The organism is Kitasatospora phosalacinea, from assembly GCF_030268885.1.
Lineage (GTDB): Bacteria > Actinomycetota > Actinomycetes > Streptomycetales > Streptomycetaceae > Kitasatospora > Kitasatospora phosalacinea_C.
In genome coordinates this window covers 285,075-330,051 of record NZ_BSSA01000005.1, presented here as the reverse complement: position 1 = coordinate 330,051, position 44,977 = coordinate 285,075, and the positions used below count along the sequence as shown (strand labels likewise).

Annotated in this window: 46 protein-coding genes (1 of these 46 running past the window's edge); 27 read left to right on the top strand and 19 right to left on the bottom strand. The window is 73.2% G+C overall.

Annotated features, from left to right (window positions below; all coding sequences use genetic code 11):
• Positions 1 to 255: 255 nt before the first annotated feature.
• Entirely contained in the window at positions 256 to 678 is a 423-nt protein-coding gene (locus QSK52_RS10815; RefSeq protein WP_285735737.1) for a DUF5959 family protein, read from the top strand.
• A gap of 161 nt (positions 679 to 839) precedes the next feature.
• Positions 840 to 1,190 (top strand): alpha-L-rhamnosidase C-terminal domain-containing protein, encoded by a 351-nt coding sequence (locus QSK52_RS10810; RefSeq protein WP_285735736.1) that lies wholly within the window; start codon positions 840 to 842, stop codon positions 1,188 to 1,190.
• Between the two features lie 369 nt (positions 1,191 to 1,559).
• On the opposite strand, the gene QSK52_RS10805 is transcribed toward QSK52_RS10810, so the two are convergent.
• Positions 1,560 to 3,008 (bottom strand): oxygenase MpaB family protein, encoded by a 1,449-nt coding sequence (locus QSK52_RS10805; protein WP_285735735.1) that lies wholly within the window; start codon positions 3,006 to 3,008, stop codon positions 1,560 to 1,562.
• A gap of 855 nt (positions 3,009 to 3,863) precedes the next feature.
• The gene (locus QSK52_RS10800; protein ID WP_285735734.1) at positions 3,864 to 4,667 is read right to left on the bottom strand and encodes a GNAT family N-acetyltransferase; all 804 of its coding nucleotides are present in this window, start codon (positions 4,665 to 4,667) and stop codon (positions 3,864 to 3,866) included.
• Positions 4,668 to 4,990: 323 nt separating this feature from the next.
• Here QSK52_RS10800 and QSK52_RS10795 point away from each other — a divergent pair, with 323 nt between their 5' ends.
• A complete protein-coding gene (locus tag QSK52_RS10795) occupies positions 4,991 to 6,037 on the top strand; it encodes a C40 family peptidase (RefSeq protein WP_285735733.1) in 1,047 nt (348 codons plus the stop codon).
• Between the two features lie 48 nt (positions 6,038 to 6,085).
• Here the strand turns inward: QSK52_RS10795 and QSK52_RS10790 are convergent, their stop codons facing one another.
• Positions 6,086 to 6,913 (bottom strand): EamA family transporter, encoded by an 828-nt coding sequence (locus tag QSK52_RS10790; protein ID WP_285735753.1) that lies wholly within the window; start codon positions 6,911 to 6,913, stop codon positions 6,086 to 6,088.
• Between the two features lie 222 nt (positions 6,914 to 7,135).
• On the opposite strand from QSK52_RS10790, the gene QSK52_RS10785 reads away from it, so the two are divergent.
• The 3 genes from QSK52_RS10785 (at position 7,136) to metX (ending at position 10,807) form a co-directional block, all read left to right on the top strand.
• The gene (locus QSK52_RS10785; protein WP_285735732.1) at positions 7,136 to 8,020 is read left to right on the top strand and encodes a LysR family transcriptional regulator; all 885 of its coding nucleotides are present in this window, start codon (positions 7,136 to 7,138) and stop codon (positions 8,018 to 8,020) included.
• A 292-nt stretch (positions 8,021 to 8,312) separates the two neighbouring features.
• Positions 8,313 to 9,632, top strand: a complete 1,320-nt coding sequence (locus QSK52_RS10780; protein ID WP_285735731.1) for a bifunctional o-acetylhomoserine/o-acetylserine sulfhydrylase — start codon at positions 8,313 to 8,315, stop codon at positions 9,630 to 9,632.
• 44 nt (positions 9,633 to 9,676) lie between these two features.
• Positions 9,677 to 10,807, top strand: a complete 1,131-nt coding sequence (metX, locus tag QSK52_RS10775; RefSeq protein WP_285735730.1) for a homoserine O-acetyltransferase MetX — start codon at positions 9,677 to 9,679, stop codon at positions 10,805 to 10,807.
• Positions 10,808 to 10,834: 27 nt separating this feature from the next.
• Here the strand turns inward: metX and QSK52_RS10770 are convergent, their stop codons facing one another.
• Positions 10,835 to 11,257 carry a DUF350 domain-containing protein gene (locus QSK52_RS10770; protein ID WP_033256358.1) on the bottom strand — a complete coding sequence of 141 codons (423 nt, stop codon included), beginning with the start codon at positions 11,255 to 11,257 and terminating at the stop codon, positions 10,835 to 10,837.
• Between the two features lie 144 nt (positions 11,258 to 11,401).
• On the opposite strand from QSK52_RS10770, the gene QSK52_RS10765 reads away from it, so the two are divergent.
• Positions 11,402 to 11,740, top strand: coding sequence for a hypothetical protein (locus tag QSK52_RS10765; protein ID WP_285735729.1), 339 nt, complete (start codon positions 11,402 to 11,404; stop codon positions 11,738 to 11,740).
• A gap of 5 nt (positions 11,741 to 11,745) precedes the next feature.
• Positions 11,746 to 12,975, top strand: coding sequence for a glutathionylspermidine synthase family protein (locus tag QSK52_RS10760; protein ID WP_285735728.1), 1,230 nt, complete (start codon positions 11,746 to 11,748; stop codon positions 12,973 to 12,975).
• Positions 12,976 to 12,979: 4 nt separating this feature from the next.
• Here the strand turns inward: QSK52_RS10760 and QSK52_RS10755 are convergent, their stop codons facing one another.
• Positions 12,980 to 13,264, bottom strand: a complete 285-nt coding sequence (locus QSK52_RS10755; RefSeq protein WP_285735727.1) for a hypothetical protein — start codon at positions 13,262 to 13,264, stop codon at positions 12,980 to 12,982.
• A 252-nt stretch (positions 13,265 to 13,516) separates the two neighbouring features.
• Here QSK52_RS10755 and QSK52_RS10750 point away from each other — a divergent pair, with 252 nt between their 5' ends.
• Positions 13,517 to 13,675: a hypothetical protein gene (locus tag QSK52_RS10750; RefSeq protein WP_285735726.1), complete on the top strand. Its 159-nt coding sequence runs from the start codon at positions 13,517 to 13,519 to the stop codon at positions 13,673 to 13,675.
• 13 nt (positions 13,676 to 13,688) lie between these two features.
• The gene (locus QSK52_RS10745; protein WP_285735725.1) at positions 13,689 to 13,991 is read left to right on the top strand and encodes a hypothetical protein; all 303 of its coding nucleotides are present in this window, start codon (positions 13,689 to 13,691) and stop codon (positions 13,989 to 13,991) included.
• A 219-nt stretch (positions 13,992 to 14,210) separates the two neighbouring features.
• Here QSK52_RS10745 and QSK52_RS10740 read toward each other — a convergent pair whose 3' ends face one another.
• Entirely contained in the window at positions 14,211 to 17,135 is a 2,925-nt protein-coding gene (locus QSK52_RS10740) for a helix-turn-helix transcriptional regulator (RefSeq protein WP_285735752.1), read from the bottom strand.
• Between the two features lie 478 nt (positions 17,136 to 17,613).
• Here QSK52_RS10740 and QSK52_RS10735 point away from each other — a divergent pair, with 478 nt between their 5' ends.
• Positions 17,614 to 18,108, top strand: coding sequence for a DUF5709 domain-containing protein (locus QSK52_RS10735; RefSeq protein ID WP_285735724.1), 495 nt, complete (start codon positions 17,614 to 17,616; stop codon positions 18,106 to 18,108).
• A 32-nt stretch (positions 18,109 to 18,140) separates the two neighbouring features.
• Here QSK52_RS10735 and QSK52_RS10730 read toward each other — a convergent pair whose 3' ends face one another.
• Positions 18,141 to 18,857, bottom strand: a complete 717-nt coding sequence (locus QSK52_RS10730; RefSeq protein WP_285735723.1) for a carbon-nitrogen hydrolase family protein — start codon at positions 18,855 to 18,857, stop codon at positions 18,141 to 18,143.
• Positions 18,858 to 19,473: 616 nt separating this feature from the next.
• On the opposite strand from QSK52_RS10730, the gene QSK52_RS10725 reads away from it, so the two are divergent.
• Positions 19,474 to 20,568, top strand: a complete 1,095-nt coding sequence (locus QSK52_RS10725) for a hypothetical protein (protein WP_285735722.1) — start codon at positions 19,474 to 19,476, stop codon at positions 20,566 to 20,568.
• 595 nt (positions 20,569 to 21,163) lie between these two features.
• Here the strand turns inward: QSK52_RS10725 and QSK52_RS10720 are convergent.
• Together QSK52_RS10720 and QSK52_RS10715 are read right to left on the bottom strand one after the other, a co-directional pair.
• Entirely contained in the window at positions 21,164 to 21,373 is a 210-nt protein-coding gene (locus QSK52_RS10720; protein WP_285735721.1) for a hypothetical protein, read from the bottom strand.
• 51 nt (positions 21,374 to 21,424) lie between these two features.
• On the bottom strand, positions 21,425 to 21,571 hold the full coding sequence (locus QSK52_RS10715; protein ID WP_285735720.1) for a hypothetical protein: 147 nt from the start codon (positions 21,569 to 21,571) through the stop codon (positions 21,425 to 21,427).
• Positions 21,572 to 21,604: 33 nt separating this feature from the next.
• On the opposite strand from QSK52_RS10715, the gene QSK52_RS10710 reads away from it, so the two are divergent.
• Complete coding sequence (locus QSK52_RS10710) at positions 21,605 to 21,883, top strand: hypothetical protein (RefSeq protein WP_285735719.1); 279 nt, start codon at positions 21,605 to 21,607, stop codon at positions 21,881 to 21,883.
• Between the two features lie 186 nt (positions 21,884 to 22,069).
• Entirely contained in the window at positions 22,070 to 22,630 is a 561-nt protein-coding gene (locus QSK52_RS10705) for a GNAT family N-acetyltransferase (RefSeq protein ID WP_285735718.1), read from the top strand.
• A 57-nt stretch (positions 22,631 to 22,687) separates the two neighbouring features.
• Here QSK52_RS10705 and QSK52_RS10700 read toward each other — a convergent pair whose 3' ends face one another.
• Positions 22,688 to 24,016 carry an MATE family efflux transporter gene (locus QSK52_RS10700; RefSeq protein WP_285735717.1) on the bottom strand — a complete coding sequence of 443 codons (1,329 nt, stop codon included), beginning with the start codon at positions 24,014 to 24,016 and terminating at the stop codon, positions 22,688 to 22,690.
• Between the two features lie 374 nt (positions 24,017 to 24,390).
• Between QSK52_RS10700 and QSK52_RS10695 the strand changes: the two genes are divergently transcribed.
• The gene (locus QSK52_RS10695) at positions 24,391 to 24,606 is read left to right on the top strand and encodes a heavy-metal-associated domain-containing protein (protein ID WP_285735716.1); all 216 of its coding nucleotides are present in this window, start codon (positions 24,391 to 24,393) and stop codon (positions 24,604 to 24,606) included.
• A 674-nt stretch (positions 24,607 to 25,280) separates the two neighbouring features.
• The gene (locus tag QSK52_RS10690; RefSeq protein WP_285735715.1) at positions 25,281 to 26,288 is read left to right on the top strand and encodes a GNAT family N-acetyltransferase; all 1,008 of its coding nucleotides are present in this window, start codon (positions 25,281 to 25,283) and stop codon (positions 26,286 to 26,288) included.
• Positions 26,289 to 26,362: 74 nt separating this feature from the next.
• On the opposite strand, the gene QSK52_RS10685 is transcribed toward QSK52_RS10690, so the two are convergent.
• The gene (locus tag QSK52_RS10685; protein WP_285735714.1) at positions 26,363 to 27,208 is read right to left on the bottom strand and encodes a spermidine synthase; all 846 of its coding nucleotides are present in this window, start codon (positions 27,206 to 27,208) and stop codon (positions 26,363 to 26,365) included.
• A gap of 196 nt (positions 27,209 to 27,404) precedes the next feature.
• Here QSK52_RS10685 and QSK52_RS10680 point away from each other — a divergent pair, with 196 nt between their 5' ends.
• Positions 27,405 to 28,358, top strand: a complete 954-nt coding sequence (locus QSK52_RS10680) for an alpha/beta hydrolase (protein WP_285735713.1) — start codon at positions 27,405 to 27,407, stop codon at positions 28,356 to 28,358.
• Positions 28,359 to 28,423: 65 nt separating this feature from the next.
• Here QSK52_RS10680 and QSK52_RS10675 read toward each other — a convergent pair whose 3' ends face one another.
• The 4 genes from QSK52_RS10675 to QSK52_RS10660 form a co-directional block, all read right to left on the bottom strand.
• Positions 28,424 to 29,539 (bottom strand): AI-2E family transporter, encoded by a 1,116-nt coding sequence (locus QSK52_RS10675; RefSeq protein WP_285735712.1) that lies wholly within the window; start codon positions 29,537 to 29,539, stop codon positions 28,424 to 28,426.
• Between the two features lie 296 nt (positions 29,540 to 29,835).
• Positions 29,836 to 30,537 (bottom strand): glycerophosphodiester phosphodiesterase, encoded by a 702-nt coding sequence (locus QSK52_RS10670; protein WP_285735711.1) that lies wholly within the window; start codon positions 30,535 to 30,537, stop codon positions 29,836 to 29,838.
• Between the two features lie 239 nt (positions 30,538 to 30,776).
• Positions 30,777 to 31,190 (bottom strand): TOBE domain-containing protein, encoded by a 414-nt coding sequence (locus QSK52_RS10665; RefSeq protein WP_285735710.1) that lies wholly within the window; start codon positions 31,188 to 31,190, stop codon positions 30,777 to 30,779.
• Between the two features lie 294 nt (positions 31,191 to 31,484).
• A complete protein-coding gene (locus QSK52_RS10660) occupies positions 31,485 to 32,813 on the bottom strand; it encodes an ROK family transcriptional regulator (RefSeq protein WP_285735709.1) in 1,329 nt (442 codons plus the stop codon).
• An 84-nt stretch (positions 32,814 to 32,897) separates the two neighbouring features.
• On the opposite strand from QSK52_RS10660, the gene QSK52_RS10655 reads away from it, so the two are divergent.
• The 3 genes from QSK52_RS10655 to QSK52_RS10645 all read left to right on the top strand — a co-directional run bounded on the left by QSK52_RS10655 (position 32,898) and on the right by QSK52_RS10645 (position 36,134).
• Complete coding sequence (locus QSK52_RS10655) at positions 32,898 to 34,094, top strand: MFS transporter (RefSeq protein ID WP_285735708.1); 1,197 nt, start codon at positions 32,898 to 32,900, stop codon at positions 34,092 to 34,094.
• Positions 34,095 to 34,388: 294 nt separating this feature from the next.
• The gene (locus QSK52_RS10650; protein WP_285735707.1) at positions 34,389 to 35,306 is read left to right on the top strand and encodes a deoxyribonuclease IV; all 918 of its coding nucleotides are present in this window, start codon (positions 34,389 to 34,391) and stop codon (positions 35,304 to 35,306) included.
• Positions 35,307 to 35,333: 27 nt separating this feature from the next.
• Positions 35,334 to 36,134, top strand: coding sequence for a TVP38/TMEM64 family protein (locus QSK52_RS10645; protein ID WP_285735706.1), 801 nt, complete (start codon positions 35,334 to 35,336; stop codon positions 36,132 to 36,134).
• A gap of 9 nt (positions 36,135 to 36,143) precedes the next feature.
• On the opposite strand, the gene QSK52_RS10640 is transcribed toward QSK52_RS10645, so the two are convergent.
• On the bottom strand, positions 36,144 to 36,500 hold the full coding sequence (locus tag QSK52_RS10640; protein WP_285735705.1) for a YrdB family protein: 357 nt from the start codon (positions 36,498 to 36,500) through the stop codon (positions 36,144 to 36,146).
• Between the two features lie 195 nt (positions 36,501 to 36,695).
• Here QSK52_RS10640 and QSK52_RS10635 point away from each other — a divergent pair, with 195 nt between their 5' ends.
• The 5 genes from QSK52_RS10635 to QSK52_RS10615 all read left to right on the top strand — a co-directional run bounded on the left by QSK52_RS10635 (position 36,696) and on the right by QSK52_RS10615 (position 41,450).
• A complete protein-coding gene (locus QSK52_RS10635; protein WP_285735704.1) occupies positions 36,696 to 37,223 on the top strand; it encodes a DinB family protein in 528 nt (175 codons plus the stop codon).
• 410 nt (positions 37,224 to 37,633) lie between these two features.
• Complete coding sequence (locus QSK52_RS10630; RefSeq protein WP_285735703.1) at positions 37,634 to 38,029, top strand: cell division protein SepF; 396 nt, start codon at positions 37,634 to 37,636, stop codon at positions 38,027 to 38,029.
• A 189-nt stretch (positions 38,030 to 38,218) separates the two neighbouring features.
• Positions 38,219 to 38,773, top strand: a complete 555-nt coding sequence (locus tag QSK52_RS10625; RefSeq protein WP_285735702.1) for a TetR/AcrR family transcriptional regulator — start codon at positions 38,219 to 38,221, stop codon at positions 38,771 to 38,773.
• On the top strand, positions 38,770 to 40,350 hold the full coding sequence (locus tag QSK52_RS10620) for an MFS transporter (protein WP_285735701.1): 1,581 nt from the start codon (positions 38,770 to 38,772) through the stop codon (positions 40,348 to 40,350). Before QSK52_RS10625 ends, QSK52_RS10620 begins: the two co-directional genes overlap by 4 nt.
• 416 nt (positions 40,351 to 40,766) lie before the next feature.
• Positions 40,767 to 41,450 carry a hypothetical protein gene (locus QSK52_RS10615; protein WP_285735700.1) on the top strand — a complete coding sequence of 228 codons (684 nt, stop codon included), beginning with the start codon at positions 40,767 to 40,769 and terminating at the stop codon, positions 41,448 to 41,450.
• 90 nt (positions 41,451 to 41,540) lie between these two features.
• Here the strand turns inward: QSK52_RS10615 and QSK52_RS10610 are convergent, their stop codons facing one another.
• Positions 41,541 to 41,810: a hypothetical protein gene (locus QSK52_RS10610; RefSeq protein WP_285735699.1), complete on the bottom strand. Its 270-nt coding sequence runs from the start codon at positions 41,808 to 41,810 to the stop codon at positions 41,541 to 41,543.
• Positions 41,811 to 42,048: 238 nt separating this feature from the next.
• Between QSK52_RS10610 and QSK52_RS10605 the strand changes: the two genes are divergently transcribed.
• Positions 42,049 to 43,161 carry a right-handed parallel beta-helix repeat-containing protein gene (locus QSK52_RS10605; RefSeq protein WP_285735698.1) on the top strand — a complete coding sequence of 371 codons (1,113 nt, stop codon included), beginning with the start codon at positions 42,049 to 42,051 and terminating at the stop codon, positions 43,159 to 43,161.
• Between the two features lie 48 nt (positions 43,162 to 43,209).
• Positions 43,210 to 44,268, top strand: coding sequence for a methyltransferase (locus tag QSK52_RS10600; protein ID WP_285735697.1), 1,059 nt, complete (start codon positions 43,210 to 43,212; stop codon positions 44,266 to 44,268).
• Positions 44,269 to 44,421: 153 nt separating this feature from the next.
• On the opposite strand, the gene QSK52_RS10595 is transcribed toward QSK52_RS10600, so the two are convergent.
• Together QSK52_RS10595 and QSK52_RS10590 are read right to left on the bottom strand one after the other, a co-directional pair.
• Complete coding sequence (locus QSK52_RS10595; RefSeq protein WP_285735751.1) at positions 44,422 to 44,742, bottom strand: TcmI family type II polyketide cyclase; 321 nt, start codon at positions 44,740 to 44,742, stop codon at positions 44,422 to 44,424.
• A gap of 5 nt (positions 44,743 to 44,747) precedes the next feature.
• Positions 44,748 to 44,977, bottom strand: the 3' portion of a protein-coding gene (locus QSK52_RS10590) for an SRPBCC family protein (protein WP_285735696.1). 229 nt of this gene lie beyond the right edge of the window; 230 of the gene's 459 nt are visible here — the last part of the coding sequence; the start codon falls outside the window, past its right edge; it ends in the stop codon at positions 44,748 to 44,750.

The following is a 44,977-nucleotide window of genomic DNA, read 5'->3' as shown; positions in this document are numbered from 1 at the left end:
CGTACAGGGCCACGGCATCGGCCTTGAACTCGTCCGAGTAGTCCTTCATCGCCATCGGCGGTGTTCTCGCTTCCTCCGGATCAAGCAGATCCAGTATCAGCGTGTCCACCCATCAGGGCGAAGGCCCGTGATCGACGGCTGCCCTCTCGGGCACTGGACTGGCTTTCGAGACGTGAATGCCGGACCGCGGACCCTGTTCGAATGTCGATGAGGCAGGATGCAGGCCAGACCAGCACAAGGAGAGCGAGGCCAGCCGTGACCGAATCAGGCGGGATGGACCTGATCCACCTGGAGGACCCGGATGGCAACCACTGCATCGTGCGCGTCACCGGGTGGCAGCCCGGCCTGCCGACCGGCCACGATGTTCTGCACGCCGAGGTTCTCGCGCATGCCAGTTTCGTTGACGCCCGGCTGGAGCTTTACCTCTTCCAGCATGACCTCGATGCCTGGCAGGACGAGCTGAGCAGTCTCGTGCCCGGCACGGGCGCGCTCATCGGCGGGGACCGTGGGCTGAACCTGGACCTCCACATGCAGGAGGACCGCTCCCTGGTCGTGACGATCAACGATCCCGACCGGCTCAGCGCGATGGTGTGGATCCGACCGCCGGAGAACTGGATACAGGAGCACCAGGGCCGGCTGGAACAGGTCCGTCAGACCTGGCTCACCGAGGTCCTGTAGACAGCCGACATCACGAGTTCAAGGTCAGTAGCTGGAGCCGGAGACGCCGGTGATGGTGTCGGCGCTGAGGAACGCGCAGCGTCTCATGCGGCTCTCCGGGGGACGTGGCAACGGGCCGGGCGTGCGTGGTGGAGCACGCACTGGCGTTGGGGGGGTGGGCGGTGCGCAGGTGGGAGTTCCGCGGTACGCGCTGGTTCCACCGCACCGTCGCCGGCCTCGCCCCCGCCGAGCCCGGCTACCGCACCACCCCGCTTCGCCCCCGTCCCGGCGGCGGCCTCACCTGGGCCAAGGCCCGCCACGCCCCCCACGGCACCGCCGCCATCTCCTGGCAGCTCACCGACGAGGGCCTGACCGTCGAACTCACCGCCCCCCCGGGCTGCGAGGCCGTCCTCGACCTCCCCAGCCTCCCACCCGCCACCTCGGTCCCAGCACCCACCACATCACCAGCACCAGCACCAGCACCGAACCCTGTCCGTTCCCGGGTGTCCCCGCCCCCGGGCGGGCCAGCATGAGCACAACCGGCTGAAACGGCCCTGGTCGTCCCATGACCGCTTGCCCTGGACAACGCCCGGACGTTGTCCAGGGCAACTCCATGCGCTCTCCCTTCCGTGCGTCGGCCTGCGACTTCCTCGACGCCGGGCCTGTGGCACACCGTCTTCCTCCTTCCTCTCCGACGAGTTCGTCCACCCGCCGGGGCCCCAGCCACCTCCGTCGGCATCCTCGGCATAGCCACTCTCGCAATCGCCGCGCGAAACTCCCCACCCGGTCGAGAGTGCACCCGCCCGGCCGGCTCCCGTGCAAGGCGTCAGAGCGAAGCCGGCCGACCACCACCAGACGCACGCACCGGGCGTCATGACGGGCAGGCTGCCGGGGTCACGTCATCATGGTCGGCCGAGCAGTTGGGTACCGGCGACGCTCTCCGTCCGGGCGGTGAAGAACTCGGTGAATCCCCGCACGAACTCCTCCTCGGTGATCTGCCCGTCCCCGTCGGTGTCCAACTGGCGGAAGCCGTGCGTCAGTTCAGCCGGGTGGACGCGGGATCCGCCGAACAGGGTGCGGTACTCCTCGGCGTCCAGCAGCCCGCTGCGGTCGAGGTCGGCGGCGTGGAACATGGCACGGACGGCCAGGTGCAGGCCCTGGTCGAGGTAGCCGGGGTCGCGGTCGATGCCCGCGAGCATCGCGGCGACGAACTCCTCGCAGGAGATCTCGCCGTCGCCGTCGCTGTCCGTACTCGCCAGCAGGTGGCGCCACCAGGCGTCGAAGGCGGCGTACACGGCGGACTCGCCTGCCTGGTCGAGCTCCAGTGGCCAGCAGACGTTGTGCGCCATCGCCGCGAAGTCGGCGGAGGTGAGCCGTCCGTCCCCGGTCTGGTCCATCACCTGCCGGTAGAACGCAGCGATCCGCCCCGGCCGGTTGTCCCGGCGCGGTCGCACGGTCCTCGGCTGGCGCGGCGCCCCGGTCTGCCGTGGTCGGGCCCGGTCGCCGCTCGGCAGTGTGCGGTACCGCAGCCGGTCGGGCAGTTGCACCGCCACCGCCCGGGCCCCGTGGTGGACGACCCAGGAGAGCAGGGCCGCGCTGCGGCTGCGCGGCAGGCCGAACTTGGCGCGGAACTCCGTCGGCAGGTCGGCCAGGGTCAGTGTGGTGAGGAAACGGGCGACGACTCGGCGCAGCAGCGGCCAGGCCGGGCGCAGCCGGCCGAGACGGCGCGGGGCCGGCGCGCGGGTCAGGACGGTGTACAGCATGTCCTGGGCGGCTCCGGTGAGCTCCAGGGTGTCCCGGATGGTGGCGCTGATGTATCCGGGCACGTCGGCTGCGGTGGGCGGGAACAGCTCGTCGGGGAGGTCGAAGGCTGCGCAGACCTCGCGGAACTCCCGGTAGAGCCTGTCGAGTTGGACCGGGTGCAGCGGACGGCCGGAGAGGGCCCGGAGGGCGGTCATCGCTTCGTACAAGGTCACCAGCACCCAGACCCGGACGGCGGGGTCGAGCGCGGTGTAGGAACGGCCCTGCTCGTCCGTTCCGGCGATCCGGCGGTGGCTGCGTTCGAGTCGCTGGACCTCCCGGCGCAGCGCCTCCTGGTCGGAGAAGAACAGGCGGCGGCCGCTGTCCATGGTGTGCTCGATCCGTCGCCACGGATGGTTGCGGTAGGTGGAGAGTTGGCTGACTCCGGCGGCGACCGCCGGGTGCGCGTTCTGCAGGACCAGCAGTCGCCAGGCGACCAGCACGATCCGCTGCTCGCCCAGGGTGCGGCGCAGCATCGAGCCGGCTCCGGCCCGCACCGCCCCTCCGGTGGCGTCGGCGGCTCCGGCGTTCGTCTTGGTGGTTTCCGTCATGGTTGGCTCCCCCCTGGACAGTTCGGCCCGTTCTGCACGGCTTCGTTCCTCGTCTCGTCGGCAACCCTAGGAGCCCCCAGGACGAGAACCGTGCTGTGCGGCAGCCAAACCACCCGCCAGAGCGAATCTTTGTGCGATTCTTCACTCGCGCGAGCGGGCGGCGGTCAAGCAGCGTTGACGCCCCCTCATCCACCCACCGCGACGCCCCGGGGAACCACCCGACCACGGGGACCGGTCAGTCCCGCCAGAACGACCGTTGTGCCGCCCCGATCGGCCCGGCTGCACGCTCGGTGAGCGGGCCCGTGCACGTACTCCGGATGACGCATGCCGGAGCAGACCGCGAAGTCCTCGGCGGCGACCGGGGCGGTGTCCTCCTCGTGGCCGGCCGGTCCGGACCACCCGCAGAAGGTCAGCGCTTCGGCCCGTCACCTGCCGCGGCGACGGACCGGCCGAGCTCGGTCGGCCCCTCCGGGTCGAGCGCCTCCCCCTCGGTGTCCACACCGACGAAGCACCGCCGCCCGCAGCGGCGCGAGCAGCAACGGCCACAGCCCGCTGTGCGAGTACGCGGCGCAGGCCCTCCCACGGCCGAGCGGCGCGAGCCCGTCGCCCAGCCGGCGCACAGGCCACCTCCTCGTCCTCCTCGGTGCCGACCGACCGGCCGACCGGCCGACAGCAGACCGGCCGACAGCAGACCGCACTTGGCAGCGGCCGCCCGAACACGCTGTCCCCGCCCATGACGATCCCGACCGCGCCCCGCCACACCTCACTGCACCACCTGCAGCACCCCCGTGGTGCTCCGCGGGACCGCGCGGAGCACCAGCGCCCCGAGCCGCCGCAGCCACCACTCACCCCCGGTCAGCGGCTCCGCGCCGCCCCGCCCGCCGCGCGCTGCGCGGCCGCGGCCAGCTGCCGGTGGTCGAGGCCGAGCCGCCGGTAGAGCCCGATCGCCGACGCGTTCCAGGCGTCCACCATCAGCGCCGCGCGCGGGGAGCGTTCGAGGATCCCGGTGAGCGCCAGTCGGCAGGCTGCCGCCGCGTGCCCGCGTCCGCGCCCGTGCACGGGGTCGCTGACCACTCCGGCGAGCAGGCCGACGGTCGGGGCGGGCCAGGCGTCGGCGGCGAGGGCGGTGAGCCGCCCCGTCTCGTCGCGGACGCCCGCCCAGGCCCGGACGCCCGGACGGTGCGGGTGGGCGTGCGAGGCGGGGAAGTGGCGGTCGATCAGGTCGGCGGCCTCGTCGAGCTCCCCGGGGGCCAGCCAGTGCGCCACCGGCTGCCCGCCCGCGCCCGCGCCCCCGTCCCCGCCCGCGCCGGTGTCGAGCGGCGGCAGGCCGGTCGCGGTGCGCTCCATCCAGCCGAAGTCCCCGAGCGCCTCCAGGCCGCCGTGGTGGTCGCAGAGTTCGGCGAGCAGTTCGGCGTCGCCGAACGGACGGTAGCTCGGGCCGACGAGGGACATCACCTCGTCCAGCAGCGGCAGCAGTTCCGCGACGGGGCCGCGGACGGCGATCCGGTCGCGGCCGGAGAGCGCGGGGGAGGCGACGGCGACGGCCCGGCCGGACGTCCAGGCGCGGGCGCCGGTGGCGAGGCCCTGGGCGGCCCAGACGAGTACGGCGTCGTCGTCGGTGGCGGTGCGGAGCTGTTCTTCCACGGTCAGTTCGAACACGGATTCATTCTGCGCGAGGGCTCGGCTCCTCCCCGGGCCGGGGTGGTCGTAGCGCTGCAGGAGCACCCGGGGGCGAGTGCGGTGGCGCAGTACGCGACGCCCCTCGGGCCGCTGGACGCAGCAGGACGTGCTGGACGGGCGCAGCACCCGCGCCCGTTCACCGAACCCCTCCTCCGTTGACGCATCCTCAGCGGGGGCCTCCCGCAGGGGGGTTCGGAGGTGCGGGAGTGGACGCGGCGGCGGTATTTCATTACGGTCTGGCGTCAAACGCATATTCGGTCGATCACTCGAACGCGTGCGTCCGTCCCGAAGAAGGAGCGTCGATGGCCTCCCACCGCCGTCCCAAGCAGCCGAGTCGCGCCCGGGTGGCCGTGCTCACGGGTGCCGCCGCGACCGCGGTCGCCCTGTCGGCCCAGGCCGGTGCCCACGCGGCGCCCGCCCAGCCCTCCAAGGACGAGGTCAAGGCGCAGGTCGACAAGCTGTCCGAGGAGATGGAGCAGGCCACCGAGAAGTACAACGGCGCCCAGGAGCGGGCCGACCAGTTGCGCCGGCAGGCCGGCCAGTTGCAGGACCAGGTGGCCCGCAGCCAGGAGCAGCTGACCGAGCTGGCCTCCGGGCTCGCGGTGGTGGCCGCCGACGAGTACCGGCAGGGCGGCGTCGACCCGTCGATGCAGCTGATGCTCTCCTCCGACCCGGACCAGTACCTCGCCAAGGCGTCCTCCTTCGACCAGGCCGCCAGCACCCAGAGCGACGTCCTCAGGGCGCTCAAGGACCAGCAGCGCCGCCTGGACCAGCAGAAGCAGGAGGCCACCGCGGTGCTGGCCGAACTGGACGGCGAGACCCGGACGCTGAACGACACCAAGAGCCAGGTGCAGTCCAAGCTCGCCGAGTCGCGTCGGCTGCTCAACCAGCTCAGCGCCGCCGACCGCGCCGCGATCCTCGCGGACGAGGGGGGCACCGCCTCGCGCGGCTCGGAGCGGGTGGACATCGGCTCGCTCCCGAAGGCCGCCGGCGCCGCCACCCAGACCGCCGTGAACGTGGCGCTCGCCCAGCGCGGCAAGATGTACGTCTGGGGTGCGGAGGGGCCGGACAACTTCGACTGCTCCGGACTGATGGTGTACGCGTACGCGCAGGCGGGCATCCACCTGCCGCGCACCTCCCAGGAGCAGGCCGGCGTCGGCAGCGGCGTGGGCCGCGACTGGCACAACGCCCAGCCCGGCGACCTGGTGATCTACAACGTGCACGGCGCCCAGGACCACGTCGCCATGTACATCGGCAACGGCACCGTGGTGCACGCGCCGAAGCCCGGCGCCCCGGTACGCACCATGGCGGTCGACGCCCTGACGATCAGCACCATCCGCCGGGTCTGACCGTACGGCCGTCAGCGCCCTGGCGGCCGTACGGGCGCTGACGTCTCCTCAGCCCCGGGCCGACCGGCCGCGCTCGGGCAGTTGGCCGGCCACGATCGACGCCAGTGCCAGCGCGAAGCCCAGCAGTTGCACCGCGCCGAGGGTCTGGTCCAGCAGCAGCGCGCCGAGCACCGCCGCGACCAGCGGCGACAGCAGGCCCAGCACCGCGACACTGGTGACGGGGAGGCGGCCGATGCCCTGGAACCAGAGGGCGTACGTGAGCAGTCCGCCGATCAGGCCGAGCCACAGGTAGCCGAGCGCGGCCCGGCCGTCGACCGCGGGGGGCGCGCCCTCGAACAGGAAGGTGGCGGGGAGCAGGAACAGGCCGCCCGCGGTGAGCTGCCAGCCGGTGAACGCGAGCGGGCCGACGCCCTCGGGGCGGCCCCAGCGCTTGGTGAGCGTGACGCCCAGGGCCATGGTGGCGGCTCCGCCCAGCCCGGCGGCCACGCCGACGGCGTCCAGTGCGGCGGACGGGCCGATCACCACCAGCCCGACACCGAGCACGCCCACCAGCCCCCAGCCGAGCCGCCGCGCGGACAGCCGCTGGCGGAGCACCGGGACGGCCAGCAGGGCGACGACCATCGGCTGGGCGGCGCCGAGGGTGGCGGCCACGCCACCGGGGAGGCGCTCGGCGGCGGTGAACAGCAGCGGCAGGAACAGTCCGATGTTCAGCACGCCGAGCACTGCGGCCTTGCCCCACCAACCGCCGCGCGGCAGCGTCCGGGTGAGGGCCAGGGCGATCAGTCCGGCAGGCAGGGCGCGCAGCAGGGCGGCGAACATCGGGTGGCCGGGGGGCAGCAGTTCGGTGGTGACCACGTAGGTGGTGCCCCAGACCATCGGGGCGAGCGCGGTGAGCGCCGTGCGGGCGAGGGTGCCCCTGCCGCCGCCTGCGCTGCTGCCGCCGCCGGGCGAACCGGCGGACGGGGTACGGCTGTCGAGCGGGCTGAGGGTCGGGGTGGTGCCGGGGTTCGCTCTCATGTCCAGCAGTCTGGCCCCGGGCCGATCGATGAGTCCAACACATGTTTGTCAGCCCATCGATCTCGTTCCATGATGGATCCCATGGAACTCCAGCAACTGCGCTACGTCCTCGCGGTGGCCGAGACGCTCAGCTTCACCCGGGCCGCCGAGCGCTGCCTGGTCGTGCAGTCGGCGCTCAGCCACCAGGTCGCCCGGCTCGAACAGGAGCTGGGGGCCCGCCTGTTCGAGCGCACCAGCCGCCGGGTCCGGCTGACCGCGGCCGGGGAGGCTTTCCTGCCGGCCGCCCGGCAGTGCCTGGAGGCGGCCGAGCGGGCGGCCGCCGAGGTCGCGGCGGCGGTCGGCGAGGTGCGCGGACGGCTGGCGGTCGGACTGATCTCGACGGTCACCGCGGTGGACATCCCGGCCGGGCTGCGGGAGTTCCGCGGCCGCCACCCGAAGGCGCGGATCAGCCTGCGGGTGGGCGCCAGCAAGGACCTGGTCGAGCAGGTCCGCCAGGGCGCCCTGGACGTCGCCTTCCTGGGACTGCCCACCACCTTCCGGCCGGAGGGCGTCACGGCCCGCGAACTGGCCCGCGGCCGCCTGGTCGCCGCGGTCGCCCCCGACCACCCGCTGGCCTCCCGGGAGCGGGTGCCGCTGCGCGAACTGGCCGCCGAGCCCTTCGTCGACCTCCCGGCGGGCACCGCGGGCCGGGCCCAGACCGACCTGGCGTTCGCCGCCGCCGGGCTGGTGCGCGACGTGGCCTTCGAGGTGGACGAGGCCTCCTACATCCCGCGGCTGGTCGGCCCGGGCCTGGCGGTGGCGATGCTGCCCGCCGCGTACGTCCCGCAGCTCACCGGCATCGCCGTCGTCGAGGTCACGGACGCGCCGACCCGGATCGAGACGGTGGTCTGGCCGCGCACCGGGCCCTCCCCGGCCACCTCGGCGTTCCTCGCCCTGCTCGGCATCCCGGACGCCGACCCGCGCTGAAGCGGCCCGACACCCCGACCAGCCTGTTCCGATCGTCAGATGATGACCCGTCAGGTCGCCGGGACATTGCGCCCCGTTTCCTCCCGTTTCCGCTTCGGCGATCCGCTGGCGGGGCGTTCGCGGCCTGTGCTTACCTGACGCCGTGACCGTCCGGCGGCGCCGCCGCGCCGCCGGTGCGGAAGGCGCCCGGGGCCGCGCAGGCCCGTCGACGGTGCCCCTCCCCTGCCCTCCCGCGTCCGAGCGGCGGCTCCGCCGTGCCCGCGTCGCGCCCGTGACCCCGTACAGGAGCAGCATGTCCGAGCAGAGCCCCGCGGCCGTTCCCGGCTGGTCGTTCGAGACCCGGCAGATCCACGCGGGCGCGCAGCCCGACCCGGCGACCGGGGCGCGGGCGGTGCCGATCTACCAGACCACCTCGTTCGCCTTCCGGGACACCGCGCACGCCGCGGACCTGTTCGCGCTCGCCGAGCCGGGCAACATCTACACCCGCATCCACAACCCGACCACCGACGTGCTGGAGCAGCGCCTGGCCTCGCTGGAGGGCGGCGTGGCGGCGGTCGCGCTGGCCTCCGGGCAGGCCGCCGAGACGCTGGCGCTGCTGACGGTGGCCCAGGCGGGCGACCACCTGGTCTCCTCGGCCTCGCTGTACGGCGGCACGTACAACCTGCTGCGGCACACGCTGCCGCGGTTCGGCGTCGAGGTGAGCTTCGTCGACGACCCGGACGACCTGGACGCGTGGCGGGCGGCGATCCGTCCGAACACCAAGGCGCTGTTCGCCGAGTCGCTGGGCAACCCGCGCGGCAACGTGCTGGACGTGCGCGGCGTCGCGGACGTGGCGCACGCCGCCGGGGTGCCGCTGATCGTCGACAACACCGTGCCGACCCCGTACCTGCTGCGGCCGCTGGAGCACGGCGCGGACGTCGTGGTGCACTCGGCCACCAAGTTCCTCGGCGGGCACGGCACCACCATCGGCGGCGTGGTCGTGGACGGCGGCGGCTTCGACTTCGGCGCGCACCCGGAGCGCTTCCCCGGCTTCAACGAGCCCGACCCGAGCTACCACGGCCTGCGCTTCTGGGACGCCCTCGGCCCGGGCGCGTTCGCCGCCAAGCTGCGGGTGCAGCTGCTGCGCGACCTCGGCCCCGCGCTCTCCCCGCACTCGGCGTTCCTGCTGCTGCAGGGCGTGGAGACGCTGTCGCTGCGGCTGGAGCGGCACACCGCGAACGCCCTGGAACTGGCCCGCTGGCTGGAGCAGCGCGACGAGGTCGCGGCCGTCCACTACCCGGGGCTGCCCTCCAGCCGCTGGTACGACGCGGCGCAGCGCTACCTGCCGCGCGGCGCGGGCGCGGTGCTCTCCTTCGAGCTGCGCGACGGCGTCGAGGCGGGGCGGCGGTTCGTCGACGGGCTGGAACTGTTCAGCCACCTGGCCAACATCGGGGACGTGCGCAGCCTGGTGATCCACCCGGCCTCGACCACGCACAGCCAGCTGGACGCCGAGCAGTTGGCCGCGACCGGAACGGCGCCGGGCCTGGTGCGGCTGTCGGTCGGGTTGGAGAGCGTCACGGACCTGCGGGCCGACCTGGAGGCGGGTTTCCGTTCGGCGAAGGGCGCGTCCTGAACGGCCTGGCGCAGCACGCCGTCCCGCCGTCCCCCGGGGCGCCCGTGCCACCGGCCTCCGGGGCCTGGCGGGACGGCGACCCGGTCGGCGGGCGGCGCTGGTTCGCGCTGCCCGAGCCGCTCGCCCTGGAGGCGGGCGGCACCCTGCCCGGGGCCCGGCTGGCGTACCAGAGCTGGGGCACGCTGCGTCCGGACGGCTCCAACGCGGTGCTGGTGCTGCACGCGCTGACCGGCGACAGCCACCTCACCGGTCCGGCCGGACCGGGGCACCCGACACCGGGCTGGTGGGGGGAGTTGGTCGGGCCGGGGCGGGCGCTGGACACCGACCGCTGGTTCGTGGTCGCGCCGAACGTGCTCGGCGGCTGCCAGGGCTCCACCGGGCCGTCCTCGACCGCGCCGGACGGGCGCCCCTGGGGCAGCAGGTTCCCGTTCCTCACCCAGCGCGACCAGGTCGCCGCCGAGGTGCTGCTGGCCGACGCCCTCGGGATCGAGCGGTGGGCGCTGGTGGTCGGCGGGTCGATGGGCGGGATGCGGGCGCTGGAGTGGGCGGTGACCCGCCCGCGGCGGGTCGGGGCGCTGCTGGTGCTGGCCACCGCGGCGGCGGCCTCGGCCGAGCAGATCGCGCACGCCTCCGCGCAGTTGCACGCGATCCGCGCGGACCCGGGGTGGCACGGCGGCGACTACCACCACCTGCCGCCGGGCCGCGGCCCGCACCGCGGCCTGGGCCTGGCCCGCCGCCTGGCCCAGATCACCTACCGCAGCGAGCCCGAGCTCGCCGCCCGCTTCGGCCGTGCCCCGCAACACGGCGAACACCCGTGGCGGGGCGGGCGGTTCGCCGTCGAGTCGTACCTCGACCACCACGCCGCGAAGCTCGCCCACCGCTTCGACGCGGGTAGCTACGTCGTCCTCAACGAGGCCATGAACGCGCACGACCTCGGCCGCGGCCGGGGCGGTACCGCCGCGGCACTGCGCCGGGCCGCCGTCCCGGCGCTGGTCGCCGCGGTCGACTCCGACCGGCTGTACCCGCCCGGGCAGCAGGCCGAGCTGGCCGCCCTGCTGCCGGACGCCGACGCGCTGCGGATGCTCTCCTCTCCGCACGGCCACGACGGGTTCCTGCTGGAGACCGCGCAGGTGGCGCCGCTGCTCGCCGAACTGCTGCCGACCGCGCACCGCTGACCGGACGCTTCCGGCTCCTCCTGCCGCTCAGGCGATCGAGGCGGCCACGATGGCGGCGGCGGCCAGGTTGCAGCTGGCCGACACCCACACCGCCGGGTGCGGCTCGGTGGAGACCAGGATCGCACCGAGCCGTCCGGGGGTGAGCAGGTCCAGCAGCCAGAAGGCGAGCGCCATCAGCAGCAGGCCGAGGACGCCGAAGCACAGGGTGGACAGCAGGCCCTTGCCGAAGTCCTCGTAGGTGTAGCGGATCGCGGTGTACACGATGCCGCCGACCCCGAGCAGCGCCGAGCTGAGCAGCACGGCCGCGTTGCGGTTGCCCTCGGCCCAGATCAGCCGCCCGAGCTTGCCCGGCGTGAGGACGTCGATCAGCAGGTAGCCGAGCAGCAGCAGGAGCAGGCCGACCAGGCCGTAGACCGCGGCCGCGCCGAGGCCGTGGAGTATGTCGTTCATCTGCGGGCACTCCCGGGGTCGGACGGCCGCACGGGCCGCAACCGTGGTCAAGGATCGGCAAAAGATATCCCATGCCCCTGGCGTCCCGTCAGTTTCCCGGGGCACCTCCCCTATCATGCGGCGGCCCGCGTACGATGATCCGCCATGACACCGCCGCCTCCCCCCGCCACCGAACCGGACCGGTCGACGCCGGGTTCCCGCCGCCGCTCGGGCTTCGTCGCCCTGGGGATGGTCGGCACCCTCGCGCTCACCCTCTCCGGCTGCTCCTCGTCGACCAGGACGCCCAGCCGCTGCGTCGACCCGAGCACCCTCAAGGTCCTCGACGCGCACTCCTGCTCGGCGGGCGGCTCGGGCGCGGGCCAGTGGTACTACTGCGGCTACGGCACCACCACCGCCAGCGGCGGCACCTTCAGCAAGTCGGCCGCCAAGCGCGGCGGCTTCGGCTGCCCCAAGGGCAGCAGCAGTGGCTCGGGCGGAGGCTGATCCCCGTGCGCCGCCACACCGTCACCCCGCGCCCCGACTGGCTGTCCACCGTCGAGTCCCAGGGCCTCGTGTACGCGATGTGCTCCGACCCGTGCAACCAGGGCGGCCCGCACGCCTACTGGGACGAGAGCGCCTACTACGAGTTCTCGCTGCCCGAGGTCGAGGCCCTGGAGGAGGTCGTCGAGGAGCTCCACGAGCTCTCGCTGGCCGCCGCCGAGCACGTGGTGCGCACCGGCCGGTTCGCCGACTTCGGCATCACCGACCCGCGACTGGCCGCGGTCGTCGCCGAGTCCTGGCGGCGCCGCGACGAACAGCCCAGCGTGTACGGCCGCTTCGACCTCGCCTACGACGGCACCGGACCGGCCAAGCTCTTCGAGTACAACGCCGACACCCCGACCTCGCTGATCGAGGCCGCCGGGCCGCAGTGGTTCTGGATGGAGGAGCGCTTCCCCGAGGCCGACCAGTGGAACTCCCTGCACGAGCGGCTGATCGGGTCCTGGGCGCGCCAGAAGCACCTCCTGCCGCCCGGCCCGGTCCACTTCGCCCACTCCCGCGGCGACACCGAGGGCGAGGACTGGCTCACCACCCTCTACCTGCAGGAGTGCGCCGAACAGGCCGGCCTGCAGACCGTCGGCATCGCGATGGAGGACATCGGCTGGGACGAACTGTCCGGCCGCTTCGTCGACCTGGAGCACCGCTTCATCCGCTCCGCGTTCAAGCTCTACCCCTGGGAGTGGCTGGTCGAGGACGAGTTCGCCGACCACCTGCTGGACGTCATCGACCTCGGCGGCAGCACCGGCTCCACGCTGTGGATCGAACCCGCCTGGAAGATGCTGCTCTCCAACAAGGCCCTGCTCGCCGTCCTGTGGGAGCTCAACCCGGGCCACCCCAACCTGCTGCCCGCCTACCTCGACGGTCCGCGCGAACTCGCCGACCCCGACGGCCCCGGCTACGCCGCCAAGCCGCTGCTCGGCCGGGAGGGCGCCGGCATCCGCATCGTCGAACCCGACGGCAGCCAGACCCGGCTCGCCGACTGGGCCGGCGACCCCGACCGCTACGGCGCCGAGGGCTACTGCTACCAGCAGTACCACCCGCTGCCCGACTTCGACGGCAACCGCCCCGTCCTCGGCACCTGGGTCGTCGACGGCGAGTCCGCCGGCCTGGGCATCCGCGAGACGGACGACAGCCCCATCACCCACCAGGGCGCCCGCTTCCTGCCCCACCTGATCCGCTGAACCCTCACCCCTGCCGGGAGGCCGGGCCGTCCCCGGACGACCGCTGCTGCGGGATCCGGACGGCCGGGCCGTCCGCGGGCAGCGGTTCCGGGCCCCGGTGCCGACCGGGCGCCGCACCGCCCACCGGCGGCACCGGGTAGCGGGGGGCGATCCGCGCCAGCGAGGCCAGCCGGGCGCGACTGGTCTGCCGCTCCACCCGCCCCCGGCAGCGGGCCCGGCCGTCGGCCGAACCGTCCGGGGCGGTGAAGTGCTCGGCGGCGTAACGGCGGAAGAGTTCACGGCGGGTCATCGAAACCTCCTGGGCGGCCGGGGCCGACTGGCGGCCGTCATCGGGGACACCCCAAGCAAACCCCCGCCGCCGCGGACCGAACAATGCGTATCCCCTACCCAACATCCGCGCCGAACCCTGGGTACCCCCGCCCCGGCCCTGCCACTACCCACCCTTCGCCCACCGCGATGGGTACCACTACGCATTGATCACCGCACTCCCCCGCCGATTAGCTGGTACCCGTTCCCTCCCACCCCCGCCCCGGAGGTCCGGATGACCCGCCGCGAACGCTTCCGCCTGTACGCCAGCGAGCACTTCACCGTCCCCGCCGACCGGCCCGCGGCCGACCGGCGCCGCGGCACCGTCGAACGCCAGACCCGCCGCGCCGCCCTCTCCCGGCTCGCCCGCCTCTCCCACCACCCCCGCCCCTGACCAGGCCGCCGCCATGACCCTCACCGCCGCCCCGACCCCCACCTCCCCGACCCCCACCTCCCCGGCCCCTGAGGCCCCGGCGCTCCTCCCCGCCCCGCGGCCCCTCAGCGCGGCAGCCCTCCCGCTCTGGCTGGTCACCATGCCGACCACCAGCCCCACCGGGGCCCGCGGCGAACAGACCTTCGCCGTCCGCGCCCCCAGCTACGCCGAGGCCCTCGGCGCGGCCGCCGCCACCGCGCACGCCCGCCCGGCCCTCCGCCACCGCCGCGGCGCCCACATCGACACCGCCGCCGCCCGCGCCACCCTCCACCGCTGACCGCCCGTCACCCACCCGCGCCGCCCGCCCGGCTCCCGTCTCACCCACCGGGGCGGGCCGTCGGAGCCCGCGGCGGCCCGGACCGGCACCGCCGGTCCAGCCGACCGACCGTCACCCGCGGCAACCCGGTGGGGACGGCCCGGTCGCGGGCCCGTCCCGTTGCCCCGGTGTCCCGCCTGGTGTCTCGATGTTCCGACGCCCCGATGTCCCGGCGCCCCGTCAGCCCTCGCTCTCGGCCAGTGCCTCCGCCACGTCCTTCCGCCCCACTCCCAGCTTCCGCAGCACACTGGCCACGTGGTGCTCGACCGTGCGCGGTGACAGGAACAGGGCCTGCGCGATGTCCTGGTTGCTGACGCCCTGCCCCACCAGCTCCGCCACCTGTCGCTCGCGCGGCGAGAGCGCCTCGCCGTAGCCCCGGCGCCCGGGCGAGGCCATCCGCCCCAGCCCCAAGTCCCGTCGGACGTGCTGGCAGCGGGCCGCGTCGGAGGTCGCCCCCAGGGTGGTGTAGGTGGCTTCGGCGGCGGCCAACCGCTCGGCCGCGGTCTGCGGATCCCGGTCGGCGAGCGCCCTGGCCAGCCGTTCCTCCGCCTTCGCGGCCTCGTAGGGGCGGCCGATGTCCCGCCAGGCGTCCCGCGCCCGGTGGTAGGACTCGATCGCACCGCCCGGGTCCGTTCCCTCCAGCAGGACGCCCCGCGCCTGGTGGAGGCCCGCGTGGGCAGCGGGCGCGTCCACCCCGTCCAGGGCTTCCGCGGCCTCTTCGGCGAGGTGCCGGGCTGCGCCCTCGTCGCCGACGCCCCGCGCGACCTCGACCGCGATCGGCAGCAGTTCCCCGCCGCGGGCCCACGCCCCGGCCTGGCGCAGGATGGCGACGGCGGGCCCCAGCACGGCGGCGGCGGCCTCCGCACCGTGCTCCACCAGCTCCACCGCGCCCAGGCCGGCAGCGACCCTGATCGCCGCGGTGACCTGCGACTCCCGTTCCCCGTACCTGGCGGCGGACTCGAACTCGGCCCGGGCGACCGCCAGCCTGCCCCGCGAGGCGGCCATCCGGCCGAACAGCATGGCGCGTTCGACCCGGGCCATCGCCACGTCCGGGTACTCGGTGCCGAGGGCCTCGAACCGCTCCTCCAGCCCCTGCCAACGCCCGGCCAGACCGTCGAGGCGCAGCAGGCCGATCCGGCTGTAGTACTCCAGGTAGGAGATCGCGGCCTGCCGGGCCAGGGCGCGGCTCTCGGTGAGCAGCCGTCCGGCCCGCTGGTCGTGGCCGGTCTCCATGGCGATGTCGCCGACGTTGTACAGGGCCCGGGTGGTCTGCCGGACGAGTTCGGGGCTGGAGGCGTCGCGCGGCAGCCGGTCGAGCTCGGGCCACAGCTCGGGGTCGCCCTCGCGAGCCTGGAAGGTGAGCCGGGTGGCGCGGTAGGCGGCGGCGACCTCCTCGTCGGGTTCGATCTCCAGGGCTGCGGCGGCCTTGGCCATTCTCTCCCAGGCGGCCGCCCCCTCCCCGTCGCGCTCGTTCATGGCGAGCGCGACCAGGGCCCGGGCGGCGCGGGCCGGCCGTTCGGCGATGAGCTCGTCGGCAGCCTGTTCGATCAGCGCGAAGCCGTCCCGGTCGCCGCCCTGGACCGCCACCCGCAGCCCGAGGGTCAGCCGGACCTCCCCGCGGTCGGCGACCGGCAGCCGGGGATCGGCGATGATGTCGGCCAGTACGTCGGTGCTGGCGGCGTCGTAGGCGGCGTTCACGGCGAGCCCGGCCAGTGCCCGGGCGGCCCGGCCGCGGCGTTCGGGGGCGAGGTCGGTCTCGGCGAGCAACTCGCGCAGCAACGAACCGGCCGCCGCGGTGTCGCCCTGTGCCACGGCCTGTTCGGCTGCGGCTTCGGCGGCCTGCTGCCAGGCGTCCCGGTCGCCGAGGGCGAGGGTGTGCGCGGCGATCCGGGCGAGCGGCTGCGGTTGCCTGCCGCGCAGCGCCTCGATGGCCCGACGGTGCAGCGCCGACCGGATCGGACCCGGTATCCGCCGGTACACCACCTGCCGGGCGGGCTCCCAGCGGAACGCGTACCGGGCGGGAGCGGGCTCGTCCAGCACCGCCGCGCGTAGGGCCTCCACCAGACCGGAGGAGACCTGGTCGGCGGGCAGCGCAGAGACCTCGGCGATCAGTTCCTCGCCGGCGGGCTCGTCCAGCACGGCTGCCGTCTCGATGACCGCCCGTGCCGACGTGCCGAGGCCCGCCAGCCGTTCGGTCACCGCCTCCCGCAGACCTCGTGCCAGGGCCGCCCCGGCCAGGGCCGCGACGGGGTCCGCCCGCCGACCGCCCTCGCGCAGGAACGCCAGGTCCTCGACGATCGCGGCCGGGAGCCCTCCGGAGCGCTCGTACAGCAGGGCGGCGAGCGCGGACGCGGTGCCGGTCGCCGGGCCGATCACCGGGCCGATCACCGGGTTGCTTGCGGGACCGCTCCCCGGGCCCGTGGCAAGGCCGACCGCGCTGCCACCGAGCACGGCGCGGGCCAGGTCCAGCACCTCCGCCCGGTCCAGGGGGCCGACCTGGAGCAGTCCACCCGCGACTCCGGGCGGGCAGCGGTAGGCGGCTCCCAGTACGGGCGCCCCGTCCGGCACCTCCTCCGCCCGGTAGGTCACCACCAGCGACAGGCCGGGCTGCGGGTCCCTGGCCAGGAGCAGCAGCGACTCCCTGGTCGCCCGATCGGCCCACTGGGCGTCCTCGACCAGCAGCACCACTTCGCCCAGCACATCGAGCAGCGCCCGCAGGCCCTGGAGCAGCCGGTACCGCTCGTCGTTCCCCGCTGCGGCGGTGTCCCCCGGCAGCAGATCGGCCAGGTCAGGGAGCCGCGTCCGGAGCGCACCGGTGCTCGGCGGCAACTGGGCCGCGGCCGCCAGCAGCGGGCGGCCGCGCCGCAGCGCGTCCAGCAGCGGACCGTAGGGCGTCGGCGCGGCGACCGGGTGGCACCGGCCGGTCAGCACCCGCTCCCGCGGCACCCCGGACTCCGCCAGCGCCCGCTCGACCAGCGCGGACTTACCGACCCCGGCGTCGCCCTCCACCAGCACCACCGCCGGAGCGGACCGCAGCGCCTCCGCCAGCCACGCCACTTCGCGCCGCCGCCCGACGAAACCCGACGCCCTGCCGTCCTGCCTCATCACCGCACGCCCCATCCGCCCACCCGGCCCGACCGCACCGACCGGCGAGAGCACGTACGTTCCATGAGCCCCATCATGCCGTGCCCTTCCGACGCCCCGAACCCCGACCACCGACCTCCTTCCCGCCGACGCATCCGCCCCGGTCGCCCTGTTGTCGAACCTCCTCACCGGCCTCCCCGTCCCCATCCGGTGCCCCTCCGCCACGTCCACCGGCCCCGGCCGACACCGGCGCCCGCCGCGTCCACGTCCCGGCCTGCCGGAACCGCCCTCCCGCCCGGCCGGCACGGATCTCCGGCGAGTGTCTCCGCCCACCTGCACGGCTCCCCTCCGCAACCCGGCTCCCGGCCGCCGAAGGCCCTTCCTCCCGCTGTCGCACCGGCCCCCCGCCACCGCGCCGTGTTGCGGGCCGGGTGACTCCCTGGCGAGCATGAAGAAACTGCGTGCGACCTCACCCCGAGTGACGAGGACAGGTGCTGTCATGACCGACTGGGACGCCCAGGACCCGGAACCCGCCGAGGACGACGGCGTTCTCGAACCTGCCGACTCCCTGCTCACGGACCGGCTGGACGACGACCCACTCGACACCGGAGTCATCCCGCCGGACGGCTACCGGGGCGCCACCGCGTACGGCACCACACCGGAGGAAGCCGAGCGCGGCGAGTCCCTGGACCAGCTGCTGGCGGAGGAGGAACCCGACGACAGCCCCGAGGCGGTCGACGACCGCTGGCCCGACGGACCTTCGCCGCGGGCCGGTCGCCTGGTCGAGGACGGCATCGACACCGAGGGCACCGACGTCGGCCCGGACGCCGGTGCCGCGACCGCGGAAGAGGCTGCCGTGCACCTGGTGTACCCGGACGAGGACAGCGAGGCCGAGTTCGACGACGCCGAGCCGGACGAGTCGCTCCGTGAGGCGGTCCGGTTCACCGTGCTCGACGACCTGGCCGACCGCGTGCCCGACGACGACTACCGCTGAACCCTCGGCCTCGTGCTCCGGGCTTCCAGGTCTCAGTGGTCCGTCCCCACCTCCAAATCGGCCACCAGCAGCCGGGGCCCGCTCTCGTCGGCCTCGATCATCAAGGCCCCGTCGGGTGCCCACGCGGCGCTGCCCCCGCAGCCCGTCCACGGCCCGGCGGAGCCGACGTGGTTGGCGAGCACCACGTACATCCCGGTGGCCTTGGCGATCGCCGGGTGAACGGTGACGCGCTCCTCGCGTCCTCCTCCCGTCCCGTACAGCGAGCTCGCGAGGTGAACCTGACAGCCCCGAGCGGCGTTCCGCGCAGGCACCTCGGGGAAGTGGTTGTCGAAGCACGTCGCCAGCGAATAGCCGATGCCGTCCGACCAGAACCGGCCGCCACCGCTCCCGGGCTCGAACACCTCCTGTTCGTTCTCGTACAGGTGCTCCTTCGCGTACACCGCCGCCACGGTGCCGTCCGCCCCGTATACGGTGCTGACGATCTGCGGCCGCCCGCCCGGCCCCGCGGCCGCCCCGTTCACCACCACGGTGATCCCCGTGGCGCGCAGCGGATCGAGGCGCGCGTCCTCCGCCTCCGTCCACAACCTGCGGTCGGCACCGATCAGCTCGGGCACGTATCCGGTGAGCGCCAACTCCGGACAGACCATCACCGTGCTACCGACCTCCCGCGCCTCCAACGCCAGGTCGGCGATCTGCCGCACGTTGGACTCCACGTCGCCCTCGACGCACTCGAACTGAGCTGCTGCCACTCGTACCCGCACCAATGCCGTCCCTTCTCCGCCGCACCGGCCCTCCGGACGCGTCCGCCGCTCTCCTGGCACGCCTCGGACCAGTTTCGCCACCACCTTTTCCCGCCCTCCAGTAGCCTCCGGGACAACCCGGCGGACACGGAGAATCAGGCGTTGAATACCTTGTCACAACCCTCCGATCCGCTACCCGTACGCACGCGGTCCGCGGACCGCGCCTCCGGGCGTGCAGCGCTGACCGGTTCGGGACCGCCGCTCGCAGGGGCGGATGTGCCCGATGGACTTCGACAGGCGCATCCTCGTCCCGGTCGGTCCGGACGCCTGGCGCTGGCGCACTTTCGACAGCGCGCACCGTGGCGGTCGCGGCCCGGACGGCCACCTCGCTCGTCCGCCTACGGTGGAGGCGTTCCCGAACCGGTCCATCCGTTGCACTGCCACGCTCTGCCATGGGATCAACTCGCCGAGGCGAAGCCCGATCAGGAACGCCAATTCGCCGTTGCCCTCCCGGCCACCGTGGGCCGGACCGTGCTGGTGGGCGATCCGTGTCTGGACCGGTTGCACACGGACCTGCATTGGCGGGAACGCTACCGCTCCTCTCGGAGTCGAGCCTGGTCAGCAGTTGGTCCTCCTCCCCTGCACCTGGCATCCCGGCTCGCTGATCGGCCGCTGCCCCGACCTTCCCGACCGGCTGTTGGCGGAACTCCCTGCGGACGAGTACCGGCTCACCCTGGTGCTGCATCTGAATGTCTGGTCCGGTCACAGAGCCTGGCAGGTACAGGTGGCGCAGCGTGCGGCGCTGGCTGCCGGTGTCCTGTTGATCGATCCGGCGGAGGGCTGGCAGCAGGCGCTGACCGCTTCCGACGTGGTGATCGGTGACCACGGTTCGACGACCCTCCACGGAACCGCGCTCGGCAAGCCCGTCTTGCTGGAAGCCTTCGGAGAGGCGGCCGTGCCTGGTGCGGCCGGACACCCGCTCCATCGGTCCGTGCCCCTGCTCGACCGGTCCGCACCGATGCGTCCGCAGATCGACGAGGTGCTCTCCGAGCACCGCCCCCAACTGCTCGCAACCGTCACCGGCCGCGCTTCCACGGAGCAGGAGCCAGCCTTTCCGAGGCTTCGCCACCTGCTGTACCAGTTGCTGGAACTGGATCCACCCCCTGGGCCGAGCGGGCGGCCGAGGATCTTCCCGCCCGTGCCTGGGGACGATGCGGGCCCCGCCACCTCTTTCTACGTGGAGACGGTTCTCACTGCCTCCGACGCCCCGTCCTTCCGCGTATCGGTGCGCCGCTACCCGGCACCGGTGAGCGAGCCCGGCGAGGAGAGCGACAGCGTGCTCCGACATCTCGCGAGCGGTGCCGAGGAGCCTGACACGCATCTGACCGACAGCGCCTCCGTCCTGCTCTGTCGGCGTCCGTCCGCCTCGTCCGACGCGACTCATCGCCGGATCGCCGAACTCCGCGTCCACTACACCGCTCTCCTGGTCGTCGTGCCACTGCCCGACGGCGTCCTCGTCGACCTGCGGAACGGACCTCGGTTCGCGGTTCGCCCCGCCGCCGACCGGGCGCTGCTGGCGCCCGGGCCTGCTGCCGCCGCGTTCTACAGCACGCTGCGGGTCAAGCTCCGCCCCGAACTGCTCGATCATTCCGGCCTCCTACTGGACCTGGGCTCGCACTGCCGCGAGCTGACGATCCAGAAGGTGCCCGAGCCTTCCTGAGCCGACACCCTGATAAAGCGAAATAGCCACCAAACCAACCAACTGGATATTTTTCGGATTCCAATTGGTTGATCCTGCGGTCCACCATCAGCACGGTTTCTTGGCGAACGGGTAGTCACCAAGTTTCACCCCGAAAGTCATACCTTGATTTCCGACCCCCGCAGATTGTCGCTCCTCGGATGGAATGCCAGGTCCCGTTCGAGCGGTCGTCGCCGTTCGCTGTCTCCCTCGACGAATTCCTCGAGCTCTTCGATCGCCCCTCCGAGCGTCGCCGGGGCGGCCATCCGCCGGTCCGGCGCCAGCGCCCCGTCCTTCCCGGCCAGACCGAGGAACTCCTCGTGCGCGACACGCAGTTACCGTTCCGCCTCGGACGTCCTCGGTTCGGCGCTCTCGCGTGCCGTGGACCGCGCCGCGCGCTTCTCCGGCCCGTTCGTTGATCGTCAGCGACTCCCGGTGGGCGGCTGCCACGCGTTCCAGGTCCCGTCCGTCCCAGTGGCGTCCGGGAATTCACGGACCGAACCCGGCAGGACCGGTGCCCGGAGCCGTCCGCCAGCGCGATCGTGGTCCCCAGTTCCGCCGGCGCCCGCTCGTCCTGCTACAGGTCCAGCAGCGGTCGGGAGAGCATGCTGCGCAGGCGCCTCGGCTGCGGGTTGGTGGTCGCGGTGGACGGCACCCGCACCGAGGACGGGGACTCGCGCCGGTCGGCGAGGTAGCGGTGGTGCAGGAACAGCACAGTCAGGACCTCGGCGAGCTGCCACGCCTGGCGGTCGAAGCCGAACCGGACCGCCGCACGCAGCACCGCCATCAGGTCCGGCCGTTCGGCCTCCGGCCACCCGATCGCATCCCGGCCGGGTGCCTATGCGGCGGAGGGCGAGCGGCGCACCAGCACGTCGACTCGGTCCGCGGGCTGCTGCAGTACCTCGTCGAGTTCGAGGACGCGCAGCCGCTCGGCCCGGACGGTCAGGTCGGCGGGGGTGGTGAGTGCCAGGTAGTGGGTGGTCACGCGTGGGACGATCTGCCGCTCGGTCTCCTCCGCGTGCAGCCGTACCAGGCTGTGCAGTTGGTAGCGCCCGTCGTCGGTACGGTGGACGAGGTGCGCGTCGGCCGGTTGGGCGAGCCGTGCACGGTGCCCAACATCGTATTGCCGACCCGCGTCACCGAAGCCTCCACGTCGTCCACCACGCCGATCGCCCAACTCTCTCCGCACCGGCTCCCGGCTGCCACCGCACTGGAAACCACCCCGCTGGACGTTGAATTCGGCGGTACGGGGCAGCGGTTCGTCCTCGGCAGAGAGCAGCTTTTCGCACCCAGTTAGGCTGGGCCGCCACGATCCGCGGACCCACGGGCAGCGAAGCGCCGACTCGCCGGGGCTTGGGAACGCGCCGGGTCCGGCTGTCACTTGTGGTCGCACCCGGCCCGAACGGGGAGCACCCTCTCGGGCACCGGCCGGCTCCACGGTGGTTGCATTGGGTCGTATCCGCCTTTCCACCAGGAGTTCCACATGCCGCCTGTCTTTCCCGAAACCGTTCTGCGCACCGATCGGCTGCTGCTCCGGCCCTTCACCGCGGAGGATGCGGACGACACCAGGACCGCCTGTTCTGACGAACTGACCCAGCAGTGGCTGCCGCTGCCCTCCCCGTACACCATCGAACACGCGACGTCGTGGTGCACCGAAGTGTCCCACCGCCTGCGTACGTCCGGCGACGGCATCCACTTCGCCGTCACCGACAGCGGTTCCGGGCAACTGCTCGGGACGGTCGGGCTCAAGAAGACCGATTGGCCGGCCCGGGTGAGCGAGGTGGGCTACTGGAGCGCGCCGTGGGCCCGAGGTCGTGGTGTGACGACCGAGGCGACGCGGGCCCTCGGCGAATGGCTGCTGGGCGAGCAGGGCTTCCAGCGGCTGCAGTTGTTCGCCGCCACCAGCAACACCGCTTCCCGGCGGGTCGCCGAGAAGGCCGGGTTCCAGCAGGAGGGCATCCTCCGGAACGCGGGTTACGTCCATGCCGGCCGTGTGGACCTGCTCGTCTTCTCCCTGGTGCCCGACGACCTGGCCGGGAACTGACCCTGCCGGGAGCCGCACCGTCCGTGGCGCCGTTCCGCCGCAGTCGACCGCGGCACGTCATCGGCGCAGGACGAGGTGGCGGGCGCTGAACCAGAGGCTGATGAATCCGATGACGTTGCCCGCTGCCATCAGCTTCGCCAGGTCTCGGGCGTCCACGGGCCCGGGTATGAGGAACGCGGCGGCGAGCATCACCGCGAAGTACACGACGTTCAGCAGGAAGGCCACTCCCGCGCGGCCGATCTGTTCCAGGTAGCTGAGCAGCGCGAGGGTGCCGCCGAAGAGCACGAGGGTGGGACCGACCCAGGCGAAGTACCCGGCTGCGACGGAAGCCGCTGCTCGATCCGTGGTCAGGGCCTCGGTGATCGGCTCGCGCAGGAGGAAAGCCGCCGCCCCGAGCAGGAGGTACGGGGGGAGCGAAAGCCGCAGGACGGTGATCAAGCCGGTGTGGTTGAGGGCCCTCCGGCTCTCGCCCGGCCGCAGGGTGACCGCGATCGCCGCGCCGGAGCCGACGGCTATCGCAACGACCGTCAGCAGGCCGACGACCATCTGTCCGAGGGAGAATCCCGCGACCTCGGTAGGGCCGGCCCCGTGCAGTACCCGCAGGTAGCCGAAGGTCACTGTGGACAGCAGCAGGAAGGTGCCCGCCACCGGCGCGCCGAGGCTCAGGAGTTCGCGCGCCGCTGCCCGGTCACCGGCCAGCACGGGCCGGGCGACCTGCTTCCTCCGGAGGACGACCGCGACGGCTGCACCGACGATCACGGTGGCCGGCAGTCCTCCGATCGGCACCGCCAACACACCGAGGCGCGTGACCGCGTGGAGCACGGCGGTCCCGGTGATGGACAACGCGGTGAACAGCACTCCGAGCCAGGCAGCCGGACCGGTGTGTCCCAGGCCGCGCAGCACCCCCGCGCCGAGGTAGGGGACCAGCCCGAGCGCGCTGGTCAGAGCGAGCGCCACGATGAAGACCAGCACCGTGCGCCGGGCATCGGGGGCGACCCCGAGCGCGGTCAGGACCGGGCCGGGGGCCGCCAGCGCGACAACGGCCTGCAGGAGCAGCAGTCCCGCTCCGATGGCGAAGAAGGTCGGTACGGACCTGAGCGCGTCCCGGCTCCGTCCCTCGCGAGCGGCGATCCCAGCGGATACCTGAGTGGCCACCACCAGGCCCTCCGTCACTGCCAGTACGAGGTAGCCGACGGGTGTGTACACCGCGCGGACGTAGAGCGCTTCGGGACCGAGCCGCCCCAGGAACGCCACCGTCCATGCTTGCAGCACCAATCCGGCCACCAGCCCGAGCAGAATGGAGGCGGCGAACCGCGCGGCCGAAATTTCCAGCGGTGCGAGCGCAGGCTCCCGCCACTCGGCTGTCGCCACAGAATCCCCCGCCATGACTCCCCCTCCTGTTGCACCGACGGCCGCCCACCGAACGTCGGTGATATCGACGAGGCTGACCGTAGCGGGACATTTTTAATATTTCAACAAATGAAATTCCTCCACCCTTGCCAAGGCTTGCTCCACAGCCCTGGCCACCGGAACGATGAGGACGGCCGCTCGGCTGCCTACCGGGCGGTACCCCTCGTCCGTCCTGCCCCGCCGGCCACCAGCACCCCGGCCGCGGCGAACTCCCTTTCAGGGCACCACTCGTTGGGGGCATCCACCGGCGTGTCCCGGTGCCGCTCCCCGATCGGGTGCGTTGTGCTGGACGGCGTCCCACGCCCCTGCACGGTCGCCCGACCGGTCCTGCACGTTCAACGGAGGTATCCATGTCCACCACTGCTGTCTTCACTGTCGAGGGAATGAGCTGCGGTCACTGCGAGCGGACCGTCACCGCCGGATTGACCGCGCTGAACGGAGTCACCCACGTCACCGCCGACGCGAAGGCCGGCCGGGTGACCGTCGAATCCACCGAACCCCTCCAGGACGACCAGATCCGCTCGGCCGTCACCGACGCCGGCTTCGCACTGGTCGGCCGAGCCTGAGCCTTTGACGGGCCGCCAGTGTCGAAGTCGGCGCTGCGACCATCGACTGCCCGGACTCACTGGCTCCCTTCCCCCTTCACACCGCGGCTCGCCCTCCTACCTCCCCCGCGTTCCACTTCTGTGCTCCCTATTGCCGCCACGCGATTCGATCAATCGCCGCTGGACTCAAAACCCGCACATTCGCTCTATCGGGCGATTTTGCGTAACCCGCGCCCGGGTGGTCTCCGCATCTCAGCCGACCGCCCGGGCGCGGGCCTGTCACAGCAGTCCTTCACATGCCCGCGAAGCTCTTGCCCGAAGCGGGATTCCAGGGGCCGCGGAAACCCGGGATGCCTGTCGACGCACACAATACGGTCGGCAACTCCCTGCCCATCCAGCCGGAGAATCACCTCCCCGAATAATAATTTGCAGGCGATCCGGCAGAACTCCTACTCTTTGGCCATCGACGGCGGCTGACGAGGTCTCGCTGCTGTCCCTCCGGGTGCTCCCGGCAGGTTTCCGAGGTCTCGTAGCACCTTGTTCCGAGAGGAGTTCCGCGATGGTTCCGATAATCCGCAGCCGTTCCGTGGCGCTCCCGATCACCGGTCCTTGCGGCAGGTCCCTTCTCGCGCTGTAGGCGCGACTGACCGCCGCGATCGGGTTCGGCGCCTCCCGCTCCCTTTCTCGGAGGCACTGTGATCTTCCGTCCGATCGTCCTGCAGGAACTCAACTCCGTGCTGGCCCAGGTACGGCCCGACCCGTCCACCGCGGTCTCGGCAGACACGGTCCGCGCCCGCCTGGCCGACGGCGAGTACCGCCCCGGCTGGATCTGGGTGGCAGAACCCGGCCCTGGCCAGGCACCTCTGGCCGTCGCCATCTGGTGGGGCAGCCCCGCCGACGACCATCCGAGCAATCTGGACGCCCTGTTCGCCCGGCCCGATCCGCTGTGGGTCCTCAACGGCCCCCGTCGGAGAGCGCCATCGTCGTCCCGACCGCTCACCGATCCACGCTGTGCAATCGCGGCTGCACTGCTCACCGCCGCACACCAGGTGTTCGCCGCCGACGGGCTGGTTCCGGCGCCCGATTACCACCTCTTCCTGCCGCCCGACTGGCGTGACCGCCCAGAGGTCGCCGCATCGGTCGCTTGGCGCCGCAGGGCGGCCGAAGCCGCCGGCCTACGGCTCACCGTCGAACGACTCCGCTTCGAGCGGACGACGGACCGGCCCGTTCCCACCTTGTCGGACCGGCTGTCCTTCGCTCCGGAACCGGATGACGAAGTCTTCGTCGACCTCTTCCGCCGATCCCTGCCGAAGAGCCTGGACGTGATGTCCGTTCGCGAAGCACTGCTCGTCGGCGCGGAGACTCACGCCCGGAGCGAGGTCGCGTTCCACCACTGGGAGATGCGTGGCCGACGCTCCTGGTGGCGAATAGCTCGAACAGCAGCGGGGCAGGTGGTCGGTTTCGCCATCCCCTCGCACAACTCCGTCGTTCCGGTGGTCGGGTACCTCGGCGTCCTGCCCGAGTTCCGGGGCCGGGGTTTCGCAGCAGAGATCCTCGCCGAGAGCACCCGGATCCTGGCCACCGAAACCCGGGCCGAGGTGATCCGGGCCGAAACCGATCTCGCGAACCACCCAGCGGTCGCCGCCCTCGAGCTGGTCGGCTACCGCGACGGCACCCGCCGGTTGGTCTTCTCCGCCACCTGACCCGCCCCTCGAGAGGAGAACCTCCCATCAGGTACGACTTCCAGCACAGCACTCCACCTGCCGAGCGAACTGTCTCAGCCCACCGAGAAGGCCCCGTTGGGAGGAGGTGGCGAGTCCTCGGCCGTCGCATCCGTGATCGGTTCCACCGCCCGCTCCGGCGTTTCCGTCAACCTGGCGGGGAACGGATCGGAGGCGAGCAGTCGGGTCAGCTCGCCAGTGGGGAGTGGCACGTCGGAACCGATCAGCAACACGTTTCCGTAGCGCCGTCCCCGCAGCACCGCAGGTTCGGCCACCAGGCAGACGTGGGCGAACACAGCGGCGACCGTGGCGGTCTGGGCCTTGGCGAAAGCGAGCGGTGGGCCGTCCGCCAGGTTCGCCGCGTAGCAGCCCCCAGGGCGGAGCACGGCGGCTGCCAGCCGCACGAACTCGACACTGGTGAGGTGCGCCGGTGTCCGCGAGCCCCGAAACACGTCAGCCACCACTACGTCAACGCTGGCGGGCGCCACGGCTGCGAGCGCGGCGCGGGCGTCCCCCACCGTCACGTCGATGCCGGAGGGCAAAGGGAGGTGCTCGGCGACGAACTCGGTCAGCGGGCCGTCCAGTTCGACCACCTGCTGCCGCGATCCCGGCCGGCTCTCAGTCAGGTAGCGGGGCAGGGTGAGCCCACCACCGCCCAGGTGCAGCACCTCCAACGGCTCGCCGGGGTGCGCGACCACGTCCAGCAGGTGTGCGATCCGTTGCACGTACTCGAACTCGAGGTGTGTCGGGTCCTGGAGGTCGACGTACGACTGCGGAGTTCCGTCGAGGGTGAGCAGCCAGCCGCCGTCGTGGTCGATGTCGGGCATCAACTTGGCGGTTCCCAGCGCCACCTGGCGCTCCACCGGTCGCGGTTCCGCCCCGTCGGCAGCGATGCCGCTCATCGGGCCGACCTCCGTGGGGTGACGGGGCGAAGAACGATCGACGAAGGGACAGCCATGCGGGCAGCTTAGGCCCCACCAGGGCAGTCTTCCCAAACGAAGGCAGCTACTGACCGGTATGGTCGCTGAGGTGGTACCGCCCGGGGTGGGCCCGGGCGGCGCGGCGGAACGGGAAAAACGGGAAATGGGCGTGACTGGCGTGGAATTCCGTGAAGACATCCTCGGCGCCCCGTACGAGGCGGCGGAGCTTCCGCTGCTCCCGGACGAGGAGGGAGAGGTCAGCGCGACCCTGGTCCGTCGGCTGGTCGAAGGGTCCCGTCGGGCCGTGCTGTACCTGCACGGCTACAACGACTACTTCTTCCAGACCCACCTGGCGGACCACTTCACGGCTGCGGGTTTCTCCTTCTACGCGTTGGACCTCCGCAAGTACGGCAGGTCGCTCCGTCCGCACCACTCCCCCAACTTCGTCAAGGACCTCGCCGCGTACGACGAGGAGTTGGACGAGGCGGTCCGGATCATCCGGGAGCTCGACGGCCACACCCGGCTCCTGGTGAACGGACACTCGACGGGCGGGCTGGTGGCTGCCCTGTGGGCCGCCCGTCGGGCCGGACGAGGGTTGGTGGACGGCCTGTTCCTCAACAGTCCGTTCCTCTCGATGCCCGCGGCCCCGGCTGTGCGGGCCCTCGGCGCTCCTGCTCTCGACGCCATCGGGCGGGCCGCACCCACGCGGAGGCTGCCCGCACCGCTGAACCCGCACTACGTCCACAGCCTCCACCGGAGCCACCGCGGCAGTTGGGAGTTCGACCTGGCCCTGAAACCGGCCGAGGGTTTCCCGCTCTTCGCGGGGTGGCTGGCGGCGATCCAGCGCGGCCACCGGCAGGTACGCCGCGGGCTCCCGATCGACTGCCCGGTCCTGCTGATGGCCTCGACCGCCTCCACCGTCACCAACCGGTGGGACCCGGCCCTGACACGCACCGACGCGGTGCTGCGTGCCGATGACATCGCCGCGCTCGCACCGCGGCTCGGGCGCCACGTCACCACCGTCCGGATCGAGGGAGGCCTGCACGACCTGGTTCTGTCTGCCGACCCGGTGCGGGCCGAGGTGTTCGCCGAGCTGGACCGCTGGACGACTGCGTACTTCCCCGCTTCCTGACGCCCGTCCGAAGGCCCCGGTGCGGGCGGAAGGAACGAGGCCCGGCGGTCCGGGCCCGCGCATGCTCAGGGTTCGAGCCGGTGACGTTTTCGACGGCTGCCCGGCAGGTCGGGGCTCCCCGCGGTGCCCCGGAGGACTGACACCACGCCGAGTCCGGCAGCGCTGACGGGCACGGCGAGCAGGGCACCGATGATTCCGGCGATCCCGGACCCGGCCACCACCGCGATCATGATGGTGGCCGGGTGGAGCTCGACGGTCCGGCTCTGGATGAGGGGTTGCAGGATGTTCCCCTCGATCGCCTGCACCGCCAACACCACCCCGAGGGCCCACAGGGCAGTACCCAGTCCGCCGTTCGCGAGGGCCACCAGGACGGCCACCGTTCCCGAGAGGAAGGCACCGACGAAAGGGATGTAAGCACCCATGAAGACGAGCGCGCCGAGCCCGGCCGCACCGGGGACGCCCAGGACCAGCAGCCCGATGGAGATGAACGTGGCATCGATCAGCGCGATCAAGGTGGTGCCCCGCATGAAGCCCGCCATCGCGGTGAACGCCTGCTGACCGCAGGCGATCACCGTCTCGGAGTGCCGACCGGGAATCAGTTCGCGCATCGCGTCGCCGAAGCGGTGCCCGTCCCGGAGGAAGAAGAAGACCAGCGCAAGGGAGAGCACCCCTCCGGTCAGCAGTTGGGTGACCAGTCCCAGCCCGGAGAGGACGCCGTTGGCGAGTGAGTCCACCAGGGTGCTCCCGGAGCCGGAGCTCTCCTTCAGCGCGTACTGGATCTTGTCTCCGAACGGGCCCAGCCAGGAGGCGATGCGGTCGCCCGCCTGCTGGAGCCCCGAAGCGATCTGCGGTGCGCTGTTCACCAGGGAATTGACCAGCAGTGCGATCCCGCCCGTGACCGCCAGCACCAGGATCGTGCAGGTCAGCCCGGCTGCAGCCCCCCGTCTGACACCACGGTGCACCAGCCAGGGCATCACTGGATACAGCAGGGCCGTGGCCAGGAGCGCGATCACCATCGGGATCGTCGCAGCCCGCAGTTCCACCACCACGAAGACGGCGAACGCAGCCACGGTGATGAAGAGGATCACCGCGGCCGACCAGGCCGCGGCCGACCTGACCGACACCGGGAGCAGTTGGGACGGCCGCCGGTCGTCCAGGTCCGTGCCGGTCGCACTCGTCACGGCGACCGCGCCCGACGCGCCACCGCCTCCCGAGAAGGGATCCCCACTTGATGTTCCTGGCAGCCCTGTTCCGGCTCCTCTTCCGGTTCCTTCTCCGGCTCCACCCCTCGAAGGTGTGGCCGGGTCCGAACGGTCGCCCCGGTCCTGCGGATTCGGGGAGTCCTCTGCCGTCACCGCCACCTCCGCAGCCGACACACCGTCATGATCGGCTTATTCCAACAGATGACGGCCCGGACGACAGGGAAAGGCGGCAGGCGTGGCGTGGCGCCCGGGTGGACCGTCCCGCTCCCAGTGGGTCAGGCCCGGTGCTGGTCGATCGTCCGGCGCAGCAGCGCGATGCGGTTGGAGGTCAACGAGTCCACCCCGAGGGCGAGCATCCGCCGCATGGTGCGGCGCAGGTCCACGGTCCAGGTCGCCAGGCCCATCCCGGCGTCGTGGACGGCGGCCACCAGTCGTTCGTCGACCAGGCCGAAGGGCGGGTTGAGATAGCTGGGGCGCAGTTCGGCGAGCAACCGCTGCTTGGGCAGTTGGAGGCGGTTCCACGTCAGGGAGATCTCCGCCTCGGGAGCCAGTTCGCGCACCGCGAGCATGGCGGCGACCGACCCGCAGAAGGCGACCCGGTCCGCCGCCCCGAGATCGCTGACGACCTGCCAGGTGGCGGCAGCGGGGCGGGCCTCGTCCAGGTCGATCATCAGTTGCGCGCCGTCCGTGGCGGCAACGACCTGCAGGGTCTCGGCGAGGGTGGGGATCCGGAGTCCGGGGGTGGCCACTTCCTCCAACTGGTCGAGCGCCACGCGGTCGATCCGACGCTGGTCGTTCCACAGGCGTTCGAGGGTGTGGTCGTGCAGCAGCACGGGCACCCCGTCCCGGGTGAGCTGGACGTCGACCTCGACGGCGTCGGCTCCTGCAGCGAGAGCCGCGCTGACCGCCGGCAGGGTGTTCTCGCGGTGCAGGTACGGGTCACCACGGTGGGCAACGGCGCGCACGCGGCTCTTCAACGGAATCGTCCTCTCGCACGGTCGGGATACTCACAGCACGGGCCGCCTCACCACCGCTCGGCCGCAGACCCCCGCATCCTAGGCGGCGACGGTCCACCTCCCGCTCCCGGCCGCCGCTACCGCCCGGGCGGCCGGACAGCGGAGCCGGTCCAGGACGGTCCGGGACCGGCTCTGGGTCTGGTTCTGGGACCGGAACCGGGACCGGAGGCAGGGCGAGGAGGGTGCGGCCGGGCCCGGACTCAGCGCCGCTCGACCACGACGTTGGTCGACTTGATCACTGCAGTGGCGGGCGCCCCGGGGACGAGGCCGAGTTCCTCCGCCGAGTCACGGCTGATCAGGGAGACCACCCGGAACGGACCGGCCTGGATCTCCACCTGCGCAGCGACGTCCCCCAGGACGACTGCGGTCACGATCCCGGGGAACCTGTTCCGGGCCGACGAGCGCCCTTCCACTTCGCTGTTCTCCGGACGGGCCAACTCCCGGGCGAACGCCGCGAGTTCCGCCCCGGCGATGATCCGGTGGCCGTGCTCGTCGCGCATCGCCGGCAGTCGACCCGCGTCCACCCACCGCCGCATGGTGTCGGCGCTCACCCCGAGCATCGAGGCAGCCTCACCGATGCGGTACGGGTGGACGGGCCGGTCGGACATGACCATCGATGCGGCTCCCGGACGATTCAAGAACGAACTGGCGGACCCCGCCATCCTGCCGTACCGACGCCCGTCCCCGTGCACACCCCACCACCGCCCACCCGGCAGCCGCCCGCTCGGGAACCACCCGCTCAGGAACCGCCTGCACGGGGAGCGGACCGCCACCGCGCCGGAACGCACCGCCCGACGACGGAGCGGATGGGGCACAGCGGCCTGGCTCCGAGGGACGGGGCGGCGGTTCGGCCCGGCGGGCGGGGCATCGACGGCAGCGCTCGGTACGGTGCGCCGCGGGTCGTACCGTCAGTCCCCGCCGAACAGTTCCCGCCGCGCCGCGTCCCCAGCGGTCAGCACCGCACCGGCCAGAACGGCGCCGCCGCCCGCGGTGCCGGCCCGCACTTCGGTGGCGAGCGGGGAGATCCGGGAGAGGTGCCGTTCGACCCGGTCCGCCAGTTCCGGTCCTCCGGCCTGCCCGATCTCCCCGCCCAGCACCACACAGCCCGGGTCGAGCACGACGCAGATCGCGGAGGCTCCGACGGCGATCCGTTGCGCCAGTTCGTCCAGGAAGTCGTCGGCACCGGTCTCGACGGCCCGGCGTACCACGGCCGCGGCCGCGGGTTCCTGCTCCTCGGCCGCACCGGCGCCCCCGGCTGTGGCACCGCCCACCCCGCCCCCCATGCCGGGCCCGGTCGCGAGCCCGTGGCGGGCGGCGAGCTCGCAGATCGCGGCGCTCGACACCATGGAGTGGAAGCCCCCGTCGCACTTCTTGGAGTCGGGGAGTCCGACGGTCCCTGGCACGGGCAGGAAACCGATCTCGCCGGTGCCGCCGGAGGCGCCGCGACGCAGGCGTCCGTCGAGCACCACGGAGGCGCCCACGCCGTGCCCGAGCCAGATCAGCGCGAAGTCCCGCCGCCCCTGGGCCGCGCCGATGCGGTGCTCGGCGATCCCGGCCAGGTTCACCTCGTTCTCCAGGATCACCTCGGTTCCGGGGCGCGACCGCAGGGCAGCCAACAGCTTGGCGTGCCACTCGGGCAGCTTGCCGGAGTTGTTGAGCATGCCCGTCACCGGGTCGACCAGGCCCGGCGCACCGACGGCCACGGTGTGCAGTTCCTTCGCCCCGGCCTCGGCCGCGGTGGCGAGCAGCGTCTCGACGGTCCGCTCCACCAGCAGGTCGCCGTCCACCGCCCCGGCCCCGGCACCCGCCTTGGCGCTCGTCACGCCCCCCGCCTCGACCCCCGCCCCCGTCCCCGTACCCGCTCCGGCACCCGCCCCCGCGCCGGGGGCGAAGGCGGCGATGGTGGCCGTGCCGAGCGTCCGGCCGGTCAGGTCCGCGACCACCAGGCTGACGCCGGTGGCCCGGATGTCGATCCCGGCGAGGTGGGCGCGGTCGGCGACCAGTCCGTACAGACGGGCGTTGGGGCCGCGGCGCAGTGCGGCGCTCTCGCCCGCGTGGGCGACCAGACCGCTGCGCTGGAGCCGCTCCAGCAGGTCGGCGACGGTGGGCCGGGACAGTCCGGTCAGTGTGCGCAGGTCGGACGCGGTGAGCGGGCCCCGTTCGAGCAGCAGGTCGAGGGCAAGCCGGTCGTTGATGGCCCGGGCGGTGCTCGGCGTGGCGGTGCGAGCGGTCGTCATGAGCCTGCATCCTTCCAGAGGTTTCTAACAGGCAGGGTACCTGATAGTTTATTGCCATCCGACCGACCCAAGGGGGAGCCCAGCATGGGCGAGACTCTCAAGGACGTCCAGCGCGCGAGGATGAGCGTGGCGCTGGTGTTCGCCGTTCACGGCGCCGTCACCGGCACCTTCGTCAGCCGCATCCCGTGGATCAAGGACCACCTGGAGCTGAGCCCGGGCCAGCTCGGTCTCGCCCTGGTGTTCCCCGCCATCGGGGCGTCGGTGGCGATGCCGCTGGCCGGCCGGATCGTGCACCGCCTGGGTGCCCGGGCGGCGCTGCAGGGCCTGCTGACGCTGTGGTGCCTGTCGCTGGCGCTGCCCGCGCTCTCCCCCCACCTGGTGGTGTTCTGCCTGGCGCTGTTCCTCTACGGCGCCACGGCGGGCATGTCGGACGTCGCGATGAACGCGCAGGGCGTCGAGGTGGAGGAGCGGCTCGGCCGGTCGATCATGTCCGGTCTGCACGGCATGTGGAGCGTCGGCGGTCTGGTGGCCTCCGCCTTCGGTGTCCTGGCGGCCCATCAGCACGTGGACGCCCGCGTCCAGTACGCGGTGACCGCCGCGATCCTGGTGGTGCTCGCCCAGGTGGTCTCCCGCGGGGTGCTGGACGTCCGGCCGACCGCTGGCGAGGAGGCCCCGCCGCGGTTCGCCCTCCCGCCGAAGGAGGCGCTGGTCATCGGCCTGGTCGGGTTCTGCGCGGTGTTCGCCGAGGGCGCCTCGATGGACTGGAGCGGGGTCTACCTCCGTGACATCACCGGCGCCTCCTCCTCCGTCGCCGCCGCCTGCTTCACCGCCTTCGCCGCGACCATGGCCGCGGCCCGCCTGGCCGGTGACGCGGTCGTCCGTCGGCTCGGTCCGGTGCGCGCCGTCCGGCTGAGCGGCGTGGTCGCCACCACCGGCGGCCTGCTGGTGGTGTTCGCGAGCAGCCCGTACGTGGCCATCCCGGGCTTCGCCCTGATCGGCATCGGCATCGCCGTGGTCGTCCCGCTCGCGTTCGCCGCCGCGGGCCGGGCGGGCAGCAACCCGAGCCAGTCCATCGCCGGTGTCGCCACCATCACCTACACCTCCGGGCTGGTGGCCCCGGCCGTGGTCGGTGGCATCGCCCAGGCCAGTTCGCTGACCGTCTCCTTCATCGCGGTCACGCTGCTGGCCGCCGCCCTGATCCCCTCCGCGACGGCGATGCGGCACCGCAAGTCGGTCGACGTCCCCGTCGCGTCCTCCGGCTCCCTGGAGCCGACCCACTGACGGACGGCCGGACAATGGGCGGACGGACGTCCGTCGAGGGGCGCGGGAAATCCATTCCCGCGCCCCTCGGCACGTTCCGCTCCCGGTAGGGTTCCGCCCCCGGTGCGCCCCGCGCCACCTCCCGCCCCGCGCCGCCCCGATCCCCCGCGCCACCCCCCGCCCCGTGCCACCGCGCCGCCCCGTGCCACCGCGCCGCCCGTACCACCGCCCCGAGGCATCAGCGGCACAGCACTCCGGGAGGGGCGCCGACCCCGGTGGTCTGCGCTTCCGTCCCGCCGTGCGATGCTCCTGAGCATGGATTCCGCTTTGCGCAACCCGATCGGTGCCCACGTTCCCGTCGCCGGAAAAGGGCTGGCGGGCACGGGGCTGGCCTACGCCGAGAAGGTCGGGGCGGAGGCGGTGCAGGTGTTCGTCGCCAATCCGCGCGGGTGGGCCACTCCGGTCGGGAACCCCGCGCACGACCTGGCCTTCCGGACGGCCTGCGCCGAGCGGGGCGTCCCGGCGTACGTGCACGCGCCGTACCTGATCAATTTCGGCTCGGACTCGGCCGCGACCCGGGAGCGCTCCGCCGAATCGCTGACGCACTCGCTGCACCGCTCGGCCGCGATCGGCGCCCTGGGAACGGTCGTGCACACCGGGTCCGCGCTCTGCGGAACCCGCACGGAGGCGCTCGCCCGGGTCCGCGAGCAGGTGCTGCCGATCCTGGACGGCCTCGACCGGTACGGAACCGACGCCCCGTGGTTGCTGCTGGAGCCGACCGCGGGCCAGGGCAGTTCGCTCTGCTCCCGGATGGACGACCTCGCCGCCTTCCTGGAGGCACTCGACCACCACCCGCTGGTCGGCGTCTGCCTGGACACCTGCCACGCCTTCGCCGCCGGGCACGACCTGGCCGCACCGGGCGGGATCGGGGAGCTCTTCGACGCCCTGCACCGGGCGGTCGGCCCCGGCCGGCTGCGGCTGATCCACGCCAACGACTCGCAGGACGTCGCGGGTGCCCGCAAGGACCGCCACGAGAACATCGGCGCGGGCCACATCGGCGCGGCCGCGTTCGAGGCGCTGCTCGCGCACCCGGCCACCGCGGGCGTCCCGCTGATCATCGAGACGCCGGACGGCCGCCACGACCCCGCCCGGGTCGAGGGCGCCCGTCAGGCCGCCGACATCGCCCTGCTCAAGCGGTTGCGCCGCCCCGCCCCCGAAACGCCCTCCTCGTAGCCGCCCAGCGCCGGTTAAGCTCCCCGGGTGTCTGCCCCACAGCCGATAGGCGCGTCCGCCTCCGCCTCCGCCGGCATCGATGCCGCCGATGGCATCGATGCCACTGAGGCCGCCGATGCCACCGATGCCTCCAGCGCCACCGAGCCCGCCGTGGGGCCGACCCGGGCCCCTGCCTCGGCCCCACCCCTGCACCGCCCGCACCGCGGGGCGCTGCTGCGCCTCGGCGCGCTGCTCGTGCTGCTCGCCGCGGCCGCGGCCTCGCTGCTGCTGTGGGACCCGTCCGCCGTCCTGTCGGCCGCCTCGGGTCCGTGGCGGATACCGGTCGCGCTCTCGGTGTACGCCTTCGGTTCGGTGGCCTTCCTACCCCGTCCGGCGCTGAACGCGGGCATGGGGGCGCTCTTCGGTTCGCTGTGGGGCGTCCCGCTGGCGGTCGCCGGAACGGCGGTCGGCGCGGCGGCGGCGTTCGCGCTCGGGCGCTGGCTGGGGCGCGAGGCGCTGCGGCCGCTGGTGCGCGGCAAGGTGCTGACGGAGATCGACCGGCGGCTGTCCGAACAGGGCTTCCGCAGCGTGCTGCTGGTGCGGCTGTTCCCGGGCGCGCCGTTCCAGGCCGGCAACCTGGCGTGCGCGTTCTCGGGCGTGCGGTTCTGGCCGTACCTGGCGGGCACCGTCCTCGGCGTGGTGCCGACCACCACCGCGTACGTGGTCGCGGGGGCGAGCGCGAGTTCGCCCACCTCGCCGGCCTTCCTGGTCTCCGCCGCGGTGATCGCCGCGATGTGCGTGTTCAGCGCCGTCTCGCTGTGGCGCGCCCGCCCGGGCCGCTCCGGCTGACGCCCGCCGCTAGCGTTCCACGGCGGGCGACCACTCACCGAGCGACCACAGCACCGCCGTGTTGGCGACCATCACGGCGCCGAGCCCGAGCGCCCACCCGGGGTGTCCGCCGAACGCCAGCAGGGCGACCGAGCCTCCCCAGATCAGCAGTTGGACCCCGTACCAGAGCGCCGCCGAGTTCCGGACCGGCCGCCGGGGTGCCGCGTAGCGGCCCCAGAGCACGACCGCGAGCGCGACCAGCACCAGGGCGATCAGCACCCGCAGCACGACCGGGCCGTCCGGCCACGCCCCGTACCCGCCGACCGCCAGGGCCACCAGCGAGGCCAGTTCCAGCAGCAGCCGCAGCAGCAACTGGGTCCCCGTCATCACCTTGCGCACGACCGCACCCGCCCGTTCCCCCGCCACACCAGCCGATGATCCGCTCTTCCTACCACGCCGAGGGCCGCGCCCGAACCCCCTGCGCCGGTCCGCCCGGCCCCGGCCACCGAGCGGGCGGGCCGGCGGTCCGGCGGGCCGGAAAACGGCTCGCCCGCCACGACCGACCTGCCCCACCATGTCCGCATGACGAACACGAGCCCGGCCACCGCCCGCACCAGCCCGCCCTTCGCCGCCGACGAGGCGACCATGCTCGGCGCCTGGCTGGACTTCCACCGCGCCACGCTCGCCCTCAAGTGCGAGGGCCTGAGCGTCGAGCAACTCCGGGAGCGGGCCTGTCCGCCGTCCTCGCTCTCCCTGCTCGGGCTGGTGCGGCACATGGCGGAGGTGGAGCGCCACTGGTTCCGCCAGGTGCTGTCCGGCCAGACCCTGGACCCGTCCGGCCGCTACTGGACGGAGGAGTTCCCGGACGGCGACTTCGACCTGGTGGACGGGGCCGACCCGGCCGTCGACACGGCGGTCTGGCAGGAGGAGGTGGCGTTCGCCCGCTCCGCCGTCCGGGGCGTGTCGCTGGACACGGTCGGCGCGAACCGCTGGCACGACAACGAGGTGACGCTCCGTTGGATCCTGGTGCACATGATCGAGGAGTACGCCCGCCACAACGGGCACGCCGACCTGCTCCGGGAACGGATCGACGGCTCCACCGGCGAGTGACCCGGGCGCCCCGAACCCGGACGGCCCGACCCCACAGACCCCGAACCCCGGCGCGCCCGACCCCGCAGCCCCCGGATCCCGGCGCGCCCGCCCCTTGCCGCGCGCCCCGCGGCCGCGACCCGCCACCCCGGGACGCAGCCGTTACATGATTGTTGACAGTGAGTCAACTAGCTTCCGGGTACCACCGATAGGGTCGTCGCACGCAACCGTTCGCCGGGCGGTCACGTCATTGCGGGTATCCGGACAACCACGGTTGTTCTCCCGCGCCACAACCCGTCCGGTGGGTGCAAGCGGGCACATCTGCGGTGATCAGTGCGATACTCGGACAGTTCCAACAAGTGGATGACGTGTCAAAACGACCCGTCGTCCCCCGGGGGACGAGTACGGAACGAGACAGGGAGGCGCGGCTAATGGGAGCACTTCGCGACGAGCACCACAACGGGTGGCTGATGCCTTCCGGCAACTACCCGGCCGCGATGTACGAGGAACCCTGGGAGGGCGAGGAGACGCTGCCGAGCGTCCAGACCGGCCCCTCCAAGATCGTCTCGCTCCGTCCGACCGGCTTCGAGGCCGCCCGCACCGTCGGCGAGCACATCCGCGCCTCCGTCCCGGTGGTCATGGACCTCACCGAGATGGACGACGCCGAGGCCAAGCGGATGGTCGACTTCGCCTCCGGCCTGATCTTCGGCACCCGCGGCGGCATCGAGCGGATCGCCCGCCGGGTGTTCCTGCTCACCCCGGCCGACGTCGAGGTGACGGTCATCGACCGCCCGCTCGACGACTCGGGCTTCTACAACCAGAGCTGACGTCCCGCCCACCGTCCCACCCCCGCACGACCAAGGACCCCGCGCCCCGCGCGGGGTCCTTCGGCATGCCCGGAGCCACTCCGCAGCCACCCCGCGCCGTCCGGGAACACCCACCCCGACCACCCCACCAGCTGAGACGTGCACCGAAATTTTGAGACATGAATGTCTCAGCTGCGCTACCCTGGTCTCATGGCAACCGACCGCGACTCCGTCCTGGAGGCAGCCGTGGGCATCCTGTCCCGGCGCCCCACGGCTCATCTCGACGAGATCGCCCGCGCCGCCGGCATCAGCCGCGCCACGCTGCACCGGATCTTCCCGGGCCGTGAGGCGCTGATCCTGGAGGTGGGCGCCCTCGGCCTGCGCCGCTTCTCCGCCGCGCTCGACACCGCGCGGGTGGAGGAGGGCAACGCCGAGGCCGCGCTGCGCCGGCTGGTGGACGCGGTGGTGCCGGATGCCGCGCTGTGCGCCTTCCTCGCCGGGGAGAACCAGCTGTACGACCACGAGGAGATCAACGACCTCTGGGAGCTCCAGGACGCCCGGGTCCGCGCGCTGTTCCTGCGCGGGCAGCAGGAGGGGGTGTTCCGGATCGAGCTCTCGGCCGCCTGGCTGAGCGAGGCGTTCTTCGACCTGGTGGCCGGCATCGGCTGTGCCGTGCAGGAGGGCCGACTCGCACCCCGCGAAAGCGCGTTCTCGCTCGCCGAGCTGTTCCTCGGCGGTGCTCTACGGAGATCTGATACCCCATGAGTTCCACCCCCGTCGTCGTCCGGTCCGTTCACCGCTGGGCCGGTCTCGGCGTCCTCGTGCTCGCCGTCACCCTGGTGGCGGTGGACGCGACGGTGCTCTCCCTCGCCATCCCCTCGATCACCGAGACCCTCCGCCCGTCCGGCACCCAGTTGCTCTGGATCGGCGACGTCTACTCCTTCGTGCTGGCCGGCCTGCTGGTGTCGATGGGCGCGCTCAGCGACCGGCTGGGCCGCAAGCGGGTGCTGCTGGCGGGTTCGGCCGCGTTCGGCGCGGCCTCGCTGCTGGCGGCGTACGCGCCGGGCCCGGGGTGGCTGGTCGTGGCCCGGGCGCTGCTGGGCGTGGCGGGCGCGACGATCATGCCGTCCACGCTGTCGCTGATCCGCACGCTGTTCCCGGACGCGAAGGAGCGGGCCACCGCGATCGGCGTCTGGGGCGCGGGCGCGGCGGCCGGTGCGGCGCTGGGTCCGCTGGTGGGCGGCGTGCTGCTGGAGCACTTCTGGTGGGGATCGGTGTTCCTGCTGAACCTGCCGGTGATGGTGCTGCTGCTGGTGCTCGGGGCCTGGCTGCTGCCGGAGTCCCGCGATCCGCGCCCGGGCCGGTGGGACGTGCTGAGCGTGCTGCTGTCGATGGCCGGCGTGATCGGCGTGGTGTACGGCATCAAGGAGTTCGCCGTGCACGGTCTGGAGCGGTGGACGACCCCGCTGGTGTTCGCGCTGGGCGCGGCCGCGCTGGCGGTGTTCGTGCGGCGCCAGCTGCGCCTGGAGACGCCGCTGCTGGACGTCCGGCTGTTCCGGGACGCGCGGTTCACCGCGGCGGTGGTGTCCTCGCTGATTTGTCTGATCGGCCTGTCCGGCGTGATCTTCTTCATGTCGCAGTACCTGCAGCTGGTCCGCGGCTACTCCCCGCTGCACGCGGGCTTCGCCGAGATGCCGGCCTTCGTCGGCTCGGTGGCGGGCGGTCTGCTCACGGCCCGGCTGGTGCGGCGCGCGGGGGCCCGCCGGGTGCTGACGGCGAGCCTGTTCGTGATGGGCCTGGGCATCGGCGTGCTGGGTTTCGTCCGGGTGGACAGCGCCTACCTGCTGCTCGGCTCGTCCTTCCTGGCGCTGGGCACCGCCGAGGGCGTGGTGTACACGCTCTCCTCGGACCTGGTGCTGGGGGCCGCCCCGGCCACCAAGGCGGGTGCCGCCTCGGCGGTGTCGGAGACGGCGTACGAGTTGGGCGCGGCGCTGGGCATCGCCCTGGTCGGCTCGATCGTGACGGCCCTGTACACGGGGTCGCTGTCCGTCCCGGCGGGTGTCGACCCGGCGCTCGCGGAGCAGGCGGCCCAGTCGCTGGGCGGCGCCCGGGAGTCCGCGGCCGCCCTCCCGGCGGGCCCGGCCGGGGAGTTGCTCGCCGCTGCGAACGACGCCTTCGTGCACGGCGTCACGGTCGCGGCCTGGGTCTCGGCGGTCCTGCTGCTGGCGGCCGCCGCCCTGGCCCACCACCTGCTGCGCCACCGGCCCGCCCCGACCGCCACCACGCCCGCCCCTGCCACCGCCACTGCCGCGACACCGGCCAAGGAGCACGCCCGCCACTGATCCCCCGCCCGGTACGCCACCGACCGGTCGGTGCCCTGCCGGGTCCGCCCCTCGGACCGGGCGCTCCGCGCCCCGCCCGGGCACCGCGCCCCGCCCGGGCACCGCTCCCCCGCGCCGTCCCCCTCCCGTCGTCCCGCCACCGGCCCCCTCTGCGGCGGTCACCCCGGCGGCCCGCCCCCCGCCGTCCGGATCTGGCCGTCCGGATCTGGCCGTCCGCGCCGCCGATCTGACGGCCCGTCCGGCTCCCCCAATGGCGCAGCGCCGCTGGCCCCGGGTGGCGCGGGGCTCCGACGATGGGGGCGTAGGACGGAGGCGGACGTCCGGTGCCGCATGTCCGGGGGCGGGCCGTGGGGCCCGCCGGAACGACCGCGGCGTGCACGGGCCCGGCGCGGTTCTGAGCGAAAGGGTGCATCGCGATGCGAGACGCGGAGCGGAACGGTTCGGGCCGGGGGCTGGTCCGGCAGGGTCCGGTGGGGCCGCCGCGGCGCCCGGAGCGGCGCCCGGAGCGGCGCGGCCTGCGGGTGTCGCTGGCGGTGGCCGGTGCGGTCGCCGGGATCACGGTGGTCGCGGCCTGCGGCGGCAGCTCGGGCGAGAACCCGGTGCAGGCGGCGATGTCGACGTTCACGGTCGGGCCGCCGGAGACGGCGAGCTTCTCCGGGGAGCCCCCGTCCGCCTTCGCGTCCGCGCACGAGTCGGCGCTGGCCTCGGTGTCGGCGGCGCAGGCGTCGGCCTCGGAGCGCGCCGCCTCCTTCGAGGCTTCGGTGAACGCCCAGCTGGGGGCCGCCCGGGCGCGGGCCGCGGAGGTGCTGGCGAACGTCCCGGATTCGGGCAACGCCTCGTCGGACGTGACGCTGACCGGGGTGCCGAACGCGACCGCGGGCGACCTGAACGCGGCGATCGTCACGATCACCAACAGCACGCTGGACACCCGCTCCTACGCGGTCCAGGTCGACTTCACTGATCACAGCGGCAAGAGCGTGGACAGTCAGGCGGTCGGCGTGGAGAACCTGGCAGCGGGCGCGACCGCCAACCCGGTGGTGTTCAGCAAGGTGCGGGACCAGAACCTGATCCCGGTGGTGGTGCGGGCCTACCGCTACTGACCCGTTCCGCGCCGAGGCGCCCGCCCGCTCAGCAGGTACCGAGCGTGCGGGCGCCTCCGTGTCGCGGTCCTTCCGCCGCGGGGCGGGCGTTCAGTTGACGGACCGGAGGATGACGTCCTCGTAGTCCCAGGCCGGGTCGTCCGCCTCCTGCGGCCGTTCCCCCGCGTCCTGCGGCCACTCCCCCGCGGCCGCCGCCCCCTCCGCTCCCACCACGGCGTCAGCAGCGGCATCGGCAGCGGCGACATCGGCAGCGACATCGGCGAACACGTCCGCGAGGTCGGTGCGGCCGGTGGCGGTGAGGTGCAGTCCGGTGGTCCGGAGTTCGGTCTGTTCGGCGGTTCGTCCACTCTGCATGTCCATGGGTCCATAGTGGTTCGGCTCGCGGACGGGGGCCCGGTGCCCGGCCGCACAGCCCCCCGATCGGGTGTACGGGTGGTACCTGCCCCCCGTTCCGGCGCGTCGCCACCCGGTCGGCGGGTGCGGGCAACCCGTGCGCACGACCCGGCTGGCCGGGGCCCGGGCGCGACCTTAGCTTCGAGGCGGCGGGCGTGCCGCATGCCGTCCGCGACCGCGACTTCCGGAAGCCGGCTGCTCTTCGATGACTGCTCTCCTCGCTCCGACGCGCCCGCTGGTCCGGGCCGCCGTCGTCCTGCTGTCCTGCACCGTCTCGGTGCCCCTCGCGCTGACCGCCGCCCCGGCGGCCGCCGCCCCCACCGGTCCGACCGTGTACCGGGTCGCGCCGGGCGCGTCCGTGCAGGCCGCCCTGGACGCGGCCGCCCCGGGGGACGTGGTGGAGCTCGCCGCGGGCCGCTACCCGGGCAGCGTGACGCTCACCACCGACGGCGTGACCCTGCGCGGCCGGGGCGCCGCCACCGTCCTGGTGCCCGACCCGGCCGACCGGAGCGCCTGCGCGCGGGCCGGCAACGGCGTGTGCGTGACCGGAAGTTCGGACGACCGGGGGGTGCCGGTGCGGACGCTGTCGGGGGCGGTGGTGGAGTCGCTGACGGTGGCGGGCTTCCCCCGCAACGGGATCGGCGCGGCCGTCACCGACCGGCTGACGGTGCGCCGGGTCGCCGTGCACGACAACGGCATGCAGGGCATCAGCGTCGAGATGTCGACCCGTACGGTGCTGACCGACAACGAGGCCCGGGACAACGGCCAGGCGGGGATCTTCGTCGCCAACTGGTACGACCGCAAGGGCGGTGCGCTGGAGACCCGGGGCACCGAGGTGTCCGAGAACCGGCTGTCCGGCAACCGGATCGGGCTGCAGCTGCGCCGGGTCCGCGGCCTGACGGTGGAGGCCAACCTGGCGTACGGGAACTGCGGCGGCGTGTTCGTGGTCGGCGACGACGGGGTGCCGCGGGCCGGGGCGCTGACCGTCCGGGACAACGTGGTGCGGGCCAACAACCGGTACTGCCCGCCCATTCCGCGGCTGGACTCCGTCCAGGGCACCGGCATCCTGCTGACCGGCACCGAGGACGTCACCGTCTCCGGCAACCAGGTCAGCGACCACTCCGGGACGTCGCCGATGTCCGGCGGCGTCGTGCTGTACCCGAGCGTGGTCGGCGCGCCCAACGCGCGGGCCACCGTCACCGGCAACGCGCTGCGCGACAACCTGCCCGCCGACCTCGCCGACCGGGATCCGCGCGGCACCGGCAACGCGTTCACCGGCAACGCCTGCCGCGCCTCCGAGCCGAGCGGCCACTGCTGACGTCCCTCCGCTCCCCTCCTTCTCCTCCTCCGACGAAAGGGCACGCCCATGACCTCCGCACCGACCAGCACCGCCGTCCGACCCGACCCGACCGTCCCCGCCGTCCCGCCCGCGATGCTGCTGCGCGAGCTGGTGTTCGGCGCCGCCTGCGCGGGCGCCGTCCGCGCCGCCGCCAGCCTGGGGCTGCCGGACGCGCTGCGGGACGAGCCCGCCACGGCCGAGCAGTTGGCCGAGCGGCTGGACGTGGAGCCGGGGCCGCTGCGGCGCCTGCTGCGTGCGCTGGCCTGCTACGAGGTGTTCGCCGAGGAGCCGGACGGCCGCTACCGGCACACCCCGCTGTCGCGCCTGCTGCGCAGCGACGAGCCGGGCAGCCTGCGCGACATCGCGCTGTGGTGCACCGAGCCGTGGACGTGGCAGTCCTGGTCCCGGCTGGACGACGCGGTGCGCACCGGGCGCAGCGTGTTCGGCGACGCCTTCGGCAAGGAGTTCTTCCAGTACCTGCACGACGACGCGCCGGAGTCCGCGGCGCTGTTCAACCGGGCGATGACCCAGTCCAGCCGCCAGTCGGCGCAGGACCTGGCGGACTTCCTGGACCTGTCGGGCGTCGCCTCGGTGGCCGACATCGGCGGCGGCCAGGGCCAGGTGGTGGCCGAGCTGCTGGAGCGCCACCCGGGGCTGCACGGCACCCTGCTGGACCTGCCGAAGGTGGTGGAGCACGCGGACCCGCGGCTGCTGCCGGGCGGTTCGCTGGCCGACCGGGCCCGGCTGGTGCCGGGTGACTGCCGCACCGCGGTGCCGGTGCAGGCGGACCTGTACCTGGTGAAGAACATCCTGGAGTGGGACGACGACTCCACCCGCCGGACGCTGCGCAACCTGCGCCAGGTGGCGCGTCCGGGCGCCCGGGTGGTGATCGTGGAGAACCTGGTAGACGACTCCCCCTCGATGCGGTTCACCACCGCGATGGACCTGCTGCTGCTGTTGAACGTGGGCGGCGCCAAGCACACCCAGGGCAGCCTGACCGCGCTGATCGCGGAGTCCGGCCTGCGGCTGGACGCGGTCGCCCCGGTCAACCCGTACCTGCACGCCTTCTCCTGCACGGTGCCGTAACCGGACCCGACGCGCAGGGGCCGCCCGGAGCCTGAGGACCTCCGGGCGGCCCCTTCGCGTCGCGTCCCGTTACGGCGGGAGCCGACGAGGGTGCGGAACGGCCGAGGACCGGGGTGCTGCAGCCTGCGCAGCACACCCGGTCCGTCGGTTCGGTCAGCGGTCCCAGCGGTAGAACTCGTGCGCCATGGCGTCCTTGGGGCTGCGCCAGGTCGCCGGGTCGTAGGCGTCGACGTAGACCGAGAGGCGTTCGCTGACGTCGCGGAAGTCGGGGTGCTGGGCGTACCGGGCGACCTCCGGTCCGGCGGGGCGCTCGGACTCGATGAGGTGCAGGTAGACGTCGCCGAACTGGAACAGGCTGCGGCCGGTGACGCCGATCAGGCCGGGCAGGGCGCCGCGGTCGGAGTCGGCGAAGACGCCGGCGATGTGGTCGGCGGTGCCGGGCTTCATCCGGGCGACGATCAGGGCGCGGTGCACGTCGTTCACCGGGCCGCTCCGGCGCGGTGCTCCACCTTGGCGCGGATCAGCTCCATCTGGACCTTGGAGTTCTGGTTGATCCGGTCGGTCATGCCCTGGTCGTCGACGGGGGCGGTGGGCTTCATCGCGAAGTCCTGGATCCAGCGCATGCTGGTGCCCTGCGGGTGCTCCTCGTACTCCCAGCGGATCTCCATGAACTCGAACGGCCCGGGTTCGACCCGGCGGGCCCGGACGG

Excerpts from the sequence above, each read along its gene's own strand:
- QSK52_RS10805 (WP_285735735.1), bottom strand. The coding sequence starts at position 3,008 with ATGACGGAAACCACCAAGACGAACGCCGGAGCCGCCGACGCCACCGGA.
- QSK52_RS10795 (WP_285735733.1), top strand. The coding sequence starts at position 4,991 with ATGGCCTCCCACCGCCGTCCCAAGCAGCCGAGTCGCGCCCGGGTGGCC.
- QSK52_RS10790 (WP_285735753.1), bottom strand. The coding sequence starts at position 6,913 with ATGGTCTGGGGCACCACCTACGTGGTCACCACCGAACTGCTGCCCCCC.
- QSK52_RS10785 (WP_285735732.1), top strand. The coding sequence starts at position 7,136 with ATGGAACTCCAGCAACTGCGCTACGTCCTCGCGGTGGCCGAGACGCTC.
- QSK52_RS10780 (WP_285735731.1), top strand. The coding sequence starts at position 8,313 with ATGTCCGAGCAGAGCCCCGCGGCCGTTCCCGGCTGGTCGTTCGAGACC.
- QSK52_RS10770 (WP_033256358.1), bottom strand. The coding sequence starts at position 11,257 with ATGAACGACATACTCCACGGCCTCGGCGCGGCCGCGGTCTACGGCCTG.
- QSK52_RS10765 (WP_285735729.1), top strand. The coding sequence starts at position 11,402 with ATGACACCGCCGCCTCCCCCCGCCACCGAACCGGACCGGTCGACGCCG.
- QSK52_RS10755 (WP_285735727.1), bottom strand. The coding sequence starts at position 13,264 with ATGACCCGCCGTGAACTCTTCCGCCGTTACGCCGCCGAGCACTTCACC.
- QSK52_RS10750 (WP_285735726.1), top strand. The coding sequence starts at position 13,517 with ATGACCCGCCGCGAACGCTTCCGCCTGTACGCCAGCGAGCACTTCACC.
- QSK52_RS10745 (WP_285735725.1), top strand. The coding sequence starts at position 13,689 with ATGACCCTCACCGCCGCCCCGACCCCCACCTCCCCGACCCCCACCTCC.
- QSK52_RS10740 (WP_285735752.1), bottom strand. The coding sequence starts at position 17,135 with ATGAGGCAGGACGGCAGGGCGTCGGGTTTCGTCGGGCGGCGGCGCGAA.
- QSK52_RS10735 (WP_285735724.1), top strand. The coding sequence starts at position 17,614 with ATGACCGACTGGGACGCCCAGGACCCGGAACCCGCCGAGGACGACGGC.
- QSK52_RS10720 (WP_285735721.1), bottom strand. The coding sequence starts at position 21,373 with ATGGCGGTGCTGCGTGCGGCGGTCCGGTTCGGCTTCGACCGCCAGGCG.
- QSK52_RS10705 (WP_285735718.1), top strand. The coding sequence starts at position 22,070 with ATGCCGCCTGTCTTTCCCGAAACCGTTCTGCGCACCGATCGGCTGCTG.
- QSK52_RS10700 (WP_285735717.1), bottom strand. The coding sequence starts at position 24,016 with ATGGCGGGGGATTCTGTGGCGACAGCCGAGTGGCGGGAGCCTGCGCTC.
- QSK52_RS10695 (WP_285735716.1), top strand. The coding sequence starts at position 24,391 with ATGTCCACCACTGCTGTCTTCACTGTCGAGGGAATGAGCTGCGGTCAC.
- QSK52_RS10685 (WP_285735714.1), bottom strand. The coding sequence starts at position 27,208 with ATGAGCGGCATCGCTGCCGACGGGGCGGAACCGCGACCGGTGGAGCGC.
- QSK52_RS10665 (WP_285735710.1), bottom strand. The coding sequence starts at position 31,190 with ATGGTCATGTCCGACCGGCCCGTCCACCCGTACCGCATCGGTGAGGCT.
- QSK52_RS10660 (WP_285735709.1), bottom strand. The coding sequence starts at position 32,813 with ATGACGACCGCTCGCACCGCCACGCCGAGCACCGCCCGGGCCATCAAC.
- QSK52_RS10655 (WP_285735708.1), top strand. The coding sequence starts at position 32,898 with ATGGGCGAGACTCTCAAGGACGTCCAGCGCGCGAGGATGAGCGTGGCG.
- QSK52_RS10650 (WP_285735707.1), top strand. The coding sequence starts at position 34,389 with ATGGATTCCGCTTTGCGCAACCCGATCGGTGCCCACGTTCCCGTCGCC.
- QSK52_RS10640 (WP_285735705.1), bottom strand. The coding sequence starts at position 36,500 with ATGACGGGGACCCAGTTGCTGCTGCGGCTGCTGCTGGAACTGGCCTCG.
- QSK52_RS10635 (WP_285735704.1), top strand. The coding sequence starts at position 36,696 with ATGACGAACACGAGCCCGGCCACCGCCCGCACCAGCCCGCCCTTCGCC.
- QSK52_RS10630 (WP_285735703.1), top strand. The coding sequence starts at position 37,634 with ATGGGAGCACTTCGCGACGAGCACCACAACGGGTGGCTGATGCCTTCC.
- QSK52_RS10625 (WP_285735702.1), top strand. The coding sequence starts at position 38,219 with ATGGCAACCGACCGCGACTCCGTCCTGGAGGCAGCCGTGGGCATCCTG.
- QSK52_RS10620 (WP_285735701.1), top strand. The coding sequence starts at position 38,770 with ATGAGTTCCACCCCCGTCGTCGTCCGGTCCGTTCACCGCTGGGCCGGT.
- QSK52_RS10615 (WP_285735700.1), top strand. The coding sequence starts at position 40,767 with ATGCGAGACGCGGAGCGGAACGGTTCGGGCCGGGGGCTGGTCCGGCAG.
- QSK52_RS10610 (WP_285735699.1), bottom strand. The coding sequence starts at position 41,810 with ATGGACATGCAGAGTGGACGAACCGCCGAACAGACCGAACTCCGGACC.
- QSK52_RS10605 (WP_285735698.1), top strand. The coding sequence starts at position 42,049 with ATGACTGCTCTCCTCGCTCCGACGCGCCCGCTGGTCCGGGCCGCCGTC.
- QSK52_RS10600 (WP_285735697.1), top strand. The coding sequence starts at position 43,210 with ATGACCTCCGCACCGACCAGCACCGCCGTCCGACCCGACCCGACCGTC.